This window comes from Phaeospirillum tilakii, assembly GCF_042683125.1.
Lineage (GTDB): Bacteria > Pseudomonadota > Alphaproteobacteria > Rhodospirillales > Magnetospirillaceae > Phaeospirillum > Phaeospirillum tilakii.
In genome coordinates, this window is the sequence record NZ_JBHUIY010000034.1 from 1 (window position 1) to 41,679 (window position 41,679).

46 protein-coding genes and 1 tRNA gene are annotated in these 41,679 nt (G+C 70.2%); 34 read left to right on the top strand and 13 right to left on the bottom strand.

The features are described 5' to 3' along the window. The 9 genes from ACFSNB_RS14510 to ACFSNB_RS14550 form a co-directional block, all read left to right on the top strand. On the top strand, positions 1–155 hold a 155-nt coding region (locus ACFSNB_RS14510; protein WP_465264568.1), incomplete at its 5' end, for an EF-Tu C-terminal domain-related protein. A 272-nt stretch (positions 156–427) separates the two neighbouring features. Beyond that, a complete protein-coding gene (locus tag ACFSNB_RS14515; protein ID WP_377317811.1) occupies positions 428–781 on the top strand; it encodes a hypothetical protein in 354 nt (117 codons plus the stop codon). A gap of 57 nt (positions 782–838) precedes the next feature. Further along, entirely contained in the window at positions 839–1,303 is a 465-nt protein-coding gene (locus tag ACFSNB_RS14520; protein ID WP_377317813.1) for a hypothetical protein, read from the top strand. Positions 1,304–1,306: 3 nt separating this feature from the next. Continuing rightward, positions 1,307–1,597 (top strand): hypothetical protein, encoded by a 291-nt coding sequence (locus ACFSNB_RS14525; RefSeq protein WP_377317815.1) that lies wholly within the window; start codon positions 1,307–1,309, stop codon positions 1,595–1,597. After that, positions 1,597–2,415, top strand: a complete 819-nt coding sequence (locus ACFSNB_RS14530) for a hypothetical protein (RefSeq protein ID WP_377317817.1) — start codon at positions 1,597–1,599, stop codon at positions 2,413–2,415. The genes ACFSNB_RS14525 and ACFSNB_RS14530 overlap by 1 nt, the downstream gene beginning before the upstream one ends. Before the next feature lie 230 nt (positions 2,416–2,645). Next, positions 2,646–3,101 carry a hypothetical protein gene (locus ACFSNB_RS14535; RefSeq protein WP_377317819.1) on the top strand — a complete coding sequence of 152 codons (456 nt, stop codon included), beginning with the start codon at positions 2,646–2,648 and terminating at the stop codon, positions 3,099–3,101. A 150-nt stretch (positions 3,102–3,251) separates the two neighbouring features. After that, positions 3,252–4,085, top strand: coding sequence for a vWA domain-containing protein (locus tag ACFSNB_RS14540; RefSeq protein WP_377317821.1), 834 nt, complete (start codon positions 3,252–3,254; stop codon positions 4,083–4,085). Between the two features lie 111 nt (positions 4,086–4,196). Next, positions 4,197–4,904, top strand: coding sequence for a hypothetical protein (locus tag ACFSNB_RS14545; RefSeq protein ID WP_377317823.1), 708 nt, complete (start codon positions 4,197–4,199; stop codon positions 4,902–4,904). A gap of 5 nt (positions 4,905–4,909) precedes the next feature. Beyond that, on the top strand, positions 4,910–6,175 hold the full coding sequence (locus tag ACFSNB_RS14550; protein WP_377317825.1) for a protein kinase family protein: 1,266 nt from the start codon (positions 4,910–4,912) through the stop codon (positions 6,173–6,175). Positions 6,176–6,334: 159 nt separating this feature from the next. Here the strand turns inward: ACFSNB_RS14550 and ACFSNB_RS14555 are convergent, their stop codons facing one another. Both ACFSNB_RS14555 and ACFSNB_RS14560 read right to left on the bottom strand, forming a co-directional pair. After that, entirely contained in the window at positions 6,335–7,804 is a 1,470-nt protein-coding gene (locus ACFSNB_RS14555; protein WP_377317827.1) for a leucyl aminopeptidase, read from the bottom strand. 4 nt (positions 7,805–7,808) lie between these two features. Next, positions 7,809–9,314: a leucyl aminopeptidase gene (locus ACFSNB_RS14560; protein ID WP_377317829.1), complete on the bottom strand. Its 1,506-nt coding sequence runs from the start codon at positions 9,312–9,314 to the stop codon at positions 7,809–7,811. Positions 9,315–9,489: 175 nt separating this feature from the next. Between ACFSNB_RS14560 and ACFSNB_RS14565 the strand changes: the two genes are divergently transcribed. After that, on the top strand, positions 9,490–9,996 hold the full coding sequence (locus ACFSNB_RS14565) for a ferritin-like domain-containing protein (RefSeq protein ID WP_377317831.1): 507 nt from the start codon (positions 9,490–9,492) through the stop codon (positions 9,994–9,996). Between the two features lie 22 nt (positions 9,997–10,018). Here the strand turns inward: ACFSNB_RS14565 and ACFSNB_RS14570 are convergent, their stop codons facing one another. Together ACFSNB_RS14570 and ACFSNB_RS14575 are read right to left on the bottom strand one after the other, a co-directional pair. Beyond that, positions 10,019–10,408, bottom strand: a complete 390-nt coding sequence (locus ACFSNB_RS14570) for a protease inhibitor I42 family protein (protein WP_377317833.1) — start codon at positions 10,406–10,408, stop codon at positions 10,019–10,021. Next, positions 10,408–11,502 (bottom strand): ATP-dependent 6-phosphofructokinase, encoded by a 1,095-nt coding sequence (locus ACFSNB_RS14575; RefSeq protein ID WP_377317835.1) that lies wholly within the window; start codon positions 11,500–11,502, stop codon positions 10,408–10,410. The genes ACFSNB_RS14570 and ACFSNB_RS14575 overlap by 1 nt, the downstream gene beginning before the upstream one ends. 218 nt (positions 11,503–11,720) lie before the next feature. Here ACFSNB_RS14575 and ACFSNB_RS14580 point away from each other — a divergent pair, with 218 nt between their 5' ends. The 4 genes from ACFSNB_RS14580 (at position 11,721) to ACFSNB_RS14595 (ending at position 13,412) form a co-directional block, all read left to right on the top strand. Further along, positions 11,721–11,927 (top strand): YdcH family protein, encoded by a 207-nt coding sequence (locus ACFSNB_RS14580; RefSeq protein ID WP_377317837.1) that lies wholly within the window; start codon positions 11,721–11,723, stop codon positions 11,925–11,927. Between the two features lie 2 nt (positions 11,928–11,929). Then, entirely contained in the window at positions 11,930–12,457 is a 528-nt protein-coding gene (folK, locus tag ACFSNB_RS14585) for a 2-amino-4-hydroxy-6-hydroxymethyldihydropteridine diphosphokinase (RefSeq protein WP_377317839.1), read from the top strand. Positions 12,458–12,498: 41 nt separating this feature from the next. After that, entirely contained in the window at positions 12,499–12,906 is a 408-nt protein-coding gene (locus ACFSNB_RS14590; protein ID WP_377317841.1) for a dihydroneopterin aldolase, read from the top strand. 152 nt (positions 12,907–13,058) lie between these two features. Continuing rightward, positions 13,059–13,412: a PilZ domain-containing protein gene (locus tag ACFSNB_RS14595; protein ID WP_377317843.1), complete on the top strand. Its 354-nt coding sequence runs from the start codon at positions 13,059–13,061 to the stop codon at positions 13,410–13,412. 9 nt (positions 13,413–13,421) lie between these two features. Here ACFSNB_RS14595 and ACFSNB_RS14600 read toward each other — a convergent pair whose 3' ends face one another. The 6 genes from ACFSNB_RS14600 to ACFSNB_RS14625 all read right to left on the bottom strand — a co-directional run bounded on the left by ACFSNB_RS14600 (position 13,422) and on the right by ACFSNB_RS14625 (position 19,299). After that, positions 13,422–13,829 (bottom strand): hypothetical protein, encoded by a 408-nt coding sequence (locus tag ACFSNB_RS14600; protein ID WP_377317845.1) that lies wholly within the window; start codon positions 13,827–13,829, stop codon positions 13,422–13,424. 301 nt (positions 13,830–14,130) lie between these two features. Further along, positions 14,131–15,144 carry an aldo/keto reductase gene (locus ACFSNB_RS14605; RefSeq protein WP_377317847.1) on the bottom strand — a complete coding sequence of 338 codons (1,014 nt, stop codon included), beginning with the start codon at positions 15,142–15,144 and terminating at the stop codon, positions 14,131–14,133. A gap of 147 nt (positions 15,145–15,291) precedes the next feature. Further along, complete coding sequence (hisC, locus tag ACFSNB_RS14610) at positions 15,292–16,410, bottom strand: histidinol-phosphate transaminase (protein WP_377317849.1); 1,119 nt, start codon at positions 16,408–16,410, stop codon at positions 15,292–15,294. Continuing rightward, positions 16,407–17,726: an ATP-binding protein gene (locus ACFSNB_RS14615; RefSeq protein ID WP_377317851.1), complete on the bottom strand. Its 1,320-nt coding sequence runs from the start codon at positions 17,724–17,726 to the stop codon at positions 16,407–16,409. The genes hisC and ACFSNB_RS14615 overlap by 4 nt, the downstream gene beginning before the upstream one ends. Before the next feature lie 171 nt (positions 17,727–17,897). Beyond that, on the bottom strand, positions 17,898–18,944 hold the full coding sequence (locus ACFSNB_RS14620; RefSeq protein ID WP_377317853.1) for a hypothetical protein: 1,047 nt from the start codon (positions 18,942–18,944) through the stop codon (positions 17,898–17,900). Positions 18,945–18,966: 22 nt separating this feature from the next. Then, positions 18,967–19,299, bottom strand: a complete 333-nt coding sequence (locus ACFSNB_RS14625) for a hypothetical protein (RefSeq protein ID WP_377317855.1) — start codon at positions 19,297–19,299, stop codon at positions 18,967–18,969. A gap of 160 nt (positions 19,300–19,459) precedes the next feature. Here ACFSNB_RS14625 and ACFSNB_RS14630 point away from each other — a divergent pair, with 160 nt between their 5' ends. The 20 genes from ACFSNB_RS14630 (at position 19,460) to ACFSNB_RS14725 (ending at position 38,242) form a co-directional block, all read left to right on the top strand. Continuing rightward, positions 19,460–19,669: a hypothetical protein gene (locus tag ACFSNB_RS14630; RefSeq protein WP_377317857.1), complete on the top strand. Its 210-nt coding sequence runs from the start codon at positions 19,460–19,462 to the stop codon at positions 19,667–19,669. Between the two features lie 120 nt (positions 19,670–19,789). Further along, on the top strand, positions 19,790–20,239 hold the full coding sequence (locus ACFSNB_RS14635; protein ID WP_377317895.1) for an RrF2 family transcriptional regulator: 450 nt from the start codon (positions 19,790–19,792) through the stop codon (positions 20,237–20,239). A gap of 335 nt (positions 20,240–20,574) precedes the next feature. Further along, positions 20,575–20,651 (top strand) — tRNA-Asp (locus ACFSNB_RS14640). 118 nt (positions 20,652–20,769) lie between these two features. Next, positions 20,770–21,135, top strand: a complete 366-nt coding sequence (locus tag ACFSNB_RS14645; protein WP_377317897.1) for an NADH-quinone oxidoreductase subunit A — start codon at positions 20,770–20,772, stop codon at positions 21,133–21,135. Then, a complete protein-coding gene (locus tag ACFSNB_RS14650; protein ID WP_377317859.1) occupies positions 21,132–21,695 on the top strand; it encodes a NuoB/complex I 20 kDa subunit family protein in 564 nt (187 codons plus the stop codon). Before ACFSNB_RS14645 ends, ACFSNB_RS14650 begins: the two co-directional genes overlap by 4 nt. A 29-nt stretch (positions 21,696–21,724) precedes the next feature. Further along, positions 21,725–22,333 carry an NADH-quinone oxidoreductase subunit C gene (locus ACFSNB_RS14655; RefSeq protein ID WP_377317861.1) on the top strand — a complete coding sequence of 203 codons (609 nt, stop codon included), beginning with the start codon at positions 21,725–21,727 and terminating at the stop codon, positions 22,331–22,333. A gap of 5 nt (positions 22,334–22,338) precedes the next feature. Beyond that, the gene (locus ACFSNB_RS14660) at positions 22,339–23,520 is read left to right on the top strand and encodes an NADH-quinone oxidoreductase subunit D (protein ID WP_377317899.1); all 1,182 of its coding nucleotides are present in this window, start codon (positions 22,339–22,341) and stop codon (positions 23,518–23,520) included. Beyond that, the gene (locus ACFSNB_RS14665) at positions 23,517–24,128 is read left to right on the top strand and encodes a complex I 24 kDa subunit family protein (RefSeq protein WP_377317863.1); all 612 of its coding nucleotides are present in this window, start codon (positions 23,517–23,519) and stop codon (positions 24,126–24,128) included. Before ACFSNB_RS14660 ends, ACFSNB_RS14665 begins: the two co-directional genes overlap by 4 nt. Continuing rightward, positions 24,128–25,414 carry an NADH-quinone oxidoreductase subunit NuoF gene (gene nuoF, locus ACFSNB_RS14670; protein ID WP_377317865.1) on the top strand — a complete coding sequence of 429 codons (1,287 nt, stop codon included), beginning with the start codon at positions 24,128–24,130 and terminating at the stop codon, positions 25,412–25,414. Before ACFSNB_RS14665 ends, nuoF begins: the two co-directional genes overlap by 1 nt. A 16-nt stretch (positions 25,415–25,430) precedes the next feature. Next, positions 25,431–27,500 carry an NADH-quinone oxidoreductase subunit NuoG gene (nuoG, locus tag ACFSNB_RS14675; RefSeq protein WP_377317867.1) on the top strand — a complete coding sequence of 690 codons (2,070 nt, stop codon included), beginning with the start codon at positions 25,431–25,433 and terminating at the stop codon, positions 27,498–27,500. Further along, positions 27,493–28,512, top strand: a complete 1,020-nt coding sequence (nuoH, locus tag ACFSNB_RS14680) for an NADH-quinone oxidoreductase subunit NuoH (protein WP_377317869.1) — start codon at positions 27,493–27,495, stop codon at positions 28,510–28,512. The genes nuoG and nuoH overlap by 8 nt, the downstream gene beginning before the upstream one ends. A gap of 13 nt (positions 28,513–28,525) precedes the next feature. Beyond that, entirely contained in the window at positions 28,526–29,014 is a 489-nt protein-coding gene (gene nuoI, locus ACFSNB_RS14685) for an NADH-quinone oxidoreductase subunit NuoI (protein WP_377317871.1), read from the top strand. A 17-nt stretch (positions 29,015–29,031) separates the two neighbouring features. Then, entirely contained in the window at positions 29,032–29,640 is a 609-nt protein-coding gene (locus ACFSNB_RS14690; RefSeq protein ID WP_377317873.1) for an NADH-quinone oxidoreductase subunit J, read from the top strand. A 7-nt stretch (positions 29,641–29,647) separates the two neighbouring features. After that, the gene (gene nuoK, locus ACFSNB_RS14695) at positions 29,648–29,956 is read left to right on the top strand and encodes an NADH-quinone oxidoreductase subunit NuoK (protein WP_465264569.1); all 309 of its coding nucleotides are present in this window, start codon (positions 29,648–29,650) and stop codon (positions 29,954–29,956) included. A gap of 6 nt (positions 29,957–29,962) precedes the next feature. After that, positions 29,963–31,894 (top strand): NADH-quinone oxidoreductase subunit L, encoded by a 1,932-nt coding sequence (gene nuoL / locus ACFSNB_RS14700; protein ID WP_377317877.1) that lies wholly within the window; start codon positions 29,963–29,965, stop codon positions 31,892–31,894. Between the two features lie 17 nt (positions 31,895–31,911). Next, positions 31,912–33,426 carry an NADH-quinone oxidoreductase subunit M gene (locus ACFSNB_RS14705; protein ID WP_377317879.1) on the top strand — a complete coding sequence of 505 codons (1,515 nt, stop codon included), beginning with the start codon at positions 31,912–31,914 and terminating at the stop codon, positions 33,424–33,426. A gap of 14 nt (positions 33,427–33,440) precedes the next feature. Next, positions 33,441–34,895: an NADH-quinone oxidoreductase subunit NuoN gene (gene nuoN / locus ACFSNB_RS14710; RefSeq protein WP_377317881.1), complete on the top strand. Its 1,455-nt coding sequence runs from the start codon at positions 33,441–33,443 to the stop codon at positions 34,893–34,895. Next, positions 34,892–35,662 (top strand): biotin--[acetyl-CoA-carboxylase] ligase, encoded by a 771-nt coding sequence (locus ACFSNB_RS14715; protein WP_377317883.1) that lies wholly within the window; start codon positions 34,892–34,894, stop codon positions 35,660–35,662. The genes nuoN and ACFSNB_RS14715 overlap by 4 nt, the downstream gene beginning before the upstream one ends. Positions 35,663–35,801: 139 nt before the next feature. Beyond that, the gene (locus tag ACFSNB_RS14720) at positions 35,802–36,584 is read left to right on the top strand and encodes a type III pantothenate kinase (RefSeq protein WP_377317885.1); all 783 of its coding nucleotides are present in this window, start codon (positions 35,802–35,804) and stop codon (positions 36,582–36,584) included. After that, positions 36,581–38,242 carry a ribonuclease J gene (locus ACFSNB_RS14725; RefSeq protein WP_377317887.1) on the top strand — a complete coding sequence of 554 codons (1,662 nt, stop codon included), beginning with the start codon at positions 36,581–36,583 and terminating at the stop codon, positions 38,240–38,242. Before ACFSNB_RS14720 ends, ACFSNB_RS14725 begins: the two co-directional genes overlap by 4 nt. Before the next feature lie 162 nt (positions 38,243–38,404). Here ACFSNB_RS14725 and ACFSNB_RS14730 read toward each other — a convergent pair whose 3' ends face one another. The 3 genes from ACFSNB_RS14730 to ACFSNB_RS14740 form a co-directional block, all read right to left on the bottom strand. After that, on the bottom strand, positions 38,405–40,225 hold the full coding sequence (locus tag ACFSNB_RS14730) for a tetratricopeptide repeat protein (protein ID WP_377317889.1): 1,821 nt from the start codon (positions 40,223–40,225) through the stop codon (positions 38,405–38,407). Positions 40,226–40,232: 7 nt separating this feature from the next. Next, positions 40,233–41,000, bottom strand: coding sequence for a protein phosphatase CheZ (locus ACFSNB_RS14735; RefSeq protein ID WP_377317891.1), 768 nt, complete (start codon positions 40,998–41,000; stop codon positions 40,233–40,235). A 162-nt stretch (positions 41,001–41,162) separates the two neighbouring features. Continuing rightward, positions 41,163–41,679 (bottom strand): response regulator (locus tag ACFSNB_RS14740; protein ID WP_377317893.1); only part of this gene is annotated, 517 nt, incomplete at its 5' end.

Here is a 41,679-nt window from a genome sequence, read left to right on the forward strand (position 1 = left end):
TGCCGGAAGGCACCGAGATGGTGATGCCGGGCGACAACGTGTCGATGGAAGTCCATCTGATCTGCCCGATCGCCATGGACGAAGGTCTGCGTTTCGCTATCCGTGAAGGCGGGCGTACCGTCGGCGCCGGCGTCGTCGCCAAGATCGTCGAGTAGTCGGCCCCCGGGCCAACGCCTCGATACCGTATCCGGAACGCCCGGAGCCGTAAGGCTCCGGGCGTTTTCGTTGTGCGGGCTCCGCCCGCGCCCGGCCCCGGGCCGGGGGCCCTTGGAACCCGTCGATGGTCGGGTGCGTGACGGACAACCAATGGGATCCAAGGGCCTTGCGGCCCGGGGCTGGGTGCGGGCGGAGCCCGCCTTCAAGCCATCTTGCCTCGGGCCGGCGGGGTGTCTAATATCCTGCATCCAACCGGACGGGGGATGCTGGAATGGGCGGAGTGGTACGGGGAATCGCGGGCTTTTCCCGAGTGACGGCCAAGGCGATGCGCTGGCTGACGCTGATGCTGCTGAAGCTGTCGCGGTGGATCGTCCGCCTGACCGGCCGTGGCACCCTGGCCTTTGCCCGGTCTTCCAGTGAGATCAAGACCTCGACCGTGACCGCGCTGGCGGTGGGGGCGGGCGGCATCGTGCTGTCGCCGCTGGTCGAGATCAGCGTGCTCGGCACGCCGGTATCGAGCGCGCTCTGTCTGGCCGTGCTCGGCCTGGTGCTGGGCGGGCTGGCCGGCTATGCCGCGGTCAAGAAGGTTCGGGGTGTCGTCGCCAAGGCGCCGTCGAACTCGTAACGGGTCGCGCGGGCCCGAAGGGGGGCTCGCCCAGACCATTCAGGACGCGGAGGGGTAATGTCGGAAAAGGGTGAGCGCGAGGCGGACAGCGACGCGGCGGGTTCGGCCGCGCTGCCGGCGGTGCCGGCGGAACGGGCGCTGAGTCTGGCGCAGAGCGAGCAGCTCGACCTCAGTGGGCTCAACGAGGATCAGGTGGCCCTGATCAAGCGCCAGCATGCCGACGGGATGGTCGCGCTCCAGGTCAAGGCGGCCGAGATGAAGCTCGACGTCTCCGCGCTCGACGCGGCGCTGACCTCCTTCACCGACCAGACCGCCAAGGCCAGCCAGGCCGGCGCCCATGCCACCATCCAGCACTCGCAGACCAGCGCGCTGGGCCGGACCGAGGTGGTGATCGGCAACACCGAGCGCGCCGCCGCCGGCCGCTTCTCCAATTTCAAGGACCTGTTCGGCCGTTACATCCTGTGGATCGTCGGCGCGGTGGCGGTGGTGGTGATCCTCGCCACCACGGTGATGGGACGCTAGCGGATGTTCCGGCGCGACATCGTCTTGCGCCGGCCCCAGGACGCCGCCCGCGAGGTGGTGCGTTTCCGCGCCGCGCTCGGGGCGGCGGGCCTGCCGCAGGTCACCGCCGCCCTGCTCGAGGAGCAGGTTGAAAGCGCGCTGCTCCAGTTCCAGGAGCAGATGCAGATCCCCCACGTGCAGAAGATGGTTGCCGATCGGCTGCTGGAGGGGGATGGTTATCGGGTCTCGATCGAGGTGCGCCTCGGTCGCGACGGGGTATTTGCCAAACTCTTGCGCCTGTTGCGGGGGGGATGATGGCCCTGGCTCGTCGTCATATCCAGGAAGCCCACGAGTTCTCTCGGGATTTCGAGGGACTCGATGCCGATGTCAAAGCCTACTTCTTCTCGCTCGACCGCGAGCAGCTCGACCAGCTGCTGAAGGAATACGGCAAGCGTTACAGCCCGCAGGCCGAAAGCTATGCCCGGCAGACCCTGCCGAAATGGCGGGCGGGCTCGGCGCGGATGTCGGGCACGGTGATCCGCCGGTTGTTCGACCTGCTGCCGCCGGTGATGCCGCTGCCGATGAAGTTCCAGCTGGCCGAGCGGATCTGGCTGCATTTCGGTCCCGCCTCGCGCCACGAATACGTCATCGGCCCGCATGCCGACGTCGAGGATCTGGTCGAGATGGTCCATGCCCGGCTCGATCAGGTGGTGGTGCCCTACGAGATGGAGGAGACGGTCCCGCACCGGATCCACTGGCTGTCGTCGGGCGACGTCAAGGTCAAGGAAAAGCTGCTCAACCATTCCCGGCAGGTCCAGAAGGCGCTGGCCAAGGAAAAGCTGAGCCTTGAGGTGCCGGTGCTGCAACGGCAGGTGCGCGAGCATCCCGACATCACCCTGCTGGCCCGCACCGAACTGAAGATCAACAAGCATACCGTGGTGGTCTCGGTCGATCGCAGCCTCGGCCGCAAGGTGATCGAGCCCGGCCCGGAACAGATCATCAGCCGCGAAAGCCAGCACACCTGGCTGCGCCTGCTGGTCGGCACGGTGGTGGTGTCGTTCATCCTGTCGCGCCAGCCGGTCTGGTCGCTGCTGGCCGAACTCGGCACCCGGCTGAAGGTCCTGCTGTTCTAGGTGTTCTCTTTCCCTCAGGGTTCGCGGCGCCTTTCGGCCCTCTCGTCGAGCCCGTCTCCCCGCGCCGCGCTCGTGACAGCCGGACGAATCCAGGGTAAAGCATGCGGCGTTCCCGCTGCGGCCGGCCGGTCCGGCCCGGGGGCCGCCGCCGGCGTGGGGCCGGCTTGTCTGAGCCCATCCCGCGCGGCATAATCGCCGCCGGCTCAAATACAGGTTCGGGGGTTATTTGAATGTCTGAGGCTACGGGACGGGAATTGCAGAGCGTCGAGCCGGTTAGCAATGTCCCGGCCGAACGCGCTCTCAATCTCGCGCAGAACGACCTGATCGACCTGAGCGGGATGAACGACGCCCAGATCGCCGACATCAAGCGCCAGCACGCCAACGGCATGGTGGCGGTTCAGGTCAAGGCGGCCGAGATGAAGCTCGACGTCACCGCGCTCGACGCCGCCCTCAGCTCCTTCACCGACCAGACCGCCAAGGCCACCCAGGCCGGGGCCCACGCCACCATCCAGCATTCCCAGAGCAGCTCGATCGGCAAGACCGAAGTGGTGATCGGCAACACCGACCGCGCCGCCGCCGGCAAGATCAACACCGGCACCGGCGGGCACATGCGCACCCTGATCGTGGTGGGGGTGGTGTCGGTCGCGGTGGTGATCCTGGTCGGTCTGTTCCGCGGCCATCCCTGACCGCTCCGTCTGGCGGCTGGCCGGCCCCGATCCGGTCGCCGGCCGCCGCGCGCGGCACCCCGGGCGGCGCTCAATCGCCTGGGGGACGGCCGCTTTTTCCGGCGCAGGCAACGATGCTACACTGCGCCGCGTTTCAGTCCGGGGGACCTCATGCCTTATACCGCCGATATCAGCCGCGCCAATCCGACCTGCTTCCTGTTCGTGATCGACCAGTCCGGCTCGATGGATGAAATCCTTGAGTCGGGGGAATCCAAGGCGGAATTCGTCGCCAACGTTCTCAACAAGACCCTGTACCAGCTGGTAATTCGCAGCACCCGCGCCGACGGCGTGCGCAATTACTTCGACGTCGGCGTGATCGCCTATGGCGGGGCCGGGGTCGGCAGCGGTTTCCGTGGCGCCCTGGCCGGCGGGATCATCCACCCGCTGTCGGAGATCGAGGCCAACGTGCTGCGCGTTGACGAGAAGACCAAGAAGGTCAGCGACGGCGCCGGCGGTCTGGTCGAGGTGTCGGTCAAGTTCCCGGTGTGGTTCGAGCCGGTCAACCAGGGCGGCACCCCGATGTGCGAGGCGCTGCACAAGGCGGCCGAGGTGCTGGTGGCGTGGTGCGACGCCCACCCCAATTCCTATCCGCCGACGATCATCCACGTCACCGACGGCCAGTCCACCGATGGCGATCCCTCGCGCGTCGCCGACGGACTGAAGCAGATCGCCACCGGCGACGGCACCGCGCTGCTGTTCAATCTGCACATCGACCGCACCAGCGGCTCGGCGGTGCTGTTCCCGGCGACCGAGCGCGGCCTGCCGGATTCCTATTCGAAGATGCTGTACCGCATGTCGAGCGTGTTCCCGCCCCACCTGCTGCCGGCGGCGCAGGCCAAGGGCCACGACGCCGAGGCGGATTCGCGCTTCTTCGGCTACAAGGCCAACATCGAGGAAATCGTCGATTTCTTCGAGATCGGCACCCAGGCCGCCAACCTGCGTTAGGCGCCGGGGGTGAGCAGACGGCGGGGGGCGGCGGCATCCGCCGCCTCGCGCGGCGCGGCGGCGGGGGCGAAGCGGGCCGACCCGAGGCCGGCCGGAGCGGAGGAGGGCCTGATGCGGCCGTTGTTCGAGGCCCAGGTGCCCAAGCTGGAAACGGCACCCCAGGAGAACGAGGACGCCGCCTGCTGCTGGCCGCAGCGCGGTCTCTACGCCATCAGCGACGGCGCCAGCGAATCCTATCATTCGGCCGCCTGGGCCCGGGTGCTGGTGCGGCGCTTCATCGCCCATCCCGAGTTGGGGCCGGACTGGCTGGCGGCGGCGATCGCTGAATACAATGCCGGCTTCGACCGCGAGGCGATGTCGTGGAGCGCCCAGGCGGCGTTCGATCGCGGCTCGTTCGCCACCCTGCTCGGTTTGTCGGTGTCGCGGCCGGAGGAACGGGTGCGGCTGCTGGCGGTGGGGGATTCGCTGGCGGTGCTGGTGTCGTCCGGCCGGCTGGTGGCCTCGTTCCCCTATGAGACCGCCGAACAATTCGCGGCGCGGCCGATGCTGCTCTCGACCCGGCCCGAGCGCAACGAGGCGCTGCTGCGGCCGGCCACCCTCCAGGCGATGACGGCGGAATGGGGCCTGAAGGGCACGGTCAATCCACGCGTGCTGCTGATGACCGACGCACTCGGCGCTTGGCTGCTGGCCGACCCGGACGAGCGGCTCGATCGCCTGCTCGGGCTCGCCTCGGCCGAGGCCTTCGCCGATCTGGTCCATGAGGAACGGGTGGGCAAGCGGATGCGGCGCGACGATTGCACCCTGCTGGTGCTGGGCTAGGCGCGATGGCCTATCCCTCGCCCGATACCTATAACGACGCGGTCCAGGCCCCGCATCTGGCCTTCACCGACCCGGTGCTGCAACAGGCGACAGTGGCCCGCAACGAGCGCGGCCTGCCCCAGGCTTATGGCGGCGGCTTCGTCGTCACCTATGCCCTCAGCCACGGCAGGCGGACCTACGCCGTGCGCTGCTTCCACCGCGAGGCGCCCGATCTGGAACGGCGCTATGCCCATATCGGCGCCGCGCTGGCGCCGCTGGCCGGGCCGTTCGCCCCGTTCGTCGGCTTCGAGTTCCAGCCGGCCGGGATCCGGGTGCGCGGCGCCGACTTCCCGCTGGTCAAGATGGAGTGGGTCAACGGCACCCCGCTCGGGATCTGGCTGGAGCGCAACCACCGCCGCAAATCGGCGATCAACACCCTGCTGACCCGGCTGCGCGCGCTGGAGAAGCAGTTGCGCGAGGCCGGACTGGCCCATGGCGACCTCCAGAACGGCAACATCCTGGTGCAGGATCGCGGCGTCAAGCTGATCGATTACGACGGGATGTTCGTCCCCGGACTCGACCTGGGCCAGGGCGCCGAACTCGGCCACCGCCATTTCCAGCACCCCCAGCGCGCCGCCGCCCATTTCGGGCCGGAGATGGACCGCTTCTCCTTCATCGTGCTTGATCTCAGCCTGCGCGCCCTGGCGATCGACCCCCGGCTGTTCCCGCGCTACGCCAACGGCGAGAACATCCTGTTCTGTGCCAGCGATTTCCTCGACCCGGCCGGCTCGCGCCTGTTCGCCGAGCTGCGCGGGATCCGCTCGCTGGCCAAGGACGTCGAGAAATTCGCCGCCCTGTGCGGCCGTCCCCCGGTTGATCTGCCGACGCTGGAGGATTTCGTCGGCATCCGCCCGGCCCCGCCGCCGCCGCCGCCGCGCCCGACCCGGCCGCAGGGGCCGGCCAAGACCGCCAACCAGCTGCTGCTGGAAGAGCTGCAACGGACTCCGACCGAGCCGTTGCCGCCCGAGGTGCTGATCGACACCGGCGAGCCGCAGGGCCCGCTCTATCAGCCGCCCGGCACCCGCGAGGACGCGGTGCCGCAATGGCTGGTGGTGGCCGGCGTCGCCGCCCAGTTGCTGTGGCTCGGCGCGCGCAAGGGCGGGCAGGCCGCGCTGGAGGTCGCCGCCCGCCACATCGAACCCCATCTGCCCGAGGAACCGCCCACCGCCACCGATCTCGCCGTCAAGGCGCTGTCGTCGCTGCGCAAATGGTGGGGCAGCAAGATCGGCTGAGGCTCTGCGCGCAAACATGCACAGGTGAGGCGGGCTGCCGCCCGCCGGCCCGCTCGGGGAGCAAGCTCCCCGAACCCCTCTTTTTTTATCGATGAAAATCAAGGGGGTCCGGGGCATCGCCCCGGCGGGTCGCGGGCAGCGCCCGCGCAACCTTGCCCCTCATCCCCCGGCCAGGGCGTCGAACAGCCGCACCCCGAAGCCGGTGGTGCCTTCCGGGCAGAGCGGATCCTCGTCGTCGGCGAATTCCTTGCCGGCCATGTCGATATGGGCCCAGGCTACGCCTTCGGGGACGAAGTGCCACAGGAAGCGGGCGGCGTCGTCATTGTCGGGCACGTCGTCCCAGGCGCAGTGGCGCAGATCGGCGATCGCCGATTTGAGGTCCTCGTCGCAGGATTCGGTGATCGGCAGCCGCCACAACGGCTCGGCCTCGTGCCGGCCGAGCTTCAGCAGCCGCCGCGCCAGCCGGTCGTCATTGGCGTAGAGCCCGGCATGGAAATCGCCCAGCACCTCCTCGACCGTGCCGGTCAGGGTGGCGATGTCGATCATCGCGCGCGGGGCGAAGCGGCGGGCGGCATAGGCCAGGGCGTCGGCCAGCACCAGCCGCCCCTCGGCGTCGGTGTCGATCACCTCGACGGTCAGGCCGGCGGCCGAGCTCCAGACGTCGCCCGGGCGCTGGGCCCGGCCCGACGGCATGTTCTCGGCCAGGGCCAGCACCCCGACGACATGGGCGGCGGCGCGGCGCCCGGCCACCGCCCGCAGCGCCCCCAGCACGGCGGCGGCGCCGGCCATGTCGGCCTTCATCGCGTCCATCTCGTCATCGTCGGCCTTGATCGAGATCCCGCCCGAATCGAAGGTGATGCCCTTGCCGACCAGCACCAGCGGCGGCTCGTCGGCGCCGGCCCAGCGCAGCAGCACCAGCCGGGGCGGCCGTTCGCTGCCGCGCCCGACCGCCAGCAGCAGATTGAGTCCGGCCTCGGCCAGCGCCGCCTCGTCGAGCACGCTGACCTCGACCCCCAGCGTCTCCAGCCGGCGGGCGTGCTGGGCGAATTCCTCCGGGCCGAGCCGGTTGCCCGGCTCGTCGGTCAGGTCGCGGGCGAGGAACACCCCCTCGGCCACCGCCTGCCGCGCCGCAAACAGCCGCGCCGCCGCGTCGGGATCGTCGGTGGTGATCGTCACCGCGGTCAGTACCGGCTCGCGGTCGTCCTCGTCGTCGGGATCGCGCCGGGTGCGGTAGGTGCGCAGCGGGCGATAGCCCTTCAGCACCAGCCCGTAGCCCAACTCGGCCGCCGCCGCCGCCGGCAGGTCGAGGCAGGCGGTGGCGCTGGCCGCGCCGGATTCGTCGAGCGCGTCGAGCAGGGCGCCGCCGGCCTCGCGCCAGTCGGGGGCCTTGGGGTGGCGGCCGCCGAGGCCGAGCACCACCAGCGCGTCGAGCCCGCCCGGCGGCAGGCGGAACAGTTCGGCCTCGCCGCTGTCGCCGTCGAAGCCGGCGGCCTTGAGGGCGCGGAGCAGCCGGCCGTCCCGGTCGAGGGCGGCCAGCGCCGGACCCGGCCGCCGGCGGCGCCGGCAGCCGAGAACGACGGTGCCGGCGGGCAGGGCGGCGGCCGGCGGGGCGAAGGCGACCCGGATCACCCGCCTACTTGCTCCCCTTGTCCTCGTAATGATCGGCGACCAGCCGATCGAGCAGGGCGACGCCGAAGGCGGTGGCGCCCTTCGGGCAGGTGGCGGTGTCCTTCTTGCTCCAGGCGGTGCCGGCGATGTCGAGATGGGCCCAGGCCACCTCGTTGGTGAAGCGTTTGAGGAACTGGGCGGCGGTGATCGAGCCGCCCTCGCGCCCGCCGACATTCTTCATGTCGGCGATGTCCGACTTGATCTGCTTGTCGTAGGCCTCGCCCAGCGGCAGCCGCCACAGCGGCTCGCCCACCGCCTTGCCGGCGGCGGTCAGGCGCTCGGCCAGCCGGTCGTCGCTGGCGAACAGGCCGGCATATTCATGGCCGAGCGAAATGACGATCGCCCCGGTCAGGGTGGCGAGATCGACCATGAATTTCGGCTTGAAGCGGTCCTGGGTGTACCACAGCGCGTCGGCCAGGACCAGGCGGCCCTCGGCGTCGGTGTTGATCACCTCGATGGTCTGGCCCGACATCGAGGTCACCACGTCGCCGGGACGCTGGGCGCTGCCCGACGGCATGTTCTCGACCAGCCCGACCACGCCGACGGCGTTGACCCGGGCCTTGCGGGCGGCGAGGGCGCGCAGGGTGCCGATCACGGTGGCGGCCCCGGCCATGTCCCACTTCATCTCTTCCATTCCGGCCGACGGCTTGATCGAGATCCCGCCGGAATCGAAGGTGACGCCCTTGCCGATGAAGGCGACCGGGGCGGCCTTGGGATCGGCCGCGCCCTGCCAGCGCATCACCACCAGCCGGGATTCGTGCTCCGAGCCCTGGCCGACCCCGAGCAGCGCCCCCATGCCGAGCTTGCGCATCGCCTTCTCGTCGAGCACCTCGATCTCGACCCCCAGCGCGGCCAGGGTCTTGGCCTGCTCGGCCAGGGTCTCGGGGGTGATGACGTTGGCGGGCTCGGTGACCAGATCGCGGGTGAAGTCGATCGCCTCGGCCACCGCTTCCAGCCGGGCATAGGCGGTCTTGGCCTCGGCCGGCGGCTCGACCTGGAAGCTCAGCTTCTTGAGGGTCGGCTTGTCTTCCTTCTTTTCCTTGGTGCGGTACTTGTCGAAGCGGTAGGCGCGGCGGCGGGCGCCGAAGGCGGCGTGGGCGGCGATCTCGGCGGCGTCGAGGGTCACGCCCGGCACGGTGTCGATGATCACCGCGGCCTCGGCGTCGCCGGCGCTCAGCAGGGCGGCGACGGCGTTGCCGCCCAGCGCCTGGGCGGCCAGGGCGTCGAACGATTTGGCCTTGCCGATCCCGACCAGCAGCAGCCGCGACACCTCGAGACCGGCGGGGGCGAGCAGGGTCAGGGTCTGGTTCGCCTTGCCTTCGAACCGGCCGGCGGCGATGGCGCGGCCGAGGCCGCCCTGGGTCGCGGCGTCGAGCGCCTGGGCGGCCGGCGGGAGCTGCCCGCCCTCGGCGACGGCGACGACCAGCGCGCCGGCAGTGGGGTGCGACGGCTTGGAAAAGGCGATCTTCATGGATTTCCTCGCGGGGGAAAGGACTTGGAAGAATTCGGTTCCCTCACTCTAGCCCGGACGCGGCCCGCTGTCACGATGGCCGCGGCGGGAGGGAGGGGCGCGCGCAGGGCGTTGGCCTTGCTCCGGGGGTCGGGCATACTCGACCGACAGGCAGGTGCGCAGGGAGGATCGCCCGATGACCACCGAGGTAGCCACTTTTCTCGCCCACGCCCTGGCGATGGAGAACGAGGCGGCCGACCGCTATGACGAGCTGGCCGACACGATGGAGATTCACAACAACCCGGCGGTGGCCGAATTGTTCCGCCAGATGGCGGCCTTTTCCCGCCGCCATGCCGAATCGGTGGCCGAGCGCGCCGCCCGCCACGATCTGCCGGTGCTGAAATCCTGGCAATATCGCTGGAACACCTTCGAGCCGCCCGAGGTCGGCGCGATCGAGGGGACCCATTACCGCATGACTCCCCACCACGCGCTGTCCTTCGCCCTCGATAACGAACGGCGTGGCCGCGATTTCTACGCGGCGCGGGCCAAGGACGGCGCCAATGGCGAGCTGCGCCGCCTCGCCGCCGAGATGGCCGAGGAGGAAGCCGCCCATGTCGCCGAACTGGAACGCTGGCTGGAGCGGGTGCCGCCGCCCGACGGCGACTGGGACCAGGACGACGACGAGGCGATCGTCGCCGACTGAACGGCCCGATCCTCCGCCGGGGTCAGGGGAGGGGCTGGCCGTCGATCGTCACGGTGACGCGGCGGATCACCGACGGTTCGCCCAGCCACACCCGCCATTGTTTGAGGCCGAGCCGCGCCGGCCCGGCCGCATCGACCCGGTAGCGGAAGATCACCGTCACGGGTCCGCCGACCAGCCCGGGCGGGCGGGACGGGGCCTCGTGGCTGACCCCGAGCGGGGTCAGCGGGGAGGGCTCGGCCGCCCAGCTGTAGCCGGTGCCGGCGCGTTCCTCCAGACGCAGTTCGATCACGGTGCCGACCGGCACGGCCAGGGTGCGGCCGTCATCGCCCTCGTCCAGCCGCAGCGGCGCCGGGGCGTCGGCGCAGCCGGCGGCGAGCAGGGCGGACAGCAGGAAGGCCGCCGCCCGCCGCATCACCCGACCGGGAGTTCGCCGATATAGATGCCGAGGCCGCGCGCGGTCTGGGCCAGCGGGCCGTAGGGATCGACCGCGCGGGTGATGCCGGCGACGTCGCTGAGCGGCACGTCGCCGACCTGGCCGTGCTGCCACGCCACCATCCGCCCGAGCTTGCCGGCGGCAATCAGATCGACGGCATGGACGCCGAAGGCCGAGGCGACGACGCGGTCGCGCATCGACGGCATGCCGCCGCGCTGGACATGGCCCAGCACGGTGACGCGGGTTTCGGCCTGGACCAGCTCGGCCAGCTTGGCGGCGAGGTAATGGCCGATGCCGCCATAGCGCACCTCACCCCCGGCCTGGATGGTCGAGACCGGCTCGCCGGATTCGGTCTTGCAGCCCTCGGCCACCACCAGCAGGGCGTGGTTGCGGCCCTCGGCGCGGACGGCGGCGATCCTGGCGGCGATGCCGTCGAGGCTGTAGGGGATCTCGGGGATCAGGATCACGTCGGCGCCGCCGGCGACGCCGGCATTGATGGCGATGTGGCCGACATCGCGCCCCATCACCTCAAGGATCATCACCCGGTGATGGCTGGCGGCGGTGGGGGCGAGGCGGTCGATCGCCTCGCCGGCGACGTCGAGCGCGGTGGGAAAGCCGATGGCGTAGTCGGTCTGGGCGACGTCGTTGTCGATCGTCTTGGGGATGCCGACCATCGGGATCCCGCCCAGCCGGCACAGCTGGTTGAGGATCCTCATCGAGCCGTCGCCGCCGATCACCACCAGCGCCTCGATCCCCAGTTCGCGGTAGCCCTCGACGAACTCGGCCGAGCGGTCGCGGAAGCTGCCGTCGGGCATCGGGTAGTGGAACGGGTCGCCCTTGTTGACGGTGCCGAGGATGGTGCCGCCCAGGCGCAGCATGTCGCCGGTGACCAGCGACAGGTCGAATTCGACGTAATTGAGCGGGCGGGTCATCAGGCCCATGCTGCCGTCGCGGATGCCGAACACCCGCCAGCCATAGGTCCGGATCGCGCGATGGACCACCGCCCGCAACGCCGCATTGAGCCCGGCGCAATCGCCGCCGCTGGTGAGAATCCCGATCCGCTTGACCGCCATTCCGTCCGCTCCCTCGAGAACCGACCTTACCCATACCGTTTTCAGACGCGTTCTGCTACCCTCGCCAGCGCGATTCTTCCCCCGAGGCGGAACGGGAGGCGCGCGGCGCCACCGGGGCCGGCACGTGACGGTGCCCCCGGACGGAGCCGTGTTCCCAGCCTCGGCGGCGGAAGTCTGCGCGGTTTTGGTTAAGCTGGCTTTAACGGTGTCATCCGCCCATGAGTGACGACAATCTCGACGACGTGCGACAGCGGCTTGCCGATCTCAAGACCGAACACCGACAACTTGACGACCTGATTGCCAGCGCGCCGCGGATGATGCCGTTCGACCAGCTCCGCCTGCAACGGCTGAAGAAGCGCAAGCTGGCGCTCAAGGACGAGATCTGTGGACTCGAAAACCTGCTGATTCCCGACATCATCGCCTGATCATGACCCTGCGACCGGTTCATCTCTGTCTCGGCACCAATCTCGGCGACCGCGCCGCCAACCTGCGGGCGGCGCTGGCGGCGCTGGCCGATGATCTCCGCGTCACCGCCTTGTCCTCGGTGTGGGAGACCGCGCCGCTGCATGTGCTCGACCAGCCCGCCTTCCTCAATCTGACCCTGGCGGGCGAGACCGGGCTCGACGGCCATGCGTTGCTGGCCCGGCTGAAGCGGATCGAACACGATCTCGGCCGGGTCGCCTCGGTCCGCTACGGGCCGCGCCTGATCGACATCGACATCCTTTGCCTCGGCGCGGTGGTGTGCGCGGATCCGGTGCTGACCCTGCCGCATCCCCGGCTGGCCGAGCGCCGCTTCGTGCTGGCGCCGCTGGCCGAGATCGCGCCCGGATTGATCCCGCCCGGCCTCGGCCGCGACGTCGCCGCCCTGCTGGCCGCGCTCGGCGAGGATGGCGGCGCGGTCCGCCGCCTCGGGCCGCTGGAATCGCTTGCGCCGGCTTCCGCCGCCGCGCTATGACCTCGCGTCCCGGCACTCCGGCCGGGGAAAGGGTCCCTATCGTGACGTTTCATTGCCCCGTCGAATCCCAAGGCGCCACCACGGCGCAACGGCTGTACACCATCGTTGTCCGCGATCTGGTGTTGAAATTCTCGATCGGCATCCACCCCCACGAGCGGCTGGCGCCGCAGCGGGTGCGGATCAATGTCGAGATGGGCGTGCTTGAACAGGCCGGCCCGACCGATGACGACATCGCCAACGTGGTGTCCTACGAAGACGTGATCGACGGGATCCGCCGTCTCGCCGGCGAAGGCCACATCAATCTGGTCGAAACCCTGGCCGAGAAGATCGCCGCCCTCTGCCTTGAGGACGAGCGGGTCGAACGGGCCCGGATCCGGGTCGAGAAGCTCGACGTCTATGCCGAGGCCGCCTCGGTCGGGATCGAGATCGAACGCCACCGCTGCCCCTGAGCCGCCGGCCGGCAAGCGCCTCTGACGGGGGGGGCGGGCTCGGCCCGCCCCGGCTCGTGCCGGGCTGTCTTCCCGGCGATCTGGACAGGCTGCGCGTTCCCGCGTACCCTGCAACCCGGGATGGCATCACGACGCAACGGCGAGGAGGCGAGATGAGCCTGCATTTCTCCGGCCCGGAGTCGCGCCACTGGACCCGTCTTTCCTGCGGTTCCGCCGGCATTCTGCTGACCCCGGCGGGGGAAAGGCCGGTGACGATGGTCGATGCCTCGCGCGGCGGCTACAAGCTGCGGTTCGATCCCGATCCCGACATCCTGGCCGCGCTGTCGCCCCAGCCGCGCGATCTGCACGTCCTCAGCCTGGACGACCGGCGTTTCGCCTCGTCGGTGCTGTGGGTGCGGGGCGATCTGGCCGGCTGTCGCTTCCAGCTGCATCTGTCGCTCGACGACATCGCCCTGCTGATGACCAAGGAATTCCGCCTTCAGCCCGGCGAGGTCGTGCCGGCCTGAGCCCGGCGGTCAGGCCACCTGCGGGCGGTCGCGCAGCAGGGCGCGGTATTCCTGCACCTCGTCCTTGAGGTGGCCGTACAGGCTGCCGTCGATGATGCGGTAGATCTCGAGGCAGATCTGCTGCGCCTGCTTCAGATTCTTGATCTTCGGCACCACCTTCTTGCACAGATCGACATAGGCCAGGATCAGCGCGCCATGGCGGGCCTGATGGGCCTCGGCATTGAGTCCGCGCGCGGCGAAAAAGGCGTCCTCGGCCGCGAAGGCGGCCTTCATCGCCAGGAACACCGCCCCGGTGCGCTCGGCGACCATCGCATGGTCGAGCAGCGGGTCGTCGAGGATGCGGAAGAAGTCGGCCATCGCATCGATCAACGCCCGCCGGCCGTGATCGACCGTGTCGATGCCGGTTTCCAACGACATGTTCCACCGAAACATGATCTGCCCCGCTTCGCTTTTCCGCCCGACCCTCCCGGTAGGTAAAAAATACTCAGGCCTTCGCCCGAGGTCAAACCGGACGATCGGTTTAAGGGGCGACCGCCGTCAGGCGGAAAAAGCGTTGGACATTGAACCCTGGATTGTGATTCGGCGGTCGGGGTCTTGGCCAAGGCGGGGCTGCCGCCCCGCGCCCCGCCTGGAGGCCTCCGCCTCCAGACCTCCCCTGTTTTTGATGAAGGGAATCAAAGGGGGGGGTGGGGCATCGCCCCAAGCGGGGATCGGTCAATCAGTCCGGGATCGGCCCGGAGCCGGCCCCGGTGGCGCGGATCGCGGCGGCGATCTCGGCGCGGTTGGCCGGGGTCAGCTCCAGCCGGGCGGCGTCGAGCCAGCCATCGACCTGGGCCGGGCTGCGGGCGCCGACGATCGCGGCGGTGACGCCGGGGCAGCCGACCACCCAGGCCACCGCCACCGCGGCGACGCTGGTGCCGTGGCGGGCGGCGATCGGGCGCAGCGCCTCGGCCAGGGCGAGGTTGCGGCCGAGCGCCGGGTCGCGGAAATCGGCCGAACGCGCCCGCCAGTCATTGGCGGGCAGGGCGGCGGCGCGGGCGGCGCTGAAGCCGCCGCTGAGCAGGCCGGACTGCATCGGGCTGTAGACGATCACCCCGGTCTCGTGGCGTTGGCACCAGGGCAGCTCCGCCGCCGCCGCGCCGCGATCGATCGCCGAGAAGGGCGGCTGGAGGGTATCGACCGGGCCGATCCGCTCGGCGATTTCCAGTTGGGTCGCATCGTGGTTGGACAGGCCGACCGCGCCGACCAGCCCCGCGCGCTTGAGGTCGAGCAGGGTCTGCCAGTATTCCTCAAGCGGGGTGCCGTCATGGGCCGGCCAGTGCATCTGGTAGAGGTCGATCCGCTCGACCCCCAGCCGCCGCAGCGAGGCCTCGACCTCGCGGCGCAGGCTGGCCGCCGCGCCCACCCGTTGCGGCATTCCGCCCGGGTTGGCCGGATCCCACACCAGCCCGCCCTTGGTGAAGACGTAGGGCCGCCGGCTGGCCGGCAGCCCAGCCAGGGCTTCGCGCACGATCTCCTCGGAATGGCCGAGGCCGTAGATCGCGGCGGTGTCGATCCAGTTGACCCCGCGTTCGACCGCGTGGCGGATCGCCGCCACCGAGTCGCGGTCGTCCTGGGCGCCCCAGCCGAACGCCCAATCCGCGCCGCCGATCGCCCAGGCGCCGAAGCCGACCCGGGTCACCGCCATCCCGGTCCGCCCCAGCGGCCGGGTGGGCAAGGCGTCGTGCGACATGAGCGATCTCCCTCTTTGCCATCGTGCCACGGGCCAGGATGCGCCGCGGGGGGCGGACGGGCAAGCGCGGCGCGGCGTCCGATCCGTCGAGCGGCGTGGCCAGGACCAGTCCGACCGCCACCAGCGCCCGCCATCGTTCCCTCGGGCTCATCGGCGCGCCAGCACGCCGGTCAGGGCGGCCAGGAACGTCTCCATCAGCTCGGGCGTGGCCAGGGTGATCCGGATCCAGTTGGGATAGCGGAACGCGGTCATCGGCCGGATCGAAAAGCCCTGCCGCATCAGGCGGCGCTGGGCCAGGGTGTCGCCGATCGGCAGGCGGGCCATCAGGAAATTGCCGTGATGCGACTTGACCTCGAGGCCGAGCCGGGCCAGCCCGGCCTCCATCACCGTCCGCGCCGCCCGCGCGGTGGCGCGCGAGCGGACCAGATGGTCGTCGCCGTCCTCGACCGCCGCCAGCGCCGCCGCCTGCCCCGGGCCGTTGACCGAATAGACGATCGCGGTGCGGCGGATCGCCTCGACCACCGCCGGGCTGCCCAGCAGGTAGCCGATCCGCAGCCCGGCCAGTCCGTAGGCCTTCGAGAAGGTGCGGAAGATCACCAGATTGTCATGGCGGTCGAGCAGGGCCCGGCTGTCGGGATAGTCCGGCCGGTCCATGTATTCGGCATAGGCCTCGTCGAGCACCACGATCGCCCGGCCGCCGACGCGGGCGAGGAAGTCCTCGGTCTCGGCGGCGGTCCAGTAGGTGCCGGTCGGGTTGTTGGGGTTGCAGACGAACAGGATCCGGGTGCCGGGCTCGATCGCCGCCAGCATCGCCCCGGCGTCGAAGCGGTCGTCGCTGAGTGGCACCAGCCGGGCCTCGATCCCGGAAAACCGCGCGATCCATTCGGCCACGGCGAAGGTGCGGTCGGCGGTGACGATGCTGTCGCCGCTTTGACAGAACGCCTTGATCGCGAAGGCGATCACCTCGTTGGCGCCGTTGCCGACGATGATCTGGTCGGGATCGACCCGCCAGCGCCGGGCCAGCGCGGCGCGCAGGTCGAAGCTGTCGCCGCTCGGATACAGGGCGGCCCGGGCCGGATCGAAGCCGGCCAGCACGGCGCGGGCGGCCGGGGGCGGCCCCAGCGGGTTCTCGTTGTTGTGCAGCCGGTGCAGCCGCTCGATCCCGTACAGCCGGCACAGTTCGGTGTCGGGCGGACTGGGGCGGTAGGCCTCGAAGCTCTTGACGTAGGGCGGGATCAGCCGGTCGAGGTCGAACCCGATGGTCATCGCCCGCGCTCCGCCGGGGCGGGGCGCTGCAACACCAGCAGGTCGCCCTCGCCGCCATGGGGAATGACGAAGCGGGGGACGAAGCCGGCGGCGAGCAGGCCGGGGACGAATCCGGCCTGCCAGCCCTGGCCGAGGTCGAGTTCGCATTGCAGGTCGGCGAAGCCCGAGCGTTCGAGGTGGCGGCAATGGCGGGCGATGTTGTCGGCGCAGTCGGCGCCCGGCAGGGCCGGGCGCAGCACGGCACGGCCCTCCGCGCGGCGGGTGACCGCGCTCAGCACCGAACTGGGGCCGCCCGGGCCGCCCTCGGCCGGGGCGACCAGCCGGCGCGGCAGGCCGAGCGCGGCGTAATGCGCGGCGAGGAACGGGGTCAGCTCCGGCCCGGCCCAGCTCACCGCGCCGGGATCCTCGTGCAACTGGCGGAACAGCACCGGCCGCGTTCCGCCGGCGGTGGCGAGGCTGCCCAGGCGTTCGAACCAGTCGGCGGGGAAGTCGGGGCCGGGGGCGCGGTTGATCACCCCGAGCGCCGGGCCGCGCGCCAGCGCGATCAGGCCGGCCTCGACCAGGGCGGTCTCGATCCCGGCCGGGGCGCCGGCGGCACGCCACGGGCCGAACAGCTCGGCGATCCGTCCGCTCGGCTGCCACAACGCCCCGCCCAGCACCGCGCCGTCGGCGGTCTGGGCGACCAGCCCGTCGAGGTCGCCCGCCGCCACCATGTCGGCCAGCCGCCCCGGCTGGGCCAGGAAGCCCGGCGCCGCCGGGCCGGCGGCGAGACGGGCGAGCAGGTCGAGCCGCTCGGGCGTCGCCGGGGCCAGCCGCCACGCCGCCGCCAGGTCCGGCGCCGGTGGGGCGGTTTCGGCCGGGGCGAGGCGGGGATAGGGACGCAGCTTGTGCAGCAGCAGGCGGATCCGCCCGCCGTCGCGGACGAAGGCGAATTCATCGACCATCCGCGCCGCCAGCAGCAGGCCGAGATGGTCGAGATCCTCCGCTCCGGCCTCGGGCGACACCGCCTGGGTCAGGTTGAACATCCGCGGGTCGAACCCGGCGGCGGGCAGCGAAATCTCGACACTCATCCGATAGCGCCGGTCGTGGCAGCTCAAGGTGACCCGACCGCCCGGAGCCGACTGGCCGGCGACGAAGGCGATCACCTCCTCGCTCGCCAGCGCCAGGGCGCGCGCGGTCTCGGCCGGCATGCCGAAGGCGGCGCCGATTCCCTCGACCAGATGGGCGGCGGGGGCGACGAAGGCCGGCGCGGCCGGCAGCGACAGCGAGACCCCGCCGCCGTCCTCGGGCGAGGGTGTTGCGGCAGGGGGCATCATCGGGCTCCTTGGAACGGGGCGGGACGGGGATTATCGGGAGACGCCGCCGGCCTGTCCATCGCTCCCCCCCTTTTGATTCCCTTCCTGAAAACAGGGGAGGTCTGGAGGCGCTCGCCTCCAGGCGGGGAGCGGGGCGGCAGCCCCGCAGGGGACGGAAAGGACGGCGCCGACTCAGTCGGGGGCGCGGGCGTCGGCCTCGATCGCCCGCCACAGCGCCTCGATCTGCGGGGTCAGCAGGTGGATGCCGGTCGGGTCGGGCGGCGTGGCCAGTTTCTGGGCGACCAGGGCGTCGGCGCCGAACCACAGCGGCATCAGCCCGGCGAGGCGGAAGCCCCGGCGCCGCGCCTCGAGATAGGCCCAGGGGGCGGCGGCGCTGTCGGCGGCGAGGAACAGTTCGATCAGCGCCGGCGGCGCGGACCGCCCGGCGGCGACGGCGTCGAGCCGGGCCGGAAAGTCGCGGCCGATCGTGCCGACATGGCAGCGGATGGTGCCGGCGGCGCCGAAATCCTGCACGGTGAAATCGCTCTCCGCCGTCGCCGGGGCGGTGCCCTCGCCGAAAACGACGGCGCGGTCGAGCCCGGCCCCGCTCACCAGCGGCGCCAGCAGGTCGTGGTGGCGCGACGGCAGATGCAGCGCGCGGCGATGGTCGCGCAGGACCTTCGGCATCAGCACGCAGCCGACCCGGCGGCCGGCGGCGCCCTCGCCGGCATAGGCCCCGTCCGGCATCAGCGACAGTTCGGCCGCGGTGGCGATTCCGCCCCACAGCCCGCAGGCCCGCTGGGTGGCGGTGTGGTTGGTCACCGCCTCGCCGAACAGGGCATGCACCGCGGGATCGCGTTCGCCCAGGGCCAGGAAGCGCCGGCTGAGCTCCTCGGAGGTGCGCTGGCCGCGATAATCCGGCAGCACCACCACCTGGCCGCATTCGTAGAGGTGGGGGTTGGGGGCGGAGGTGCGCCACAGCGCCCCCTGGAGCACCACGTCGCCGGCCGGGGTCCGCCCGACCAGGGTCATCATGTCGCCGGCGGCGTTGAGGGCGATGATCCGCGCCGGGTCGTAATAATCGTCGAGCGGGTACTTGTCGTCGTAGATCGTGGCGATCAACTGACTTACCCCGGGTGCATCCTCCGGGCGCAGGCGGTCGATTTCGTAGGGTTGGCCGGGGGCGATCTGGCGCCAGCCGGCACGGATCGCGGCGATCGCCGCGGCGCGGGCGGTCATCGCCACTGTCGCCCCGTGCCGCTCACCAGCCCGGCGCGGGCGGCGGGGTCGGGCCGGTGCAGACGAAGAAGCTCTCGTGCGGATGGGGCACGGCGTGGCGTTCCTGGTCGGTGCCGAGGCGCAGGCTGACGTCGGCCGGGGCATAGCCGTCGGGGCAGACCCGCCGCGCCGCGTCGCGGCAGTTTTCCAGCCAGGCCAGCGAATCCCGGCAGCGGACGTGATAGATCGTGCCGCCGTCGCTGCGTTCGAACCGGGTGACCTCGGCGCAGCCGGCCAGTGCGGCCAACACGGCCAGCGCGGCCAGGGCCGGCGGCAGGGCAGGGCGGAAGAGGTGGCGGCGGGCGGGGCTGGTCATCGCGGGGCGGGGGCTTGGGATTCCGGTCGGGGGCGGGGATGATTTACCATGCGGCGGCCGACCCGCCCAGCGCTGTTTCCTAGGCCGAGGGCATGGGTGGAAACCGATCCGTTCAATCCCCATCATACCATCATCCGCAATGGTCGTGGGGAGGACGCAGATGCTGAAATCTTTGGTGGCCCTGGCGGCGGTGGCGGCGCTCGCCGGATGTACCGACGGACGCTTCCAGCCGTTCGGCAGCCTGGGCGACCCGGTCTGCCTGAAGGACGGCTCGGTCGCCTTCTATCAGGAGGCCGGCGCCGACGGCACACTGGGCCAGCCGGTCGCCCGCAAGGAATATTGCCCTTGGAACAAGTCCGCCAAACCGTGATCCGGGGGAACGCCACCTCTCCTCCGTCCGGCGCGGCGGGGGAGAGCGTTTGCGCGAATCGGCCATTGACAGCGATGGTCCCGATCGCTTCTTGTTATGCCCTATCAATTGGGTGTGGTGATGCTGTCGAGCAAGGCGAAATACGGATTGAAGGCGATGGTCCATCTGGCCGAACGCCAGGGGCAGGGACCGGTCCTGATCGCCGAGGTGGCCGAGGCCGAGCGGATTCCCAAGAAATTCCTCGACACCATCCTGCTCGAGCTGAAGAACCACGGCCTGCTGTCGAGCAAGAAGGGCAAGGGCGGCGGCTATGTGCTGGCCCGTCCGGCCGAGCGGATCATGGCCGGCGAGGTGATCCGCATCCTCGACGGGCCCTTGGCGCCGGTGCCCTGTGTCTCCCGCACCGCCTACCGCCCCTGTACCGACTGCCTCGACGAGGCGAGTTGCGCGGTGCGCGGGGTGATGCAGGACGTGCGCGACGCGATCGCGGCGATCGTCGACAATACCAGTCTGGTCGATATGGCGCGGCGGCGCGGCCGGACCGAACCGGTGCTGATGTACGACATCTGACCCGTTCGGGTAGGTCGCGGCAAGGCAACGGCGTCCCCGTTGGGGTGGCGCCGGGCCGGCGCGCTGTCGCCATGGCCCCTACCCGGGGCAGTTATTAAAATTTAATTGAGAGCAAATTGTTGTCGATTGGGACGATATTTATTATATTACCCGTGTGGTGAAGCATAGTCCGCCTGATATCTTTCGCTGTTGGGTGTGGGGCAAAGGCCTTTTTCTGGGTATAGGTATTTGTCACGAAGGTTGTGGTGAAATTGTCCAGGCGGACGGCTTGTTTGCTTGACAGTCCGTAACCACTGTATTAGACCGACTCTCCCCACGCCGGAGACCGAGACGCAGGGGGTGTAGCTCAGTTGGTTAGAGCGCCGGCCTGTCACGCCGGAGGTCGCGGGTTCGAGCCCCGTCACTCCCGCCACCCGGCCCTGCCCCGTCGCGCGGCGCCCCGCCGCCCGAACGGGTCCCGCCGGTAGGGTGGCGAACGGTCGCGCCGGGCGGGCGTCGCAAGGAAGCAACCAGGGGCCGAGGCAGCAATGATGGAAGGTTGGCTGGTCGAATATCTGCCGATCCTCGTCTTCTTCTGTATCGCCACGGCGATCGCCGGTCTGGCGGTGGGCGGGTCCTGGCTGGTGGCCCGGCAGAAGCCCGATGCCGAGAAGGCCGCGCCCTACGAATGCGGCTTCGCCCCGTTCGGCGATGCCCGCGGCCGGTTCGACGTCCGCTTCTATCTGGTGTCGATCCTGTTCATCATCTTCGATCTCGAGGTCGCCTTCCTGTTCCCCTGGGCGGTGACGCTGGGCAAGATCGGCCTCTACGGTTTCTGGTCGATGATGGTGTTCCTCGCCGTGCTGACCGTCGGCTTCATCTACGAATGGCGCAAGGGAGCCCTCGAATGGGAATGAGCGGAGACGCCCCGCCGGCCCCGTCCGGCTTCGCCCCCGGCCGGCCGTTGCCGCCCGGCCCGGCCCAGGACGCGGTGCTCGGGCAGGTGGCGGACGAGATTTCCAATCGCGGCTACGTGCTGGCCAAGGTCGATGATCTGGCCGCCTGGGCCCGCACCGGCAGCCTGTGGCCGCTGACCTTCGGGCTGGCCTGCTGCGCGATCGAGATGATGCACGCCGCCTGTTCGCGCTACGACATGGACCGGTTCGGGGTGGTGTTCCGCCCGACCCCGCGTCAGGCCGACGTGATGATCGTCGCCGGCACCCTGACCAACAAGATGGCCCCGGCGCTGCGGCGGGTCTACGACCAGATGGCCGAGCCGCGCTGGGTGATCTCGATGGGCTCCTGCGCCAATGGCGGCGGCTACTACCATTACAGCTACTCGGTGGTGCGGGGCTGCGACCGGATCATTCCGGTCGACATCTATGTCCCCGGCTGTCCGCCCACCGCCGAGGCGCTGATGTATGGCATCCTTCAGTTGCAGAAGAAGATCCGGCGCACCCGGTCGATCACCCGCTAGCCCGCTCACCCGTGAAGGACGGCCGAACCATGACGCAAGCGCTGAAGGATCTGGGCGAGACCATCGCCGCGGCCCTGCCGCAGGAGGTGCGCCGGGCCGAGGTCAACCGCGTCGGCGAACTGACCCTCGAGGTGGCGCCGGCCGGGCTGCTGGCCGTGCTGGCCCATCTGCGCGACGATCCCGCCTGTCTGTTCAAGCAGCTGGTCGATGTCTGCGGGGTGGACTGGCCGGGGCGCGAGCCGCGCTTCGACGTGGTCTACCATCTGCTGTCGCTCAAGCACAATCAAAGGGTGCGGGTGAAGGTCGCCACCGACGACGACCAGCCGGTGCCGTCGGCCACCGGGTTGTTCAGCGCCGCCGGCTGGTTCGAGCGCGAGGTGTGGGACCTGTTCGGCATCCCGTTCGCGGGCCATCCCGACCTGCGCCGGATCCTGACCGATTACGGGTTCGAGGGCCATCCGCTGCGCAAGGATTTCCCGCTGTCCGGTCATGTCGAGATGCGCTACGACGACGAGCAGAAGCGGGTGGTGTACGAACCGGTCAAGCTGGTGCAGGATTTCCGCCGGTTCGATTTCCAGTCGCCGTGGGAGGGCCCCGGCCCGCTGCCCGGTGACGAGAAGGCCGGGAAGGAGGCGTGAGCACGATGGCCGAGACCCGGTTGATCGAGAGCTATTCGCTCAATTTCGGCCCGCAGCATCCGGCCGCGCACGGCGTGCTGCGCCTGATCCTCGAAATGTCGGGCGAGGTGGTCGAGCGCGCCGATCCGCATATCGGCCTGCTCCATCGCGGCACCGAGAAGCTGATCGAGCACAAGACCTACCTCCAGGCGGTGCCCTATTTCGACCGGCTCGATTACATCGGCACGATGAATCAGGAGCATGCCTTCGTCCTGGCGACGGAGAAGCTGCTGGGCGTCACCCTGCCGCCGCGGGCCCAGACCATCCGCACCCTTTATTGCGAGATCGGCCGCGTCCTCAATCACCTGCTCAACATCTGCACCTACATCTTCGATGTCGGCGGGATGACCCCGATGCTGTGGGGGTTCGAGGAACGCGACAAGCTGATGGAATTCTACGAGCGCGCCTGCGGGGCGCGGCTCCACGCCAATTACTTCCGCCCCGGCGGGGTGGCGATGGACCTGCCGCAGGATCTGCTCGACGACATCGGCGCCTGGACCGAGACCTTCCCCGCCGTGCTCGACGACATCGAGGGCCTGGTCACCGACAACCGCATCTTCAAGCAGCGCACCGTCGGCATCGGCGTGGTCAGCCCGGAACAGGCGCTCGACTGGGGCTTCACCGGCCCCAACCTGCGCGCCTCCGGCGTGGCATGGGACCTGCGCAAGGCCCAGCCCTACGAGATCTATGCCGACCTCGATTTCGACATTCCGGTCGGCAGTAACGGCGATTGCTACGACCGCTATCTGGTCCGCATCCTCGAGATGCGCGAGAGCGTCAAGATCATCCGCCAGTGTCTGGCGCGGATGCCGGGCGGGCCGGTGCGGGTCGATGACCGCAAGGTGACGCCGCCGCCGCGCGCCGAGATGAAGCGTTCGATGGAAGCACTGATCCATCATTTCAAGCTGTTCACCGAAGGGGTGCGGGTGCCGGCGGGCGAGGTCTATGCCGCGGTCGAGGCCCCCAAGGGCGAGTTCGCGGTCTATCTGATCGCCGACGGCAGCGGCCGGCCCTATCGCTGCAAGATCCGTTCGCCCGGCTTCCCCCATCTCCAGGCCCTCGACATGATGTCGAAGGGGCACATGCTGGCCGACGTGGTCGCCAATATCGGCTCCATCGACATTGTTTTCGGCGAGATCGACCGATGAGCGCTTCCGCCCCCGCCGCCAATCCGGCCGCCGACCGTGCCCCCTTCGCCTTCGACGCGGAGAACGAGGCCCGCGCCGAGGCCCTGCTGGCCCGCTACCCCGCCGCCCACCGCCAGAGCGCGGTGATGGGGCTGCTCGACCTCGCCCAGCGCCAGCTCGGCTGGGTCAGCCGGGGGGTGATCGAGGCGGTGGCCGCCCGGCTCGGCATGGCGCCGATCCAGGTCGAGGAGGTTGCCACCTTCTACACCATGTACAACCGCCGTCCGGTCGGGCGGCATCACGTCCAGATCTGCACCAATCTGCCCTGCCTGCTGCGCGGCAGCGACGACATCGTCGCGGCGGCGCGCGAGGCGCTGGGGATCGGCTTTGGCGAGACCAGCGCCGACGGGCTGTTCACCCTGAGCGAGGTCGAATGCCTCGGCGCCTGCGTCAACGCGCCGATGATGCAGATCGGCGACGATTATTACGAGGATCTCGATCCCGCCAGCACCAAGGCGGTGCTCGAGGCGCTGCGCCGGGGCGAGACCCCGCGCCCCGGCTCGCAGAGCGGGCGGCAGGGCTCCTGCCCGGCCGGCGGTCCGACCACCCTGACCGGCAAGGGGGCGTGATGCTGCACGATCGCGACCGCATCTTCACCAACCTGTACGGCTTCGCCGACTGGCGCCTCGCCGGGGCGCGGTCGCGCGGCGACTGGGACGGCACCCGCGCCCTGCTGGCCAAGGGCCGCGACTGGCTGATCGAGGAGATGAAGGCCTCCGGCCTGCGCGGACGCGGCGGCGCCGGCTTCCCCACCGGGGTCAAATGGTCGTTCATGCCGAAGACCGAGGGGCCCCGGCCGCATTACCTCGTCATCAACGCCGACGAGGGCGAGCCCGGCACCTGCAAGGACCGCGACATCCTCCGCCACGAGCCGCACAAGCTGGTCGAGGGGGCGCTGATCGCCGGCTTCGCCATCGGCGCCCATGCCGGCTACGTCTATGTGCGCGGCGAGTTCGTGCGCGAGGCCGAGCATCTCCAGGCGGCGATCGACGAGGCCCGCGCCGCCGGGCTGCTCGGGCCCGACGCCTGCGGTTCGGGCTGGCCGTTCGAGCTGTATGTCCATCGCGGCGCCGGCGCCTACATCTGCGGCGAGGAATCCGCCCTGATCGAAAGCCTGGAGGGCAAGAAGGGCCAGCCGCGCCTCAAGCCGCCGTTTCCGGCCGGGGTCGGGCTCTATGGCTGTCCGACCACCGTCAACAACGTCGAATCGATCGCGGTGGCCCCGACCATCCTGCGGCGCGGCGGGGCGTGGTTCGCCGGGCTGGGCCGGCCGAAGAACAGCGGCACCAAGGTGTTCTGCATCTCCGGCCATGTCGAGCGGCCCTGCAACGTCGAGGAGGAGATGGGCATCCCGCTGCGCGAGCTGATCGAGCGGCATGCCGGCGGGGTGCGCGGCGGTTGGGACAATCTGCTGGCGGTGATCCCCGGCGGTTCCTCGACCCCGCTGCTGACCCGCGAGACCTGCGACAGCGTGCTGATGGATTTCGACAGCCTGCGCGAGGCCCGCTCCGGGCTCGGCACGGCGGCGGTGATCGTGATGGACAAATCGACCGACGTGGTCCGCGCCATCGCCCGGCTGTCGCGCTTCTACGCCCATGAGAGCTGCGGCCAATGCACCCCCTGCCGCGAAGGCACCGGCTGGCTGGCCCGCATCATGGACCGGATGGTCCGGGGCGAGGCCGAAATCGAGGAGATCGACCGCCTCGAACAGCTGACCCGCCAGATCGAGGGACACACCATCTGCGCCCTGGGTGACGCCGCCGCCTGGCCGATCCAGGGCTTGATTCGCGCCTTCCGCCCCGAACTGGAGCGCCGCATCCTCGCCGCGCGCCAGTCCCGGGGCGAGGCCGCCTGAGGAACGGGAACGCCACATGCCCAAGCTGACCATCGACGGCAGGGAGATCGACGTCGAGCCGGGAACCACCATTCTCCAGGCGGCCGACCGGCTGGGCATCGAGATTCCCCGCTTCTGCTATCACGAGCGCCTCGCCATCGCCGGCAATTGCCGGATGTGTCTGGTCGAGGTCGAGAAGATGCCGAAGCCGGTCGCCTCCTGCGCGATGCCGGCGGCCGAGGGGATGGTGGTCACCACCAACAGCCCGACGGTGCGGGCGGCGCGGCGCGGGGTGATGGAATTCCTGCTGGTCAACCACCCGCTCGATTGCCCGATCTGCGATCAGGGCGGTGAATGCGACCTCCAGGACGAGGCGATGGCCTACGGCGCCGATCGCGGCCGCTGTGACGAGCCGAAGCGGGCCCAGCCCGAGGTCGATTACGGCCCGCTGATCGCCACCCACATGACCCGCTGCATCCACTGTACCCGCTGCATCCGCTTCGCCGCCGAGATCGCGGGGACGCCGGTGCTGGGCGGGCTGGGGCGTGGCGGCCATCTCGAGATCACCCGCGACCTCGGCGCGACGCTGTCGTCGGAACTGTCGGGCAACCTGATCGACCTCTGCCCGGTCGGCGCCCTGACCAGCAAGCCGGCCGCCTTCCGCTACCGCTCGTGGGAACTGCGCCGCACCGACTCGATCGACGCGATGGACGGGCTCGGCGCCGCGATCCGGATCGATTCGCGCGGCAACGAGGTGGTCCGGGTGCTGCCCCGGATCAATGACGACGTCAACGAGGAATGGCTGGGCGACCGCTCGCGCTTCGCCTGCGACGGCCTCAGCCGGCAGCGGCTCGACCGCCCCTATGTCCGCAAGGACGGCAAACTGGTGGCGGCGAGCTGGCCCGAGGCGCTGGGTGCGGTGGCGGCGCGACTGCGCGGTCTGCCCGGCGAGCGCATCGCCGCTTTGGCCGGCGATCAGGCCGACGCCGAGGCGATGTTCGCGCTTAAACAGCTGCTGGCCGCGCTGGGCTCGTCCCATCTCGATTGCCGCCAGGACGGCGCCGCGCTCGATCCGACCGTGCGCGCCGCCTACCTGTTCAACAGCGGGTTGGCCGGCATTGCCGAGGCCGACGCCCTGCTGCTGATCGGCTGCAATCCCCGTACCGAGGCGCCGGTGCTCAACGCCCGGCTGCGCCAATCCTGGCTGACCCGGGGGATCCCGGTCGCCGCGATCGGCCCGCGCACCGACCTGACCTATGAGTGCGACTGGCTGGGCGACCGCCCGGCGACGCTGGCGGAGATCGCCGCCGGCCGCCATCCCTTCGCCCAGGTGCTGACCCAGGCCGCCCGTCCGGCGCTGATCCTGGGGCAGGGGGCGCTGGCCCGGCCCGACGGCGCCGCGATCCTGGCGCTGGCCCGCCGCATCGCCGAGACCACCGGGATGGTCGGCGAGGGCTGGAACGGCTTCAACCTGCTGCACACCGCCGCGGCGCGGGTCGGCGGGCTCGATCTCGGCTTCGTGCCGGGACCGGGCGGGCGCGACCGCGCCGCGATCCTGGCCGGGGCGGCTTCCGGCGCGATCGAGGCGCTGTTCCTGCTCGGCGCCGACGAGCTGGCGATGCCGGCCCCGGACACCGCCTTCGTGATCTATCTCGGCAGCCACGGCGATGCCGGCGCCCACCGCGCCGACGTGATCCTGCCCGCCGCCGCCTATACCGAGAAGGACGCCACCTACGTCAACACCGAGGGACGGGTCCAGCGCACCCGCCGCGCGGTGTTCCCGCCGGGCGAGGCGCGCGAGGACTGGCGGATCATCCGCGCCCTGTCCGAGACGCTCGGCCACACCCTGCCTTACGACGACCTCGGCGGCCTGCGTGCCGCGCTGGCCGCCGAGGTGCCCACCTTCGCCCGCCTGGGCGAGCGGCCGGTGGCGGCCTGGGCGCCGTTCGCCCTCGATGCCGGGGCGCCGTCCGACCTGCCGCTGACCTCGGCGGTGGGGTGCTACTACCAGACCGATCCGATCAGCCGGGTCTCGCCGACGATGGCCGCCTGCGTCGCGGCCTTCGGCGCCGCCCACTCCCATCACGAGGCGGGATGCCATGATTGACCTGATCGCCGCCCACCTCCCGCCCACCTTGTGGCACCTGATCGTCATCGTCGCGCAGATCCTCGCGATCTTCGTGCCGGTGCTGCTGGTGATGGCCTACCTGACCTATTTCGAGCGCAAGGTGATCGGGGCGATGCACCTGCGCAAGGGGCCGAACGTGGTCGGGCCGCTCGGCCTGTTCCAGCCCTTCGCCGACGGCATCAAGCTGTTCTTCAAGGAGACGGTGCTGCCGGCCCGCTCCAACCGGCTGATCCACCTGTTCGCGCCGATGATCACCCTGATCGTCGCCCTGGTGGCCTGGGCGGTGATCCCGTTCAACGACGGCTGGGTGCTGGCCGACATCAATGTCGGCGTGCTCTACATCTTCGCGGTGTCGAGCCTTGGCATCTACGGCATCGTGATGGCCGGCTGGGCCTCGAATTCGCGCTACGCCTTCCTCGGCGCGCTGCGCTCGGCGGCGCAGATGGTGTCCTACGAGGTGTCGATCGGGCTGATCCTGGTCTCGGTGCTGCTGACCGCCGGCTCGCTCAACCTGTCCGAGATCGTCCGCGCCCAGCAGAATATGTGGTTCGTGCTGCCGCATCTGCCGATGTTCGTGCTGTTCGTCGCCTCCGGGCTGGCCGAGACCAACCGCTCGCCGTTCGACCTGACCGAATGCGAATCCGAGCTGGTGTCGGGCTACAACGTCGAATATTCGTCGATGCCGTTCGCGCTGTTCTATCTGGGCGAATACATCAACATGCTGGTGGTCGGCGCGATGACCAGCGTGCTGTTCCTCGGTGGCTGGCTGGCGCCGTTCGGCTGGACCTTCCTGCCCGGGCCGGTGTGGTTCTTCCTCAAGGTGACGTTGGTGATGTTCATCTTCGTCTGGGTCCGCGCCACCTTCCCGCGCTATCGCTACGACCAGCTGATGCGGCTGGGCTGGAAGGTGTTCCTGCCCTTCTCGCTGCTGTGGCTGGTGCTGACCGCCGGCACGCTGGTCGCGCTCGACCGCCTGCCGGGCCAGGGATAAGGAGAGCCGAAGCATGTCGTTCCTCGACCGCACCGCCCGCGCTTTCCTGCTGACCGAGCTGCTCCAGGGCCTGTCGGTGACCTTCCGCTACCTGTGGAAGCCGAAGGTGACCGTCAATTATCCCTACGAGAAGGGCTATCTCAGCACCCGCTTCCGCGGCGAGCACGCCCTGCGCCGTTATCCCAACGGCGAGGAACGCTGCATCGCCTGCAAGCTGTGCGAGGCGGTCTGTCCGGCCCAGGCGATCACCATCGAGGCGGAACCCCGCCCCGACGGGTCGCGCCGCACCCGGCGCTACGATATCGACATGACCAAATGCATCTATTGCGGTCTGTGCCAGGAGGCCTGCCCGGTCGATGCCATCGTCGAGGGCCCCAACTTCGAATATGCCACCGAGACCCGGGCCGAACTGATGTACAACAAGGCAAAACTGCTCGCCAACGGCGATCGCTGGGAGGCCGCTCTGGCCTTCCGTCTGTCAGCCGACGCGCCCTATCGCTGAAGGGGGGGAAACCCGGAATGTCGACGGCGTTGATCTTTTATCTGTTTGCCGGGCTGGCGGTGCTGAGCGGGGTGATGGTGGTCTCCGCCCGCAACCCGGTCCATTCCGTGCTGTGGCTGATCCTGTGCTTCTTCAACACCGCCGGGCTGTTCCTGCTGCTCGGCGCCGAATTCCTGGCGATGGTGCTGGTGATCGTCTATGTCGGCGCGGTGGCGGTGCTGTTCCTGTTCGTGGTGATGATGCTCGACGTCAACCTCGCCGAGTTGCGCGCCGGCTTCCTCCAGTATCTGCCGCTCGGCGGGCTGGTGGGGGCGGTGCTGCTGGGCGAGCTGGTGGCGGTGGCCTTCGCCTGGAGTCCGGCGCCCGCGGCGGCGGCGCTGACCCGGGCGCCCACCCCCGACCTCGCCCAGGTTTCCAATACCCAGGCGCTGGGGCGGCTGCTCTACACCGATTACGTCTACCTGTTCCAGGCCGCCGGTCTGGTGCTGCTGGTGGCGATGATCGGGGCGATCCTGCTGACTCACCGCCGCCGCGACGGGGTGCGCCGCCAGCGCATCGCCGAACAGATCGCCCAGGGACCCGGCTCGGTCGAGCTGCGCAAGGTTCCGACCGGGCGGGGAGTGTGAGGCGATGATGGACATCGGTCTGGCCCATTACCTGATCGTCGCCGCGATCCTGTTCACCCTGGGCGTGGTCGGGATCTTCCTCAATCGCAAGAACGTCATCATCATCATGATGTCGATCGAGTTGATCCTGCTTGCGGTCAATCTCAATCTGGTGGCGTTCTCGTCGGCCCTGCACGATCTGGTCGGGCAGGTGCTGGCGATGTTCGTCCTGACCGTCGCCGCCGCCGAGGCGGCGATCGGGCTCGCCATCATCGTGGTCTTCTTCCGCAGCCGCGGCACCATCGCGGTCGAGGACATCAGCCAGCTCAAGGGGTAGCCCTCGATGACCGTCATCGCCACCGTCTTCCTGCCTCTGCTGGGCTCGGCGATCGCCGGGCTGTTCGGCCGCGTGATCGGCGCGCGCGGGGCCCAGATCGTCACCTGCTCCCTGCTGGTGGCGGCGGCGGTGCTGGCCGCCCAGCTGTTCGAGCAGGTGGCGCTCGAAGGCAATGCCGTGACCGTGTCGCTGGCCGGCTGGATCCAGTCGGGCGGCCTGTCGCTCGACTGGGCGCTGAAGGTCGATACCCTGACCGCGGTGATGCTGGTGGTGGTGACCTGGGTGTCGGCGGCGGTGCACCTCTATTCGGTCGGCTACATGGCCCATGACCGCTCGATCGCCCGCTTCCAGTCCTATCTGTCGCTGTTCACCTTCGCGATGCTGATGCTGGTGACCGCCGACAATCTGGTGCAGATGTTCTTTGGCTGGGAAGGGGTCGGGCTGGCCTCCTACCTGCTGATCGGCTTCTGGTACGAGCGCCCCTCGGCCTCGGCGGCGGCGATCAAGGCCTTCGTGGTCAACCGCATCGGCGATTTCGGCTTCCTGCTCGGCATCTTCGGCCTGTTCCTGCTGTTCGGCACCGTCAATCTCGACGCGATCTTCGCCGCCGCGCCGGGCAAGACCGGGGTCAGCGTGTCGCTGCTCGGCCTGCACATCGACGTGATCACCCTGTGCTGCCTGCTGCTGTTCGTCGGCGCGATGGGCAAGTCGGCCCAGCTCGGGCTGCACACCTGGCTGCCCGACGCGATGGAGGGCCCGACCCCGGTGTCGGCCCTGATCCATGCCGCGACGATGGTCACCGCCGGGGTGTTCCTGGTGGCGCGGATGAGCCCGCTGTTCGAACTGTCCGACGCCGCCCTGGCGGTGGTGGCGGTGGTCGGCGCGGCGACCGCGATCTTCGCCGCCACCGTCGGCTGCGTGCAGAACGACATCAAGCGGATCATCGCCTATTCGACCTGTTCCCAGCTCGGCTACATGTTCTTCGCCCTCGGGGTGTCGGCCTATCAGGCGGCGATCTTCCATCTGATGACCCATGCCTTCTTCAAGGCGCTGCTGTTCCTCGCCGCCGGCTCGGTGATCCATGCGATGAGCGACGAGCAGGACATCCGCCGGATGGGCGGGATCTGGAAGCACGTCAAGGTGACCTGGGCGCTGATGTGGATCGGCTCGCTGGCGCTGGCCGGGCTGCCGTTCTTCGCCGGCTATTACTCGAAGGACGTGATCCTCGAGGCGGCGTGGAGTTCGGGCACCCTGGTCGGCCAGTCGGCCTTCTGGGTCGGGCTGGTGGCGGCGGTGCTGACCGCGTTCTATTCCTGGCGGCTGCTGCTGCTGGTGTTCCACGGCCGGCCGCGCGCCGACGAGCAGGTGATGGCCCATGTCCATGAGAGCCCGGCGGTGATGATCATCCCGCTGCTGTTCCTGGGCGGCGGCGCGATGTTCGCCGGGGTGGTCGGCTACGATTGGTTCGTGGGTGCGCAAAGCCATGATTTCTGGGGGCGGTCGCTGCTGGTGCTCGACCTCCATCCCGCGCTCGATCTGATCCACCATGCGCCCTCCTGGGTGGCGCTGGCCCCCACCGTGGCGGCGGCGGTGGGCATCGCGGTGGCCTATCTGTTCTATGTCTTCGCCCCCGGCCTGCCGGCGGCGCTGGCGGGACGGCTGCCGGGGCTCTACCGCTTCCTGCTCAACAAATGGTATTTCGACGAATTGTATGACCTGATGGTGGTGCGTCCGGCCTTCCGGCTGGGGCGTGGATTGTGGAAGGGCGGCGACGTCGCCCTGATCGACGGGCTGGGGCCGGACGGCATCGCCGCCACCAGCCTGCGGGTCGGGCGGGGCGTGGCGGCGAGCGAGACCGGTTATCTGCCGCATTACGCCTTCGTGATGCTGGTGGGGGTGGCCGGGTTCGTCACCTGGTACCTGCTGTTCGTGCGCTGACGGGGGGAAGACGTTCGATGACCGACTGGCCGCTTCTCACCCTGACCACCTTCCTGCCGCTGGTGGGGGCGCTGTTCCTGCTCACCATCCGCGGCGAGGAGGCGGTGGTGGCGCGCAATGCCCGCCACGTCGCCCTGCTGACCGCGCTGGCGACCTTCGTGCTGTCGCTGTTCGTGCTGGCCCGCTTCGACGGCGGCTCGCCCGACTTCCAGCTCAAGGAGACCGCCACCTGGTTCCCCGGCACCACCCTCAGCTATTCGCTCGGGGTCGATGGGGTGTCGGTGTGGTTCGTCCTGCTGTCCACCTTCCTCACCCCGCTCTGCATCCTGTCCTCGTTCGAGGCGGTCAAGGTGCGGGTCAAGGAATACATGGTCGCGTTCCTCGTGCTCGAGACCATGATGGTGGGGATGTTCTGCGCCCTCGATCTGGTGCTGTTCTACCTGTTCTTCGAGGGCGTGCTGATCCCGATGTTCATCATCATCGGGGTGTGGGGCGGCCCGCGCCGGGTCTATGCCTCGTTCAAGTTCTTCCTCTACACCCTGCTCGGCTCGGTGCTGATGCTGCTCGCCATGCTGGCGATGTATTTCGAGGCGCAGACCACCGACATCCCGTCGCTGATGGCCCATTCCTTCCCGCTCGAGATGCAGAAATGGCTGTGGCTGGCCTTCTTCGCCTCGTTCGCGGTCAAGGTGCCGATGTGGCCGGTCCACACCTGGCTGCCCGACGCCCACGTCGAGGCGCCGACCGCCGGCTCGGTGATCCTGGCCGGCGTGCTGCTGAAGATGGGCGCCTACGGCTTCCTGCGCTTCTCGCTGCCGATGCTGCCCGACGCCTCGCTGTTCTTCACCCCGCTGATCCAGGCCCTGTCGGTGATCGCGGTGATCTACACCTCGCTGGTGGCGCTGGTGCAGGACGACCTCAAGAAGCTGATCGCCTACAGCTCGGTGGCGCATATGGGCTACGTCACCCTCGGCCTGTTCGCGATGACCCCGCAGGGGGTCGAGGGCGCGCTGTTGCAGATGCTGTCGCACGGTCTGGTGTCGGGGGCGCTGTTCCTCGGCGTCGGCGTGGTGTATGACCGGCTGCACACCCGCGAGATCGCCCGGTTCGGCGGGCTGGCGGCGCGGATGCCGCGCTATGCCGCCTTCTTCATGCTGTTCACCCTGGCCTCGATCGGGTTGCCCGGCACCTCGGGCTTCGTCGGCGAGTTCCTGGTGCTGACCGGGGTGTTCGTCGACAACCGGCTGGTGGCCGGGATGGCGGCGGTGGGGGTGGTGCTGGGCGCCGCCTACATGCTCTATCTCTACCGCCGGGTGTTCTTCGGCCGGCTGGTGCATGAGGATCTCAAGCTGCTGCCCGACCTTGGCGCGCGCGAGATCCTGGTGTTTTTGCCGCTGGCGGCGCTGGTGATCTGGATGGGCGTGCATCCGGCCACCTTCCTCGACCCGATGCATGCCTCGGTGGGCAAGCTGATCGACAATTATGAACTCGCCAAGGCGGCCAAGGGCGCCCTGGCGGCGCCGACACGCTAGAGGGAGATGGCGACGTGACCGTGACTCTCGACCTCCTGCCGGTGTTGCCGGAGCTGTTCCTGGCGCTCAGCGGCCTGCTCCTGGTGCTGGTGGGGGTGTTCCGCCGCGACGAGGACGGCACCCGCACGGTGGCCACCCTGGCGATCATGGCGATGGTGATGACGATGCTGCTGGTGTGGGCGCTGGGGCCCGACCGTCAGACCGCCTTCGCCGGCCTGTTCGTCGCCGACCGCTTCGCCGCCTTCGCCAAGCAGATGATTCTGGTCGGCGCGATCCTGTCGACCGCGATCGCCCTGCCGTTCCTCGAACGCGAGCAGATCGCCCGGTTCGAATTCCCGCTGCTGATCCTGCTGTCGACCCTCGGCCTGATGACGATGGTGTCGGCCAACGACTTCATGACCCTCTACATGGGGCTGGAGCTGGGCAGCCTGCCGCTTTACGTGCTGGCGGCCTATCATCGCGACAGCGCCCGTTCGGCCGAGGCCGGGGTCAAGTATTTCGTCCTCGGCGCGCTGGCCTCGGGCCTGCTGCTCTACGGCGTGTCGCTGCTGTACGGCTTTGCCGGCACCACCTCGTTCCTCGGCCTCGCCCGGGGCCTGGGCGAGACCGGCGGCGCGCCGTCGGTGGGGATCGTGGTCGGGCTGGTGCTGGTGGTGGCCGGGCTGGCCTTCAAGATCTCGGCCGCGCCGTTCCACATGTGGACTCCCGACGTCTATGAGGGCGCGCCGACCCCGGTCACCGCCTTCTTCTCGGTGGCGCCCAAGATCGCCGCGCTCTGTCTGCTGACCCGGGTGATGGTCGAGCCGTTCGGCGGCATGGTCGAGCAGTGGCGGCAGGTGGTGATCGCGGTGGCGCTGCTGTCGATGCTGGTCGGCGGCTTCGCCGCGCTCGGCCAGCGCAACATCAAGCGGCTGATGGCCTATTCCTCGATCGGCCATGCCGGCTATGCCCTGGTCGGCCTCGCCGCCGGCAGCGTGCTCGGCGTGCAGGCGGTGCTGATCTATCTCGCCATCTACCTGTTCATGAACATCGGCGTGTTCGCGGTGATCCTGTCGATGCGGCGGATGGGCCAGATGGTCGAGCGGATCGAGGATCTGGCCGGTCTGGCCCGCACCCAGCCGGCGATGGCCTTCGTGATGGCGATGCTGATGTTCTCGATGGCCGGGATCCCGCCGCTGGCCGGGTTCTGGGGCAAGTTCTACGTCTTCATGGCGGCGATCGAGGCCGGGCTCTATCCGCTGGCGGTGCTGGGCGTGCTGACCAGCGTGGTGGCGGCCTTCTACTACCTGCGCATCGTCAAGCTGATGTATTTCGACGAGCCGGTCGAGGCGTTCGACCGCCCGATCGGCCCGGCCCCGGCCTTCGCGATGGGCTTGGGCGGGGTGGTGGTGCTCGGCTTCACCTTCCTGCCGGCGCCGCTGGTGACCGGGGCCAAGGCCGCCGCCGCCGCTCTGTTCCCGGCGGGATGAGCCCCGCGCCCTTCACCCTGGTCGCGCTCGACGCGGTCGACAGCACCAACGACGAGGCCCGCCGCCGCATCGAGGCCGGCCTCGCCGCCGACGGGCTGGTGATCACCGCCGCCCGCCAGAGCGCCGGGCGCGGCCGGCGCGGCCGGGTGTGGGTCAGCCCGCCCGGCAACCTGCATTGCTCGCTGCTGCTGGCCCATGACGGCCCGCCCGCCGCCGCCGCCGAACTCGGCTTCGCCGCCGTCGCCGCGCTGGCCGAGGCGGTCGAGACCCTGCTGCCCGGGGTCGAGGCCCGCTGCAAATGGCCCAACGATCTGATGCTGCGCCCCCGTGGCGGCACGGCCCCGTTCGCCAAGGCGGCGGGGATGCTGCTGGAGACCGGCGGCGACGGCTGGGTGATCCTCGGGATCGGCGTCGATGTCGCCGCCGCCCCGCCGCCGGCCGAGACGCTGCATCCGGCCTGCGCCCTGGCCGATTTCGGCTGGGACGGGGGCCCGGCGCCGGTGCTGGCCGCCTTCTGCGCCGTCTTCGCGCCGCTGCTGGCGGCGTGGCGGGCGGACGGCTTCGCCCCGGTGCGGGCGGCGTGGCTGGCCCGCGCCCTCGGCCTCGGCGGGCCGGCGACGGCGCGGCTCGAGTCGGCGACTTTGACCGGGCGGTTCGTCGCGCTCGATCCCGACGGGGCGCTGGTGCTCGACCAGGGCGCGGCGGGGATCACCCGCATCCGTGCCGGCGACGTGTTTTTTCCGGGGGCGACCCCATATGGGAGCTGACGCTCCGGGCTGCCGCCCGGACCCGCGCGGGGAGCAGGCTCCCCGCCCCCTCTTTTTTTCAAAAATGAAGGGGGTTTGGGGCCTCGCCCCAAGCGGGTGCGGGCGGCAGCCCGCTATTTGATCCCAGGAGCCTGTGAGCATGTTGCTGGCCATCGATTCGGGCAATACCAACATCGTTTTCGCGGTGTTCGAGGGCGACCACCTGCGCGGCGAGTGGCGCACCTCGACCAATGCCGAGCGTACCGCCGACGAACTCGGGGTGTGGCTGACCCAGCTTCTCACCATCGAGGGGCTGCGGCGCGAGGATATCGGCGCGGCGATCATCGCCAGCGTGGTGCCGGCGATGATGTTCAATCTGAAGACCCTCTGTCGCCGTTATTTCGGCTGCGAGCCGCGGGTGGTGGGCGATGAGGGGGTCGATCTCGGCCTGTCGATCCTGCTCGACCGGCCGGAAGAGGTCGGCGCCGACCGGCTGGTCAACGCGGTGGCGGCGCACCGGCGCTACCAGGGCGCGCTGATCGTGATCGATTTCGGTACCGCCACCACCTTCGACGTGGTCGATTCCGGCGGCAATTACTGCGGCGGCGCGATCGCCCCCGGCATCAACCTGTCGCTGGAGGCGCTGCACATGGCGGCGGCGCAGTTGCCGCGCGTCGCGATCGGCCGCCCGCGTCAGGTGATCGGCAAATCGACCGTGCCGGCGATGCAGTCGGGCATTTTCTGGGGCTATATCAGCCTGATCGAGGGGCTGGTGCGGCGGATCAAGGAGGAGTACGGCGGCGAGATGACGGTGGTGGCCACCGGTGGCCTCGCCCCGCTGTTCGCCGACGCCAGCCCGGTGATCGATGCCCTCGACGCCGACCTCACCCTGCGCGGCCTGCTCGAAATCCACCGCCGCAATGCCGGACCCTGCTGCAAATGAGCGATTTTCCCAACGGCGACGAACTCTATTTCCTTCCCCTCGGCGGTGTCGGCGAGATCGGGATGAACCTGTCGCTGTACGGCAGCGGCGGGCAATGGCTGGCGGTCGATTGCGGCGTGTCGTTCGGCGACGATTCGATGCCGATGATCGACGTGGTGATGCCGGATCCGGCCTGGATCGCGGCGCGGCGCGACCGGCTCGCCGGGCTGGTGCTGACCCATGGCCACGAGGACCATCTCGGCGCGGTGCCCTATCTGTGGCCGCAACTGCGCTGCCCGGTCTATGCCACCCCGTTCGCGGCGGCGGTGCTGAAGGGCAAGCTGCACGAGGTCGGGTTGCAGGACATCGTGCCGGTCCATGTCGTGCCCCCCGGCGGCCGCTTCAAGGTCGGCGGCTTCGATGTCGAGATGGTGCCGGTGACCCATTCGATCCCCGAGGCCCAGGCCCTGGCGATCCACACCCCGGCCGGCACGGTGGTGCATACCGGCGACTGGAAGTTCGATCCCGAGCCGCAGGTCGGCCCGCCGACCGATTTCGAGGCGCTGCGCCGGCTCGGCCGCGACGGCGTGCTGGCGCTGGTGGGGGATTCGACCAACATCCTCAGCCAGGGTCATTCCGGCTCCGAGGCCGAGGTGCGCGCCAGCCTGATCGGCCTGTTCAGCCGCTATCACGGCCGGATCGCGGTGTCGTGCTTCGCCACCAACGTCGCCCGGCTGGAAAGCGTCGCGGTCGCCGCCGCCGCCAATGACCGCCATGTCGCCCTGGTCGGCCGCTCGCTGTGGCGGATCGAGCGTGCCGCGCGCGACACCGGCCATCTGCGCGACCTGCCGCCGTTCGTCACCGAGCACGATGCCGGCTATCTGCCCAACGACAAGGTGCTCTATCTCTGCACCGGCAGCCAGGGCGAGCCGCGCGCCGCGCTGGCCCGCATCGCCGCCGGCGACCATCCCCACGTCGTGCTGGGCAAGGGCGATGTGGCGATCTTCTCCTCGCGCATCATCCCCGGCAACGAGAAGGCGATCTTCCGCCTCCAGAACGACCTGATCCATCTCGGGGTCGAGGTGGTGACCGACCGCGACGCCTTCGTTCACGTCTCCGGCCATCCCGGCCGCGAGGAGGTGACCGAGATGTACCGCCTGCTGCGGCCGCGCATCGCCGTGCCGGTGCATGGCGAGGCCCGCCACCAGCAGCATCATGCCCGCCTTGCCCGCGAACTCGGCGCCGAACAGGCGCTGGAGCTGAGCGACGGCGCCCTGCTGCGCCTCGCCCCCGGCCCGGCCGAGGTGATCGATCAGGTCCCCACCGGCCGGCTGTGCCTCGACGGCCCCCGGCTGGTGCCGACCGACAGCGAGATCCTGCGCAATCGCCGCCGGATGGTGTTCAACGGCTCGGCGGTGGTGACGGTGGTGCTGGACGGCGCCGGCCGCCTGCTCGGCCGGCCGCAACTGACCGCGCTCGGCCTGCTCGACGCCGCCCACGCCGCCGAGGAACACGAGGCGGTGGTCGAGGCGGTGGTGGCCGCGATCGAGGCGACCCCCCTCCGCGCCCGCCGCGACGATGGGGTGGTGCGCGAGGCCGCCCGCCTCGCCGTCCGCCGCTCGCTGCGCGACAGCCACGGCAAGAAGCCGATCACCGAGGTCCATCTGGTCCGGGTGTAAAAGCGGGCTCCGCCCGCCCCCGCCAAGGGCCGCAAGGCCCTTGGATCCCATCGATGGTCGGGTGCGGAACGGCCTGTCAGCTTGGGCTCGGGCGTCTGGGGCGCACTCCCCCAGGGGGATCCAAGGGCCTTCGGCCCTTGGCGGGTGCGGGCGGAGCCCGCGTCAGCGCGCCAGCGCCGCCGCGACCTGATCGAGCGCGCCGGCCCAGTCGCCGGGGGCGGGCTGGCGGAACAGCCGGAGCGAGGGATACCACAGGCAATCGGCGCGGTTGCGTTGCCAGCGCCAGTCGGGATGGAACGGCAGCAGCAGCCAGGCCGGGCGGCCGAGCGCGCCGGCAAGGTGGACGATCGCGGTATCGACGCTGATCAGCAGGTCGAGCCCGGCCAGCACGGCGGCGGTATCGCCGAAATCCGTGAGGTCGGGCCCGAGCGGGATCATTCCCGGCGGCACCGCGCCCTCCTTTTGCAGGCTGAGCGGCACGGCGGGCAAGGCCGGGCCGAGCCGCTCCAGCAGCAGCGCCGGATCGAGCGAGCGCAGATGGTCGGTCTTGTGGCGCGGGTTGCCGGCCCACACCAGCCCGATGCGCCGGCCGGGCGGCAGGCGGTTGCGCCACGCCGCCAGCCGCTCCGGCGGCGGTGCCAGATAGGGCGCCCCCATTCCCAACTGCTCCGGGCGGGTCAAGCCGAGGGCGTCGGGCAGGCTCAGCAGCGGCAGGTGGCAGTCGCAGGCGGGCAGGGGTTCGCCGGCGGCGATCACCGCGTCGAGGCCGGGCAAGGCGCGCAGCAGCGGCAGCAGCGGCGCCTGGGCCTCCAGCACCACCCGGCCGCCGGCGATCGCGGCGAGGCGGGGCAGGAAGCGGACGAAGTGCAGGGTGTCGCCCAGACCCTGCTCGGCATGGACCAGCAGGGTGCGCCCGGCCAGCTTTTCCCCCCGCCAGCGTGGCATCGGCAGGCACCGCGCCGACAGGCCGGGCACCGCGCCGCGCCAGCGCCATTCGTACTCGGCCCAGCCGGCGGCGAAATCGCCCCGCCGCAGCAGCAGCTGGGCATAATTGTAATGGATCGAGGGATGGTCGGGGGCGAGGGCCAGGGCGCGGACGAAGCCGGCGGCGGCGGCGGCGTCGTCGCCGGCCCAGTTCTGGAGCAAGGCGAGGTTGGCGGCGATCGCCGCGTCGTCGGGGGCCAGCGCGGCGGCGGCGCGGGTCGCCGCCAGCGCCGGTTCGATCCGCCCCAGCCGGTGCAGTGCGGTGCCGAGATTGGCCAGCGGTTCGGGCCGGTCGGGATGGCGGCGGGCGAGGCTTTCCTGCACCGCCGCCGCTTCCTCCAGCCGGCCGAGCCGCTCCAGGGCGACGCCCCGGTTGGTGGCGGCCTCCAGCCAGTCCGGCCGCAGCGCCAGCGCCCGGTCGAATGAGGCCAGCGCCTCGGATTCGCGCTCCAGCCCGAGCAGGGCGCCACCGAGATTGAGCCAGGCCTCGGCATGGTCGGGGGCCAGGGTCACGGCGTGGCGGAAGGCCTCGATCGCGGCGGCGGGATCGTCCTCGGCCTGCAACGCGGTGCCGAGATTGAACCAGGCCTGGACGTGGCCGGGGGCGAGGGCGAGGGTGCGGCGGAAGGCCTCGACCGCCGCCGCGCCGCGTCCGGCGGCCAGCAGCGAGACGCCGAGGCGGTTGGGAATGGCGGGGTCGGTCGGGCAGAGGGCGGCCAGCCGGGCGAAGGCGGCGGCGGCGGCGACCGGGTCGCCGGCCTCGTGGCGGGCGTCGCCGAGAGCAAGCAGCAGGCGGGGATTGTCCGGGTCGTCGGCCAGCAGGGCCTCAAGCAGGGCGGCGCCCTCGGCGTAACGGCCCTGGCGGCACAGCACCAGCGCCAGCAGGTGGCGGGCGTCGCGGTGAGCGGGGTCGAGGGCGAGCTGGGCCCGGCACAGCGCCTCGGCCGGCTCCAGCCGGCCCTCGGCGTTGCAGGCGATCGCCTGCTGGAACGGACTCATCGGCGGTTCAGCCGAACAGCTTGTCGATCTCGTCCTGGCTGATGCCCTTGTTTTCAAGCTGCGGGCCGTTGAGCAACTTGGCGTCCTCGTCGTGATGATGCTCTTCGAAGATCTTGGGCGAGACCTCGGCGATGTTCTCGGGGCCCCAGATTTCGATCATCGCGTTGATGCGGGCCTCGATGTATTTGAGGGTCTTGACCACCTTGGTGATGCGCTGGCCGGTAATGTCCTGGAAGTTGCAGGCCTCGAAGATGGTGCTGATGGTGTCGGTGATGTCGTCCACCAGCCGCTTGACGTAGGCGTCGGGGGCGTGGGACTGGATCTCGTGGCCGATCGCCTCGATCTTTTCGGCCGCCTCGAGGATCTGCTCGGTGGCGCGCTCGGTGGCGGTGACGATGGCGTCAAGCTCGAAGGTCACCGCGATCAGGCGGTCCTCGTCGGCGTCCTGCGGGCGCAGCGCGGCGATCTCGGCCTTGGTGTGCTCGATGCAGACCGCCAGCGCGCGCAGCTCGGTCTTCAGCATCGACACTTCGGCGCCCTTGGTCGGCAGCGGCTCCTCGGCCGGGGCCGGTCGCGGCGCGGCGGCGGCCACCGCCGGGGCGGCGGCGGGCAACGGCACCTCGCCCTGGCGGATCAGCGCCTCGAGCCCCTTGATGTCGCCGCGCAGTTCGCGCAACGCCTTGATCAGTTCGCCCGGCGCGGCCGGCGTCGTGTCCGGGGTTCCCTGCTGCTGAAGCCGTTTGATCTCGGCTGTGAACAGTCTGCGTTCAGTCATCATGGGAATTATCACGTCCTCTCGCCGCCAGGGGGGAGGGGGCCGGTTGCCGGCACACCGCGGTGCGGCCGCGGGTCCCGCGGTTGTCTGCCTTGATGATGTGATCGCCGACCCGCTTCGTCAACGGGGGGGGTGCGAAATGTTGATGGCACCGGCCGCTCCTCATCGCCCCTCGCCCTCGGCCAGGGTCTGCTTGACGGTGAGGGCGAGCTGGGCCAGCGAGAACGGCTTGGGCAGGAAGGCGAAGCCGGCATCGGGGGCGATGCCGTCGCGGGCGACGTCCTCGGAATAGCCGGAAATCAGCACCACCCTGACGCTGGGACGCTCGATCCGCACCAGCCCGGCCAGGGTGACCCCGTCCATCCCCGGCATCACCACGTCGGAGATCAGCAGATCGACCGGCTGCGGCCCGCGCAGCAGTTCGATCGCCTGCTCGCCCGAGCGGGCCTCGATCACGCTGTAGCCCTTGTTGCGCAGCGCCCGCGCCCCGAAGGTCCGCACCGCGTCCTCGTCCTCGACCAGCAGGATGGTGCCGCTGCCGGTCAGGTCGGCCCCGGCGGCGTCCTCGTCGAGGCGGGGGCGGGCCGGTGGCGGCGGGTCGGCGCTGGCGCCGTCGTCGCTGCCGGCCTCGGCCGCGCTCCCGTCGCCGCCGGGTTCGCCGCTGCGGCGGCCGCCCGGG

Coding starts and splice junctions, on each gene's coding strand:
- ACFSNB_RS14660 (WP_377317899.1), top strand. CDS start 22,339: ATGGCCGAGACCCGGTTGATCGAGAGCTATTCGCTCAATTTCGGCCCG.
- ACFSNB_RS14600 (WP_377317845.1), bottom strand. CDS start 13,829: ATGTCGTTGGAAACCGGCATCGACACGGTCGATCACGGCCGGCGGGCG.
- nuoL (WP_377317877.1), top strand. CDS start 29,963: ATGACCGTCATCGCCACCGTCTTCCTGCCTCTGCTGGGCTCGGCGATC.
- ACFSNB_RS14520 (WP_377317813.1), top strand. CDS start 839: ATGTCGGAAAAGGGTGAGCGCGAGGCGGACAGCGACGCGGCGGGTTCG.
- ACFSNB_RS14655 (WP_377317861.1), top strand. CDS start 21,725: ATGACGCAAGCGCTGAAGGATCTGGGCGAGACCATCGCCGCGGCCCTG.
- ACFSNB_RS14580 (WP_377317837.1), top strand. CDS start 11,721: ATGAGTGACGACAATCTCGACGACGTGCGACAGCGGCTTGCCGATCTC.
- ACFSNB_RS14735 (WP_377317891.1), bottom strand. CDS start 41,000: ATGACTGAACGCAGACTGTTCACAGCCGAGATCAAACGGCTTCAGCAG.
- ACFSNB_RS14650 (WP_377317859.1), top strand. CDS start 21,132: ATGAGCGGAGACGCCCCGCCGGCCCCGTCCGGCTTCGCCCCCGGCCGG.
- ACFSNB_RS14615 (WP_377317851.1), bottom strand. CDS start 17,726: ATGATGCCCCCTGCCGCAACACCCTCGCCCGAGGACGGCGGCGGGGTC.
- ACFSNB_RS14560 (WP_377317829.1), bottom strand. CDS start 9,314: ATGAAGATCGCCTTTTCCAAGCCGTCGCACCCCACTGCCGGCGCGCTG.
- ACFSNB_RS14730 (WP_377317889.1), bottom strand. CDS start 40,225: ATGAGTCCGTTCCAGCAGGCGATCGCCTGCAACGCCGAGGGCCGGCTG.
- ACFSNB_RS14635 (WP_377317895.1), top strand. CDS start 19,790: ATGCTGTCGAGCAAGGCGAAATACGGATTGAAGGCGATGGTCCATCTG.
- ACFSNB_RS14595 (WP_377317843.1), top strand. CDS start 13,059: ATGAGCCTGCATTTCTCCGGCCCGGAGTCGCGCCACTGGACCCGTCTT.
- ACFSNB_RS14540 (WP_377317821.1), top strand. CDS start 3,252: ATGCCTTATACCGCCGATATCAGCCGCGCCAATCCGACCTGCTTCCTG.
- ACFSNB_RS14690 (WP_377317873.1), top strand. CDS start 29,032: ATGTCGACGGCGTTGATCTTTTATCTGTTTGCCGGGCTGGCGGTGCTG.
- ACFSNB_RS14620 (WP_377317853.1), bottom strand. CDS start 18,944: ATGACCGCCCGCGCCGCGGCGATCGCCGCGATCCGTGCCGGCTGGCGC.
- ACFSNB_RS14625 (WP_377317855.1), bottom strand. CDS start 19,299: ATGACCAGCCCCGCCCGCCGCCACCTCTTCCGCCCTGCCCTGCCGCCG.
- ACFSNB_RS14645 (WP_377317897.1), top strand. CDS start 20,770: ATGGAAGGTTGGCTGGTCGAATATCTGCCGATCCTCGTCTTCTTCTGT.
- ACFSNB_RS14530 (WP_377317817.1), top strand. CDS start 1,597: ATGGCCCTGGCTCGTCGTCATATCCAGGAAGCCCACGAGTTCTCTCGG.
- nuoH (WP_377317869.1), top strand. CDS start 27,493: ATGATTGACCTGATCGCCGCCCACCTCCCGCCCACCTTGTGGCACCTG.
- hisC (WP_377317849.1), bottom strand. CDS start 16,410: ATGACCATCGGGTTCGACCTCGACCGGCTGATCCCGCCCTACGTCAAG.
- ACFSNB_RS14630 (WP_377317857.1), top strand. CDS start 19,460: ATGCTGAAATCTTTGGTGGCCCTGGCGGCGGTGGCGGCGCTCGCCGGA.
- nuoF (WP_377317865.1), top strand. CDS start 24,128: ATGCTGCACGATCGCGACCGCATCTTCACCAACCTGTACGGCTTCGCC.
- ACFSNB_RS14715 (WP_377317883.1), top strand. CDS start 34,892: ATGAGCCCCGCGCCCTTCACCCTGGTCGCGCTCGACGCGGTCGACAGC.
- nuoG (WP_377317867.1), top strand. CDS start 25,431: ATGCCCAAGCTGACCATCGACGGCAGGGAGATCGACGTCGAGCCGGGA.
- ACFSNB_RS14545 (WP_377317823.1), top strand. CDS start 4,197: ATGCGGCCGTTGTTCGAGGCCCAGGTGCCCAAGCTGGAAACGGCACCC.
- ACFSNB_RS14550 (WP_377317825.1), top strand. CDS start 4,910: ATGGCCTATCCCTCGCCCGATACCTATAACGACGCGGTCCAGGCCCCG.
- ACFSNB_RS14705 (WP_377317879.1), top strand. CDS start 31,912: ATGACCGACTGGCCGCTTCTCACCCTGACCACCTTCCTGCCGCTGGTG.
- ACFSNB_RS14665 (WP_377317863.1), top strand. CDS start 23,517: ATGAGCGCTTCCGCCCCCGCCGCCAATCCGGCCGCCGACCGTGCCCCC.
- folK (WP_377317839.1), top strand. CDS start 11,930: ATGACCCTGCGACCGGTTCATCTCTGTCTCGGCACCAATCTCGGCGAC.
- ACFSNB_RS14605 (WP_377317847.1), bottom strand. CDS start 15,144: ATGTCGCACGACGCCTTGCCCACCCGGCCGCTGGGGCGGACCGGGATG.
- ACFSNB_RS14515 (WP_377317811.1), top strand. CDS start 428: ATGGGCGGAGTGGTACGGGGAATCGCGGGCTTTTCCCGAGTGACGGCC.
- ACFSNB_RS14525 (WP_377317815.1), top strand. CDS start 1,307: ATGTTCCGGCGCGACATCGTCTTGCGCCGGCCCCAGGACGCCGCCCGC.
- ACFSNB_RS14535 (WP_377317819.1), top strand. CDS start 2,646: ATGTCTGAGGCTACGGGACGGGAATTGCAGAGCGTCGAGCCGGTTAGC.
- ACFSNB_RS14570 (WP_377317833.1), bottom strand. CDS start 10,408: ATGCGGCGGGCGGCGGCCTTCCTGCTGTCCGCCCTGCTCGCCGCCGGC.
- ACFSNB_RS14725 (WP_377317887.1), top strand. CDS start 36,581: ATGAGCGATTTTCCCAACGGCGACGAACTCTATTTCCTTCCCCTCGGC.
- ACFSNB_RS14565 (WP_377317831.1), top strand. CDS start 9,490: ATGACCACCGAGGTAGCCACTTTTCTCGCCCACGCCCTGGCGATGGAG.
- ACFSNB_RS14575 (WP_377317835.1), bottom strand. CDS start 11,502: ATGGCGGTCAAGCGGATCGGGATTCTCACCAGCGGCGGCGATTGCGCC.
- nuoI (WP_377317871.1), top strand. CDS start 28,526: ATGTCGTTCCTCGACCGCACCGCCCGCGCTTTCCTGCTGACCGAGCTG.
- nuoK (WP_465264569.1), top strand. CDS start 29,648: ATGGACATCGGTCTGGCCCATTACCTGATCGTCGCCGCGATCCTGTTC.
- ACFSNB_RS14720 (WP_377317885.1), top strand. CDS start 35,802: ATGTTGCTGGCCATCGATTCGGGCAATACCAACATCGTTTTCGCGGTG.